This is a genomic window from Algoriphagus winogradskyi, from assembly GCF_900182815.1.
In the GTDB taxonomy this organism is placed as follows: domain Bacteria; phylum Bacteroidota; class Bacteroidia; order Cytophagales; family Cyclobacteriaceae; genus Algoriphagus; species Algoriphagus winogradskyi.
The window spans coordinates 1-57,671 of the sequence record NZ_FXUA01000002.1; the positions used below are offsets into that span (position 1 = coordinate 1).

40 protein-coding genes (1 of these 40 running past the window's edge) are annotated in these 57,671 nt (G+C 41.5%); 24 read left to right on the forward strand and 16 right to left on the reverse strand.

Annotation, left to right across the window (positions count from 1 at the left end):
- Nucleotides 1-76 precede the first annotated feature (76 nt).
- A complete protein-coding gene (locus QOL76_RS04405) occupies nucleotides 77-706 on the reverse strand; it encodes a tyrosine-type recombinase/integrase (protein ID WP_283411819.1) in 630 nt (209 codons plus the stop codon).
- A 684-nt stretch (nucleotides 707-1,390) separates the two neighbouring features.
- Between QOL76_RS04405 and QOL76_RS04410 the strand changes: the two genes are divergently transcribed.
- Both QOL76_RS04410 and QOL76_RS04415 read left to right on the forward strand, forming a co-directional pair.
- Nucleotides 1,391-1,630: a type II toxin-antitoxin system RelE/ParE family toxin gene (locus QOL76_RS04410; protein ID WP_283412533.1), complete on the forward strand. Its 240-nt coding sequence runs from the start codon at nucleotides 1,391-1,393 to the stop codon at nucleotides 1,628-1,630.
- Complete coding sequence (locus QOL76_RS04415; RefSeq protein WP_283411820.1) at nucleotides 1,627-1,938, forward strand: helix-turn-helix domain-containing protein; 312 nt, start codon at nucleotides 1,627-1,629, stop codon at nucleotides 1,936-1,938. Before QOL76_RS04410 ends, QOL76_RS04415 begins: the two co-directional genes overlap by 4 nt.
- 135 nt (nucleotides 1,939-2,073) lie before the next feature.
- On the opposite strand, the gene QOL76_RS04420 is transcribed toward QOL76_RS04415, so the two are convergent.
- The gene (locus tag QOL76_RS04420) at nucleotides 2,074-2,214 is read right to left on the reverse strand and encodes a hypothetical protein (protein WP_283411821.1); all 141 of its coding nucleotides are present in this window, start codon (nucleotides 2,212-2,214) and stop codon (nucleotides 2,074-2,076) included.
- A 465-nt stretch (nucleotides 2,215-2,679) separates the two neighbouring features.
- Between QOL76_RS04420 and QOL76_RS04425 the strand changes: the two genes are divergently transcribed.
- A complete protein-coding gene (locus tag QOL76_RS04425) occupies nucleotides 2,680-4,071 on the forward strand; it encodes a sulfatase-like hydrolase/transferase (protein WP_283411822.1) in 1,392 nt (463 codons plus the stop codon).
- A gap of 115 nt (nucleotides 4,072-4,186) precedes the next feature.
- Here QOL76_RS04425 and abc-f read toward each other — a convergent pair whose 3' ends face one another.
- A complete protein-coding gene (abc-f, locus tag QOL76_RS04430; RefSeq protein ID WP_283411823.1) occupies nucleotides 4,187-5,773 on the reverse strand; it encodes a ribosomal protection-like ABC-F family protein in 1,587 nt (528 codons plus the stop codon).
- Between the two features lie 287 nt (nucleotides 5,774-6,060).
- Here abc-f and QOL76_RS04435 point away from each other — a divergent pair, with 287 nt between their 5' ends.
- The 5 genes from QOL76_RS04435 (at nucleotide 6,061) to QOL76_RS04455 (ending at nucleotide 14,145) form a co-directional block, all read left to right on the forward strand.
- Nucleotides 6,061-7,104, forward strand: a complete 1,044-nt coding sequence (locus tag QOL76_RS04435) for a family 43 glycosylhydrolase (RefSeq protein ID WP_283411824.1) — start codon at nucleotides 6,061-6,063, stop codon at nucleotides 7,102-7,104.
- 259 nt (nucleotides 7,105-7,363) lie between these two features.
- A complete protein-coding gene (locus tag QOL76_RS04440) occupies nucleotides 7,364-9,514 on the forward strand; it encodes a beta-L-arabinofuranosidase domain-containing protein (RefSeq protein ID WP_283411825.1) in 2,151 nt (716 codons plus the stop codon).
- Nucleotides 9,507-11,051: a glycoside hydrolase family 43 protein gene (locus QOL76_RS04445; protein WP_283411826.1), complete on the forward strand. Its 1,545-nt coding sequence runs from the start codon at nucleotides 9,507-9,509 to the stop codon at nucleotides 11,049-11,051. Before QOL76_RS04440 ends, QOL76_RS04445 begins: the two co-directional genes overlap by 8 nt.
- A 95-nt stretch (nucleotides 11,052-11,146) precedes the next feature.
- Nucleotides 11,147-12,991, forward strand: a complete 1,845-nt coding sequence (locus tag QOL76_RS04450) for a glycoside hydrolase family 2 protein (protein ID WP_283411827.1) — start codon at nucleotides 11,147-11,149, stop codon at nucleotides 12,989-12,991.
- Nucleotides 12,992-12,996: 5 nt separating this feature from the next.
- On the forward strand, nucleotides 12,997-14,145 hold the full coding sequence (locus QOL76_RS04455; RefSeq protein WP_283411828.1) for an aldose epimerase family protein: 1,149 nt from the start codon (nucleotides 12,997-12,999) through the stop codon (nucleotides 14,143-14,145).
- Between the two features lie 128 nt (nucleotides 14,146-14,273).
- Here QOL76_RS04455 and QOL76_RS04460 read toward each other — a convergent pair whose 3' ends face one another.
- On the reverse strand, nucleotides 14,274-15,194 hold the full coding sequence (locus tag QOL76_RS04460) for a serine hydrolase (RefSeq protein ID WP_283411829.1): 921 nt from the start codon (nucleotides 15,192-15,194) through the stop codon (nucleotides 14,274-14,276).
- A gap of 22 nt (nucleotides 15,195-15,216) precedes the next feature.
- Nucleotides 15,217-16,536, reverse strand: a complete 1,320-nt coding sequence (locus tag QOL76_RS04465; protein WP_283411830.1) for a sulfatase family protein — start codon at nucleotides 16,534-16,536, stop codon at nucleotides 15,217-15,219.
- A 324-nt stretch (nucleotides 16,537-16,860) separates the two neighbouring features.
- On the opposite strand from QOL76_RS04465, the gene QOL76_RS04470 reads away from it, so the two are divergent.
- The gene (locus tag QOL76_RS04470; protein ID WP_283411831.1) at nucleotides 16,861-17,397 is read left to right on the forward strand and encodes a DsrE family protein; all 537 of its coding nucleotides are present in this window, start codon (nucleotides 16,861-16,863) and stop codon (nucleotides 17,395-17,397) included.
- Between the two features lie 158 nt (nucleotides 17,398-17,555).
- On the opposite strand, the gene QOL76_RS04475 is transcribed toward QOL76_RS04470, so the two are convergent.
- Nucleotides 17,556-20,807: a S41 family peptidase gene (locus tag QOL76_RS04475; protein ID WP_283411832.1), complete on the reverse strand. Its 3,252-nt coding sequence runs from the start codon at nucleotides 20,805-20,807 to the stop codon at nucleotides 17,556-17,558.
- Between the two features lie 399 nt (nucleotides 20,808-21,206).
- Here QOL76_RS04475 and QOL76_RS04480 point away from each other — a divergent pair, with 399 nt between their 5' ends.
- Together QOL76_RS04480 and QOL76_RS04485 are read left to right on the forward strand one after the other, a co-directional pair.
- Nucleotides 21,207-23,135, forward strand: coding sequence for a tetratricopeptide repeat-containing sensor histidine kinase (locus QOL76_RS04480; protein ID WP_283411833.1), 1,929 nt, complete (start codon nucleotides 21,207-21,209; stop codon nucleotides 23,133-23,135).
- Nucleotides 23,132-23,776: a response regulator transcription factor gene (locus tag QOL76_RS04485; protein ID WP_283411834.1), complete on the forward strand. Its 645-nt coding sequence runs from the start codon at nucleotides 23,132-23,134 to the stop codon at nucleotides 23,774-23,776. Before QOL76_RS04480 ends, QOL76_RS04485 begins: the two co-directional genes overlap by 4 nt.
- Nucleotides 23,777-23,862: 86 nt before the next feature.
- Here the strand turns inward: QOL76_RS04485 and QOL76_RS04490 are convergent, their stop codons facing one another.
- On the reverse strand, nucleotides 23,863-24,864 hold the full coding sequence (locus QOL76_RS04490; protein WP_283411835.1) for a hypothetical protein: 1,002 nt from the start codon (nucleotides 24,862-24,864) through the stop codon (nucleotides 23,863-23,865).
- Between the two features lie 652 nt (nucleotides 24,865-25,516).
- On the opposite strand from QOL76_RS04490, the gene QOL76_RS04495 reads away from it, so the two are divergent.
- The 8 genes from QOL76_RS04495 to QOL76_RS04530 all read left to right on the forward strand — a co-directional run bounded on the left by QOL76_RS04495 (nucleotide 25,517) and on the right by QOL76_RS04530 (nucleotide 41,426).
- Entirely contained in the window at nucleotides 25,517-26,236 is a 720-nt protein-coding gene (locus tag QOL76_RS04495) for a DUF6090 family protein (protein WP_283411836.1), read from the forward strand.
- Entirely contained in the window at nucleotides 26,233-26,976 is a 744-nt protein-coding gene (locus QOL76_RS04500; protein ID WP_283411837.1) for a DUF6090 family protein, read from the forward strand. Before QOL76_RS04495 ends, QOL76_RS04500 begins: the two co-directional genes overlap by 4 nt.
- Before the next feature lie 484 nt (nucleotides 26,977-27,460).
- On the forward strand, nucleotides 27,461-31,348 hold the full coding sequence (locus QOL76_RS04505) for a sensor histidine kinase (protein ID WP_283411838.1): 3,888 nt from the start codon (nucleotides 27,461-27,463) through the stop codon (nucleotides 31,346-31,348).
- Nucleotides 31,349-31,462: 114 nt separating this feature from the next.
- On the forward strand, nucleotides 31,463-36,304 hold the full coding sequence (locus QOL76_RS04510; RefSeq protein WP_283411839.1) for a sensor histidine kinase: 4,842 nt from the start codon (nucleotides 31,463-31,465) through the stop codon (nucleotides 36,302-36,304).
- A 128-nt stretch (nucleotides 36,305-36,432) separates the two neighbouring features.
- Nucleotides 36,433-37,257 (forward strand): alpha/beta hydrolase, encoded by an 825-nt coding sequence (locus QOL76_RS04515; protein WP_283411840.1) that lies wholly within the window; start codon nucleotides 36,433-36,435, stop codon nucleotides 37,255-37,257.
- A 48-nt stretch (nucleotides 37,258-37,305) separates the two neighbouring features.
- The gene (locus QOL76_RS04520) at nucleotides 37,306-38,205 is read left to right on the forward strand and encodes a sugar phosphate isomerase/epimerase family protein (RefSeq protein WP_283411841.1); all 900 of its coding nucleotides are present in this window, start codon (nucleotides 37,306-37,308) and stop codon (nucleotides 38,203-38,205) included.
- A 244-nt stretch (nucleotides 38,206-38,449) separates the two neighbouring features.
- The gene (locus tag QOL76_RS04525) at nucleotides 38,450-39,991 is read left to right on the forward strand and encodes a M20/M25/M40 family metallo-hydrolase (RefSeq protein ID WP_283411842.1); all 1,542 of its coding nucleotides are present in this window, start codon (nucleotides 38,450-38,452) and stop codon (nucleotides 39,989-39,991) included.
- Nucleotides 39,992-40,340: 349 nt separating this feature from the next.
- Nucleotides 40,341-41,426: a serine hydrolase domain-containing protein gene (locus tag QOL76_RS04530; RefSeq protein ID WP_283411843.1), complete on the forward strand. Its 1,086-nt coding sequence runs from the start codon at nucleotides 40,341-40,343 to the stop codon at nucleotides 41,424-41,426.
- A gap of 15 nt (nucleotides 41,427-41,441) precedes the next feature.
- On the opposite strand, the gene QOL76_RS04535 is transcribed toward QOL76_RS04530, so the two are convergent.
- The 4 genes from QOL76_RS04535 to QOL76_RS04550 form a co-directional block, all read right to left on the reverse strand.
- Nucleotides 41,442-42,968 (reverse strand): arylsulfatase, encoded by a 1,527-nt coding sequence (locus QOL76_RS04535; RefSeq protein ID WP_283411844.1) that lies wholly within the window; start codon nucleotides 42,966-42,968, stop codon nucleotides 41,442-41,444.
- 24 nt (nucleotides 42,969-42,992) lie between these two features.
- Nucleotides 42,993-43,505 carry an AAA family ATPase gene (locus QOL76_RS04540; RefSeq protein WP_283411845.1) on the reverse strand — a complete coding sequence of 171 codons (513 nt, stop codon included), beginning with the start codon at nucleotides 43,503-43,505 and terminating at the stop codon, nucleotides 42,993-42,995.
- A gap of 171 nt (nucleotides 43,506-43,676) precedes the next feature.
- Complete coding sequence (gene pnuC, locus QOL76_RS04545) at nucleotides 43,677-44,300, reverse strand: nicotinamide riboside transporter PnuC (protein ID WP_283411846.1); 624 nt, start codon at nucleotides 44,298-44,300, stop codon at nucleotides 43,677-43,679.
- Between the two features lie 167 nt (nucleotides 44,301-44,467).
- Entirely contained in the window at nucleotides 44,468-44,986 is a 519-nt protein-coding gene (locus QOL76_RS04550; RefSeq protein ID WP_283411847.1) for a hypothetical protein, read from the reverse strand.
- 278 nt (nucleotides 44,987-45,264) lie between these two features.
- On the opposite strand from QOL76_RS04550, the gene uvrA reads away from it, so the two are divergent.
- Nucleotides 45,265-48,081 carry an excinuclease ABC subunit UvrA gene (uvrA, locus tag QOL76_RS04555; protein WP_283411848.1) on the forward strand — a complete coding sequence of 939 codons (2,817 nt, stop codon included), beginning with the start codon at nucleotides 45,265-45,267 and terminating at the stop codon, nucleotides 48,079-48,081.
- 137 nt (nucleotides 48,082-48,218) lie between these two features.
- Nucleotides 48,219-48,749 carry a hypothetical protein gene (locus QOL76_RS04560; protein ID WP_283411849.1) on the forward strand — a complete coding sequence of 177 codons (531 nt, stop codon included), beginning with the start codon at nucleotides 48,219-48,221 and terminating at the stop codon, nucleotides 48,747-48,749.
- Here QOL76_RS04560 and QOL76_RS21295 read toward each other — a convergent pair.
- From QOL76_RS21295 to QOL76_RS04585, 5 genes are all read right to left on the reverse strand, one after another.
- Entirely contained in the window at nucleotides 48,647-48,985 is a 339-nt protein-coding gene (locus tag QOL76_RS21295; protein ID WP_465251394.1) for an AAA family ATPase, read from the reverse strand. The genes QOL76_RS04560 and QOL76_RS21295 overlap by 103 nt on opposite strands.
- Nucleotides 48,986-49,031: 46 nt before the next feature.
- Nucleotides 49,032-49,232 (reverse strand): YgaP family membrane protein, encoded by a 201-nt coding sequence (locus QOL76_RS04570; protein WP_283411850.1) that lies wholly within the window; start codon nucleotides 49,230-49,232, stop codon nucleotides 49,032-49,034.
- Nucleotides 49,229-49,540, reverse strand: coding sequence for a rhodanese-like domain-containing protein (locus QOL76_RS04575; protein ID WP_283411851.1), 312 nt, complete (start codon nucleotides 49,538-49,540; stop codon nucleotides 49,229-49,231). Before QOL76_RS04575 ends, QOL76_RS04570 begins: the two co-directional genes overlap by 4 nt.
- A 21-nt stretch (nucleotides 49,541-49,561) precedes the next feature.
- Nucleotides 49,562-50,212, reverse strand: a complete 651-nt coding sequence (locus QOL76_RS04580) for a peroxiredoxin (protein ID WP_283411852.1) — start codon at nucleotides 50,210-50,212, stop codon at nucleotides 49,562-49,564.
- A gap of 357 nt (nucleotides 50,213-50,569) precedes the next feature.
- Nucleotides 50,570-51,964 carry an MBL fold metallo-hydrolase gene (locus QOL76_RS04585; RefSeq protein WP_283411853.1) on the reverse strand — a complete coding sequence of 465 codons (1,395 nt, stop codon included), beginning with the start codon at nucleotides 51,962-51,964 and terminating at the stop codon, nucleotides 50,570-50,572.
- A 423-nt stretch (nucleotides 51,965-52,387) separates the two neighbouring features.
- Here QOL76_RS04585 and QOL76_RS04590 point away from each other — a divergent pair, with 423 nt between their 5' ends.
- The 3 genes from QOL76_RS04590 to QOL76_RS04600 form a co-directional block, all read left to right on the forward strand.
- The gene (locus QOL76_RS04590; protein ID WP_283411854.1) at nucleotides 52,388-54,919 is read left to right on the forward strand and encodes a M14 family metallopeptidase; all 2,532 of its coding nucleotides are present in this window, start codon (nucleotides 52,388-52,390) and stop codon (nucleotides 54,917-54,919) included.
- Between the two features lie 242 nt (nucleotides 54,920-55,161).
- Nucleotides 55,162-56,961, forward strand: a complete 1,800-nt coding sequence (locus QOL76_RS04595) for a M14 family metallopeptidase (RefSeq protein ID WP_283411855.1) — start codon at nucleotides 55,162-55,164, stop codon at nucleotides 56,959-56,961.
- Between the two features lie 268 nt (nucleotides 56,962-57,229).
- Nucleotides 57,230-57,671 carry the beginning of a TonB-dependent receptor gene (locus tag QOL76_RS04600; protein WP_283411856.1) on the forward strand. It continues 1,718 nt past the right edge of the window, so the window shows 442 of its 2,160 coding nt (coding positions 1-442); the start codon lies at nucleotides 57,230-57,232; the stop codon falls past the right edge of the window.

Below are 57,671 nucleotides of genomic sequence, written 5' to 3' on the forward strand. Positions count from 1 at the left end.
CAGCTGTTGATATGTGGGTGCTTTTCGACCTCTGCCCAATGTTGCTTGAGCACATGGGCCACTTCAAAGCGTGCTTTCACTTTCTGGACAGGTAGAGTCTGTCCAGCGGACTGAAGGCACGGCTCTTCTCGGTTTGGGCGACGTGAAGGTAAATCATCGTGGTATCAATGCATTCGTGTCCCAGCAAATCTTTAATGGTCAGGATATCAAGTCCTTCCTCCAGCAGGTGGGTGGCATACGTGTGCCGCAGCGTGTGGACGTTCATCGGCTTGAGAATACCTGCTTTCTTTTTAGCTTCATTCACCGCCCATTGCACCCCTCGTTGGGAGTAACGTCCGTCAAAGTCTCCTCCTGCACGACCAATGATCTGCTCACCTTTACTGTTGAACAGCCACTCAATGGGCTGTTCGGCTTCCAGGTAAGACTTGATGCCACGAATCAGTAAATCAGCCAGCGGAACATAGCGGTCTTTCTTTCCCTTGCCATCCTTTACATGAAGTATCTTTCTGTCAAAATCAAGATCGGCAATCTTCAGGTTCCTGACCTCAAAGCAGCGAAGTCCACAGCCATAGAGTAAGGCTATCAATACGCGGTGTTTGAGCAGTTTGGGAGCTTTAAGAAGCCTACGGACCTCTTCCTGACTTAGGACAACAGGAAGTTTCTTACTTCGCTTGATGGTAGGTAGCTCGATCCGCTTATCCTTCATTCCTTCGATTCGGTAGGCAAACCGAAGGGCATATACGGTAAATTTAAAGTAGGATTCTGAAGGGGTAGTATGACTCTTTTTAACTAGATGGAGGTAGTCATTGATCCGATCCGGATCTACTTCAGTGGGCAATTCATTGAAGTGAATGGCCAGTTTGGCCAGATGTCTCGCATAGTTTGCCAGTGTACTTTTACTTTTTCCGGCGACGACAACTTTTTGTTCAAACTTGGCTAGCAGTTCAGTAAAACCTGCTACATTAGAACAGGCAGCCTGGATGAGGTTCTCCTTTTTTTTTCATGATTGATATGAGGTTAAGAATGAATTAAAAAGTTACCTCTTTCTGGCTGCTCTTGAAACTACCGCAGGTTTAGTGCAACAATGTATAACCGCAATTACGGCGGATTCGATTACGTCCGAATCCACGCGTAATTGCAACCGTCGGTGCTTATCCGAAAACATTAAATTTATTCCCGTAACTGACGGTTATACGAGACCGTTACCAGCAATGATCTTCAAAGCGCGATCTATTGTTTCTTAATTAGGAAACATATATCTTTACTTCAAAAACGAACGGTGAAGGAAAAGTTTCGAGTAGAGTTCATGGAGGAGGCTGCTAACTTTTTAGATGACGTGGATGAAAAATCCAGAGAGAAGATTCTCTTCAATATTTGAAAGTCTAGGCAAATAAATGACAAAGAACTTTTCAAAAAATTGAAGGGTGAAATTTGGGAATTTCGAACGTTGTATCAGAAAACCTACTTCCGACTTTTTGCTTTTTGGGACAAGTCTGACAGCCAAGATACTGTGGTCATTTCCACGCATGGACTGATCAAGAAAACTGGAAAAATACCGAACTCCGAAATTGAAAAAGCTGAACGTTTGAGAATAAATTATTTTGAGAGCAAGCAAAAAAGAAAGCCATGAAGACATATTCACTTGAGGAACTAACAGACAAACACGTTGGAAAAAAAGGAACGCCAAAGCGAGATGCGTTTGAGTATGAACTCCGAATGGACTTATTAGGGCAGGCCATCAAGGATGCTCGTAAAGAGCGCAACTTAACACAGGAGCAACTTGGTGAACTAGTTGGAGTTAAGAAAGCACAAATTTCCAAACTAGAGAACAGTCTAACAGATGCCCGATTTGAAACCATCATCAAAGTATTCCGAGCATTGAATGCCAAAATCAACTTTAACGTCGAACTTCTTAACCGACGGATGGAAATAGGGTAAATGCTGGTAATCGAGTAGACGGCCGTGAGCCATAAGCCCACAGCCAGTCCCGATTTTCGGGAGTGCGCCTCTCACACCACCGTACGTACGGGATACGGGTCTTCCCGATTCTCGGGACAGGCTGTATACGGCGGTTCACTGAATCTCAGGCTTTGAATTAGAGTAATAGTCCAGCATACTTAGATAGCCTTTTCTTCTTAGTCTGGAAAGTGTAATTGTTGTTCCCAGGATAGGACTTTGAGCCACAGCCCATCCTCCTTTTCTGCCTCCCCACATTCTGGCTCTTTCGCTAAAAATGTCCTAAGGGACATTTTCTTAACGCTCAGCCCTTCCAGGCATACGCATGGTTTTGATCCAGTCCCAGTCTGATTAGATTTTTACGTTTTCGCTCAGGCTTTTTCTCCCGTACGTACGGGACCAAATGCAATATCTGAGTCGCTTAATTCACGAGGAGTTGATTTTTTTGAGTTCATGAATGCTTTGCATTTCTCAGCCACTCGTCGATTTGTTTGAGCTTGGCCTGAATACTGGCCAGCCGATAATTATTTATCCAGCCCCTCCACGCTATCTCTCTGTACATCCAAGATCAGAATAATCTTAAACTAGAAAAATTAGACTCTAGTCCTTTTGCCCAATTATCACTAAAGATCGCGTATTGGTCAAATAGAACCACCAAACTTGCCATTAATCAATAAATTCGCCCTTAGTCTAATTTTCAAAAGAACGCTTGAATCTACCCCTATGAGATATTTTGTCCTCAGTCTATTTTTTGTCTTTTCATCCAATTTACTTGCTCAGGATAGAACTGCTGCAGACAAGCCCAATGTAATCATCATCCTTACCGACGATCAGGGATATGCAGATGTGGGCTTCAACGGCAGCACAGAAATCCCCACCCCGGGAATTGATCGAATTGCAAAAAATGGGGTAGTATTTACTTCCGGCTACGTTTCATATGCAGTTTGTGGGCCTAGCAGAGCGGGCTTGCTTACTGGCAGATATCAGGACAAATTTGGCTTCGCAAAAAACCCGTTGATGGCTCCGAAGGATTCACTGATGGGGCTTCCTCTCAGCGAGGAGACCCTAGGCGCCGCCATGAAAAAAGCAGGATATGCCACGGTTGCTTTTGGAAAATGGCATATGGGGGTTCACCCGACTTTAAGGCCAAATAAAAGAGGATTTGATGAATTTTATGGATTTCTCAGCGGTGGACATAGGTACTTTCCTGAGGACTTTACCTTGCAGGATATAGAGCAATCCAAATCCCAATACGATGCCTATAATACCAAATTGCTCAGAAATACCGAGCGGGTAGAAGAGACAGAATACCTCACGGATGCCTTGTCCCGAGAAGCTGTTGATTTCGTCCAAAGACACCAGAAAGAACCGTTCTTCATGTATCTAGCTTACAATGCACCACATGCACCTATGGAGGCTACAGAGAAGTATCTCAACCGGTTTTTGCACATCAAAGACATCAAGCGTAGAACCTATGCTGCCATGGTAAGTGCGGTGGATGACGGGGTTGGTGCTTTGTTGGATAAACTGGAAGAATTGGAGCTAGATGACAATACCTTGGTTTTCTTTTTATCTGATAATGGCGGACCTACCGCACATAACGCTGCTGACAATGCTCCTCTACGCGGTTTCAAGGGTGATTTCTTTGAAGGTGGAGTACGCGTTCCTTTTGCGGTACAGTGGAAAGGTGTCATTCCTGAGGGCATCAGGTATGACAATCCTGTGATCTCTCTGGACATATTCTCCACCGCTGTTGCTCTGGCTAAAGTGACTCCTAAAAACGAACTGGATGGAGTGAATCTGATTCCTTACCTGACTGGTGAAAACAATGGAATTCCGCATCAAGAGCTTTATTGGAGAAATTACGACACACAGAAATTTGCGATCCGGACAATAGACAGCAAACAAATCCTAAAGAAGGATGAAACTTATCTTTTTGATATCCAAAAGGATATCGCTGAAAAAATAAATTTAGCTGCTACTCAGGCAGAGCGGGTCAAAGCATTGGAAAATATGATCAAAACCTGGGAAAAGTCCTTGATGGATCCAATTTTCATGGGTTTGTCAGAAGACAAAAAATACTCAGAACTACATCCTGATCGGTTTAATAAGTAGTCAGTATTGCTGTCTAACTGGTTGCGACCAAATTTCCTATGATTCAAAGCGGAACTGATCGAGTAGAGATGACCGAAGTAACTTCAAAGCATAGCCTCAGTTTTCGCTAGATCTCTCAAAGTTGGATGGAGGACTCTATCATCACCTGCTCTAGAAAAGACTCATCGTGGGAAACCACAAGCAGTGTACCCTGATATTCGTTGATGGCAGCGGTGAGTATTTCGATGTTTTGGATGTCCAGGTTATTGGTCGGTTCATCCAAAATGATCATATCCGGTGCATGACTGCTGATCGTAAGGCAGCAGAGCATGAGTCGCATGCGTTCTCCTCCACTAAGCACGCTACAGGATTTACTCCAATCTTCTTTAGTGAAAAGAAACCGATTTAGCCTGATTTTGACTTCATGTTCTTTCAGTTCGGAGGAATTATATCGCTCTGCTTGCTCGTAAACACTTAGGCTATTGTCTATCAAGGAATAATCCTGATCGATGTAAACAGCATTTATTTCAGCTCGGAAAAGTTTACCGATCTGAGGATTTAATTCTCCCAATATAAGCTTGATCAACGTTGTTTTTCCAGAGCCATTTTGTCCCCTCAGGGCAATTCTCTCACCACTTGTAATCTGAAAATCCAAGTTAGTTTTCCACAGGTTCTGCGCATGGTATGCGAAATTCATGTAATCTGCAGTAATGAGCACTTTGCCTCTGTGCAACTTAGCATTGTCAAAGCCAAACTTCATTTTATCGATGTCCGGCAACTCCTTTCTCAATTCCTGCAATTCCTGAGAAATCCCTCCAATTTTCTCAGTATGGACATTTTTGATTTTTGAAGTACTCTTTTCTGCGTTGTTTCGAAGCGTATTCATCATGATCGTCGCAATTCCAGCTTTCTCCTGCTTTTTCTTGCCTCGGGCATCCAACTTTTGCTGTCTTTCTATTGTTTCCCGCTCTTTCTCTTTGGCCTTTCGCAACGCCTTTTCCTTGCTTTTTACATCATGGTCGAGGGCAGCAAGTTCCTGCTGTTTTTGCGAAGCGTAGAAATCATAATTCCCTCCATAGGTGTGGATACCTCTTCGGGTGAGTTCGCATACAGTATCCAGCAGGTTCAGCAGTTTCCGATCATGACTCACTAGCAATAAAGCATTGGAAGTGGAGGAAATATAATTGTAGAGCAGATTTCTGGATTCCGTGTCAAGATGATTGCTCGGCTCATCAAGCAGCACCAGATCAGGCTTATGAATCGCAATCCCAGCCAGAAAAACCTTAGTTTTTTGCCCCCCGCTAAGGTTTTCAAGTCTTTCTGAAAGATCAAATTCTGAAATTTGCCAATACGCCAGCGCTTCTTTACATCGCTCTTCTACAGTCCAATCGTCGTCAAGCAAAAGCAAATTGCTTTCAGTCGCTTTTCCATCGAGAATTTCATGAAAGGCCGTGAGTTTTTCGGAAATTCCCAGAGCCTGAGCTATGGTGAGATGATTGAACTGCCCGAAAATCTGAGGTATATAATAAGGTTGGGATTCTATTATCAACTGCCCGTCTGAGGATGCGATTTCCTGAGCAATGATTCGCAAAAGGGTGGATTTTCCCACACCGTTATTTCCAATTAAGGCAACTTTTTGGTGTTGATTAAGGGTAAGGTTGATGTTTTCAAACAACAAATCCTTATTGGGATGTGTATAGGTGATGTTCTGTAAAATGAGCATAATTTCTCTTTGAAGATTAAACAAACAGCGTTGCCAAGAGGCTGGATTGCCGTATTTATAGTCAGAAAGAAATTAGATTTCACATAGTGATTGTGCGGAATGAGGTGCAAATATAGTGGAAAGGTATAGACAGTAAAAATGGGGATAGAATTTCTAAAGGTGAATTCTCTCCATATCAAACGGAGTTAAAAGTAAAAATCCTGTGACGATTTTCATCTCCAAACTCTCCTTTCGAATTCTCACTAGAAAACATTTTCGTATAACTTGGAGAGTCAAATTTAATCGTCATGCCCATTGTCCCTCTGCTAATCATCCTATTCACAGTATATCAGAATCCTTCTAAAATTGAGGCGGCTGAGTATTCATTGCATACTAATGACACGCTCAGGTATGCCAATCCTATCTTTGAACCGGTGCTTGCAGACCCAACAGTCGTTCAGGTTGGCGCGGAATTCTATGCGTATGGCACAGAGGATAATTGGGGTGGAGAAGGCGGCTATCACTTGGTTCCTGTGATCAAGTCGAAAGACCTGATAAACTGGGAATTGCTAGGCAACTCTATGGACAAAAAGCCTGAATGGAAAGAAAGAGGAGGCATCTGGGCACCGGACGTCACACAAGTCGGGGAGCAGTTTTACATGTATTATTCCTTTTCCACTTGGGGAGATCCAAACCCAGGTGTGGGATTGGCAATAGCTGAAAAGCCGGAAGGACCATTTGTAGATCAAGGGAAAGTTTTTGACTCAAAGGAAATTGGTGTCGCTAATTCAATTGACCCTTTTTATATAGAACAAGGCGGGAAGAAATACCTAGCCTGGGGAAGTTTCCATGGTTTGTACATGACTGAATTGACTGCTGATGGCAAAAAGCCTCACGGACAAAAAATCCAACTTGCAGGTAATCATCTGGAAGCAGCCTATATCTATGAGAAAAATGGATTTTACTATCTTTTTGGTTCTGCTGGGACTTGCTGCGAAGGAGCAAATAGCACGTACAAAGTTCTGGTGGGACGATCTGAGAATCTGGAAGGACCTTATTTTGATCAGCAGGGTAAAAGTATGCTAGATGCTGACTCTGGGACTTTGGTGGTAGGTCCAAATGCAAGCGGAAATGGCTATGCCGGCCCTGGACACAATGCAGAAATCATCACAGATTCCGAAGGTCAGGATTGGCTACTGTATCATGGATTGGCCAAGCAAAAACCTAAACTCAAAAATGGGACTAACAGAAGAACGTTGCTATTGGACAAGATTAGCTGGAAAGAAGAATGGCCCACTATTGAAAATTTTGAACCAAGCATCACCTCACAAAAAGCACCAGTTTGGAAGTAGAGTTTTTTATAGTCTCCTAGGTATGAGGGAGTATAATTTCCTATAGGAATTATAGACTTTTAGATATTGCCCTCAAAAATAAAGTGCTTTTTAGATTTTGATTACTACCTTGCTAGCTAGAGTCAAATCTATTTTTAATAACAAAAACCCAAACCTATTATGAAAAAGACCTACACTAGAAACACAACTAAGATCAAACCTAGTTTGAAGCAAGGCGTTGCACTTTCGGGAACATTTATTGTCCCAAAACCTGCTAAAAATGTTAAAAAACCGCTTTAAATCAACGCTTGCACTTATTTTCTGTGCAGCACTGATTTCTTGTACCTCGGGAATAAAATCCAATAACTCGGTCACAATCGTCGACCGAATCCCCACAGAAAACACAAATCAATTTTACATCAGCAACCGGGCGCCTTTGGCGCCCAGTGCGCTGATTAAGCTTCCCGTAGGTGCTGTGAAGCCTGAGGGATTTTTAAAAGAATACCTCATTCGTCAGAAAAATGGCCTTACTGGTAACCTAGGAGAAATTTCCGCTTGGCTTCAAAAAGAAAATAACGCCTGGCTCTCTAAAGATGGCACTGGAGAATGGGGCTGGGAAGAAGTGCCCTATTGGCTGAAAGGATACGCCAATATCGGCTACATCATGGAGGACCAAGCCATGATCGATGAATCCATGATCTGGCTGGAATCTGTGCTTACCAGTCAGCGGGAAAATGGTGATTTTGGACCCAAACTCATGGATGGAGATCATCCAGATTTCTGGGCAAAAATGATCATGCTTTACTGTCTGCAATCGTATTACGAGTATTCTCAGGATGAGCGCGTGATCACCCTCATGACCAATTATTTCAAATATGAACTGACAGTTCCTGATGATGAATTCCTCGAAGGATATTGGCAGAGATTACGTGGTGGAGATAATCTTCATAGTGTGATTTGGCTTTACAACCGCACAGGAGACGATTTTTTATTAGAACTAGCTGAAAAAATCCACCAGAATACTTCCGATTGGGGAGGGAGAGATCTGCCTATCGAACAGGTGAAAAATTATTATGAAGTACGTGATGGAGGCGAAGTCCCGGATTGGTATCGCGATCAAGTCGATTGGCACAATGTAAACCATGCCCAGGCATTCCGCGAACCAGCTCAGTATTATCTACTGACCAAAAACGAGAAAGACCTTCAGGCCACTTATGAAAACTTTAACATCATCCGTGAGCACTTCGGTCAGGTTCCTGGCGGCATGTTTGGCTCTGATGAAAATGCAAGGCCGGGATATGCGGATCCACGCCAAGGTGTAGAAACCTGTGGAATGGTGGAGCAGATGAATTCCGATGAGCATTTACTAAGAATAACTGGAGATCCCTTCTGGGCAGATCATGCAGAAGAAGTTGCGTTTAACACATATCCAGCAGCTGTGATGCCTGACTTCAAGGCTTTACATTACATCACTTCACCAAATATGGTTTTGCTGGATGCTAAGAATCACTCTCCAGGAATTGCTAACTCTGGCCCATTCCTGATGATGAATCCTTTCAGCTCACGTTGCTGCCAGCATAATCATGCGCAAGGCTGGCCCTATTTTATAGAAAATCTCTGGATGGCAACACCTGATAATGGTGTAGTGGCAGCAATGTATGGAGCTAGCAAAGTGGAAGTAAAAGTTGGTGATGGAACAATTGTAAACATCGAAGAAACAACGCACTACCCATTCGAAGAGGAAATCAAATTTGCTCTGAGCACAGAAAAAGCAGTAGACTTCCCACTTTATTTACGTATTCCCGCATGGGCAAAAGAAGCTTCCATTTCCATCAATGGAGAAGTAGTGAAAGAAAATATTTCCGGAATCGGCTATGCTAAAATCAGCCGAACTTGGACTAACGGAGATCAAATTTCGCTTTCCCTTCCAATGGAAATCGAAACCAAAACTTGGGAGAAAAACAGCAATAGTCTGAGCGTAAGCAGAGGTCCTTTGACCTATTCATTAAAAATCAGAGAGAAGTATTTCAAAAAAGACAGTGAGGAAACGGCCCAATGGGATTCCAAGTGGCAGAAAGGCGCAGATACCAAAAAATGGCCTTCTTGGGAAATTCATCCCGTAACGGATTGGAACTACAGTTTGGTAGTGGACGAAAATGATCCTGCATCCTCTTTCGAAGTAATGGAAGGACATTGGCCAAAATCTGATTTCCCATTCTCCCTAGAGGAAGTTCCAATTAAAATCGTGGCAAAAGCCCGTCAAATTCCCGAGTGGAAACTGGATCAATATGGTTTGGTGGGAGAATTGAAGGATCTTCCAAAGATTTCCAATCAGCCCATAGTAGATGTAACACTCGTTCCAATGGGTGCAGCGAGATTAAGAATTACCGCATTTCCCCAGTTAGAAAATAACCCAAAAATCAATGAGTAGGCTTTTTTATTATCATAGAATTCTTGCTACACTCTGTATAATAATTGTAGTTTCTAGCTCAGGACTAGCACAAAGCCTGACTTTTGCAAATCCAGTTTTGGCAGGTGATCGCCCAGATCCAACGGTGGTGAAGGTTGGCAAATACTATTACGCTTCGGCCACCTCTAACGAGTGGGCACCACTTTTTCCAATCTTCAAATCCGATGATTTGGTGAATTGGGAGCTGGTAAACTATGTTTTTCCAGATGGAGCTCCAGATTGGGCAAAGAATAACTTCTGGGCTCCCGAGCTTTCATATGATGCGGAGCAAAATAAAATCTACGCTTACTATACTGCCCGAGATAAAGAAAGTAATAGGCTTTCTGTCGCAGTAGCTAGCGCAGATTCTCCGGAAGGAAAATTTAAAGATCATGGCCCACTTGTCGCTCAGGAATATGGATCGATCGATGCTTTTGAAACCCGGGATGAAAATGGCAAACTCTATGTCCTTTGGAAAGAAGATGGAAATAGCAAAGGGCAAAAAACTCCCATCTGGGCGCAGGAAGTAAACGAGGAACGCACCAAATTGATCGGTGAGAAGCATGAGCTTTTCCACAATGATCAGGAATGGGAAGGTGGTTTGGTAGAAGGCATTGCCATTTTCAGAAAGAACGGCTATTTCTATGCGACTTATTCTGCTCGTGGTTGCTGCGAAATTTCCTGTGACTATGTAACTGGCGTAGCGCGAAGTAAAACACTTCTGGGACCCTGGGAAAAGTACGATATGAATCCAGTCATCAATGATAATGAGAACTGGAAATGCCCTGGACACGGAACCGTAGTCGAAAAAGATGGAGAGCTTTGTCTATTAAACCATGCTTATAATCAGGAGGGATCTGTTTACGTAGGTCGGCAAGGTGTTTTGCAAAAAGTAGAATGGACAGCTGATGAATGGCCAGTTTTCGCAAACGATGAAAAATACGAGCGTAGCAAAGCTTCCTTGGAATTTACTGACGACTTTAAAAAGCGTCTGGATCCAGTTTGGCAATGGAGAGTGACCCAAGATATCAATTACGAAACTGGCAAAGATGGTCTCATACTTCAGGCTTCTGAGGAAAATGAAACGCTGGGAACACTCTTGGTTCAAGGCACAAAATCTCTGGATTATCAATACGAAGCAACAGTGATTCCTGATGAGAAAGCTACAGCTGGGTTGGCCGTAATTGGCGGTGCTAATAATGGATTTGGTGCACCTCCAGCCGGCATGGGTATTTCTGTGAAAGGAAATCAACTGATCCTTTGGGAAACGATCAATCAGAAAACTAGAGAAATTGCCAAACTAGCGATTCCAGACAGTAAAGAAGTCAAATTAGTTTTAAGCATGGAAGACGGCTACAAAATGACTACTTCAGCCCTTGTGAATGGAAAAGCAATTCAAATCGGCGGGACGCAAGACGTAAAGCATTTAGTGCCTTGGGGAATGGGCTTCCGACTTGGATTAGTAGCCAAAGGACCAACAGATTCTTATGCTCATTTCAAGGAAGTGAAGATTTATTGAAATAGTTGTAAAAAGTACCATGTACAAAGTACAAAGTACCATAAACTAAACGAATAGATTTTACCCCATAATTAGAAACTGATAAACCTATATATATGAAAAATACCCTCATAATTGGCGCTTGCCTGCTCTTTGCCCTGCAAATTGCGACAGCACAAACTAGTCAATACAAGCCTGTAGAAGGAAAAATAATGACTGAGTGGGCATCTGAGGTTACTCCTGATAACGTGCATGGGGAATATCCAAGACCACAGATGACACGAGAAAATTGGGTGAATCTAAATGGGCTTTGGGACTATGCTATCAAACCAAAAGGTCAGTCAGCTCCTACAAGTTTCGACGGGGAAATCCTCGTGCCATTCGCTGTGGAATCAGCGCTTTCTGGAGTTGGGAAAACCGTGGGAAAAGACAATGAACTTTGGTACAACACCACTTTTACCACTCCAAAAAAATCAAGCAAAGACAAAGTGCTATTGCACTTCGGAGCATCGGATTGGGAGACGGAAGTTTTCGTAAACGGTAAAAGTGTAGGAATACATAAAGGTGGATATGATCCTTTTGACTTTGATATCACGAAGCATTTGAAGTCTGGTAAAACACAGAATTTGCAAGTTCGCGTATGGGATCCAAGTGATGACGGACCTCAGCCCCGCGGTAAGCAGATCAATAATCCTCATGGTATCTGGTACACTCCTGTGACTGGCATCTGGCAAACTGTATGGTTAGAAACTGTACCTGCAGCCTATATATCTGGCTTGAGAAATGCATCAGATATTAGAAGCAGTCAGATAATGGTAACTCCGGAAATTTCAGGAGCAGCCGCTGGCCAGCAAGTCAAAGTATCGGCTTGGAAAGATGGAACAATGCTCGCTGAGCAAACCATTTCTCCTACCCAAACGGCTAAGTTGGCTATCAAGGATGCGCAGCTTTGGGCGCCTGGAAATCCAGTTCTCTATGATTTGAAAGTAGAACTAGTAGATGGGAAAAAAGTAATTGATGCAGTTGGAAGCTATGCGGCTTTGAGAGAAATCAGCATGGCTCCCGATGAAAACGGAATTCAGCGCATGATGCTGAATGGTGAGTTTTTATTCCAATATGGACCACTTGATCAAGGCTGGTTTCCTGACGGATTGTACACAGCGCCAAGTCATGAAGCAATGGTTTTTGACATTCAAAAGACTCAGGATATGGGCTTCAACATGATCAGAAAGCATGTGAAAGTGGAGCCTGCAACTTGGTATCATGCCTGCGACAAAATGGGAATGCTGGTGTGGCAGGATATGCCTAGCGGAGACATGGGAAATGGTTGGGAGATGAAGCTTGCCGTGTTGGGAAGCGGAACAGACCGTGATAGAACGCCAGAGTCCGAGGCGATCTTCAGGGAGGAATGGAAAGAGATCATGGATGATTTTTACAATTTCCCTTCGATTGTGGTTTGGGTACCTTTCAATGAAGCTTGGGGTCAGTTCAAAACCAAAGAAATCTCTGAGTGGACAAAAAACCATGATCCTTCACGGTTGGTGAATAGTGCAAGTGGTGGAAACTTCGAAATGGAAGGAACGAAGATAGCCGGAGACATCATCGATTTGCACAATTATCCAGATGCAAAAATGCCAGCACCGGGGATTTATGGAAAAGATAATATTCTGGTCCTTGGAGAGTTTGGTGGATTGGGACTTCCAGTGGATGGGCACGTTTGGCAGCAGAAAGACAATTGGGGCTATCAGAGTTTCAAAAATCAAGATGAGCTTTACGATCGATATGCCGGACTGATGACTAGATTAGGGGAATTGATAGAAGCAGGTCTTTCGGCAGCAGTGTATACCCAGACTACCGATGTGGAAGTGGAGACTAATGGACTGATGACATACGATAGAAAGGTCATCAAATTCGATGTTACTAAGATGAAAAGCATACATTCACCTTTATATAAAAAGTGAGCAAAATGAAAATTCATTTCAATAAAGTTCTTGGCGCTACCGCACTGGGTATTTTACTTTACAGCTGCGATAGCAAACCAAAAGAAGAAATTAAAGTCGAGGACACCGTAGAAGAGCAGGTTTTCGGCACAACTTTTCAAAATAAAAAAGTGGAAACATACGAGATCAAGAATGCCAATGGCATGAAAATGAAAGTCACCAACTTTGGTGCACGGGTTACCAATCTTTGGGTTCCTGATAAGGATGGAAATCTGGTAGACGTAGTTCTAGGATTTGAGACGTTGGATGAATATCTGGAGAGTGGTGAGAAATACTTCGGTGCTGCGATTGGTCGCTACGGCAATAGAATTGCAAATGGAAAATTCACGCTGGACGGAGAAGAGTACACTTTGCCTCAGAATAATAATGGACAAACGCTTCACGGCGGTCCAGGCGGAATGGATTATGTTATTTGGGATGTGGAAAAGTCCGGAGAAAATGGATTGATCTTCAGCTACACTTCACCAGATGGAGAAGAAGGCTTCCCTGGAGAACTGAAAGTGAAAATGATCTACACGCTGACAGATGACAATGAATTCAAAGTCACTTATGAAGCGGAAACTGATAAAGCCACTCCTGTGAATTTGACTCATCACTCCTTTTTCAACCTTAATGGAGCAGGAAATGGAACTGTGTTGGATCATACACTTCAACTGAATGCGAGTGAATACACCCCGGTAAATGAGGTGCTAATTCCAACTGGTGAAGTGGCATCCGTGAAAGAAACACCTTTTGATTTTACTGATCCAACCACAATTGGCGAAAGAATAAACCAAGAAAATCAGCAACTGAAATTCGGCGGTGGATATGACCACAACTGGGTGCTGGACAAAACTGGAAATGACTTGTCTCAAGCGGCAGTGATTTCTTCGCCTCAAACGGGTATAGAAATGGAAGTTTGGACTACCGAGCCAGCGATCCAATTCTACAGCGGTAATTTCCTAGATGGCTCAGTCACAGGAAAAGGAGGAAAAGTCTATGAACTGAGATCTGCATTCTGCTTGGAAACCCAGCATTATCCTGATTCTCCGAACCAACCGAATTTCCCGTCAACGATCTTGAAACCGGGAGAAAAATATGAACAAACTTGTATCTATAAGTTTGGAACGAAATAAAAGCAGAAAGCCATCCTCAGAAATCGGGATGGCTTTTTTAGTTTTTTTTAAACCGCTAAGGACACAAAGAAAGTACAAAGCGCACAGCTGAAATATCGTAGGCCTAGTCCTGGCTTATGCGGACAAGGCTAATTATTTCCTTTATTAACCACATATTCAAATACAGTTTTAGAAATCCCCGCCAACTGTTCAGTTCCGGTATCAAAATCCTGTAAATTTTTAGAAAGTAGCACAAGCACATACGACCTTCCATCTGGCAAATAGACAATTCCGGCATCATGATGAACGCCAGTTATTGATCCTGTTTTATGAGCAACGCTTACCTCTTTTGGTAAGTAAAAAGGAATGATTTCGTTGAATTGCTGATCTTTCATTATCGCGATCATCTTTTCACAATCCTCCTTAGTCCCAGCAGTATGTTGAGCGATTGCTTTCATGATCTGCATCAAATCATTCGCAGTAGTGGAATTACTCAATCCTAACTCGTAAGCTTTGGTATCCTCCACTCCTCTTAACACCTCGATTTTATCCGCTCCCAAGTCGCGCATCGTGGCAGTTACATTTTTTGCACCTACCAATTCTATCAGGACATTAGTGGCCAAATTACTGCTTACGGTGATCATGGGATACATCAAATCTGTGAGAGCTACGGTCGTTCCGATCTTACTATAAATCACATCATCACTATCTACTCCGATATCCATACTGTATAAGCTGCTATCAACTATACTTCTGAATTCATTCTTAAGCAAAATCGAATCACTCAAATCGATTTTACCTGCATGCTGCTGTTTAAACAGCTCAATCATCACGGGTACTTTCATCGTGCTGGCAGCGTGAAATTCTTCACTGGCATTGATCAACAAACTATCTGATGGATCTGACAAATTGTAAAACGCTACTGCGACATCGCCTTGAATGGAGTCAAGCTGAGCCTGAATGGTAGTTTTCAGACCTTCCTTTTTGGATACTTTCTCTTTACAGGAAATAAGAAAACAAAAGGCTAGAAAGAAGGTAAGAGTTATCCGCATGGTGGTTTTCAGATTCATAGATATTAAAATAAATCTCAAGTTAAGGGTTCGAATGGGTTAATTTCGTCACTTCATATCCTTCCATTACCTTTTCGAATGTTGAGATCTTCTTTCTCACATCCTTCGGCAAACTCGATTTCTGAAGTGGCGTTTGTTCTAATGGATCACTTGTCATGGAGTATATTCTACCGTCTCCATAGAGCTTCCATTCGGTATTTTGCACGTAGGTAGCATTTTCAAATTTCCCCCAATTGGGAGCATAGTAACAATAAATCCAATCCCGTTTCTTAGTGTTATCTCCCATGAGCTGCGAATAAAAGCTCAATCCATCAGTTTGAATAGCACCTGAGTTCTGATAATTAACGGTTTCCAAAAGTGTAGGCAAAAAGTCAGAGAAGTCAATCAGGTTGTCATTTATGCTTTCCGGCTTGATTTTCCCTTTCCAGTTTGCAATAAAAGGAACATGCGTGCCAGCAGTAGTAGTATAACCTTTGTCTCCTTTAATGGAAGTACCAAGTTGAGAGCTAGTTACTTTTCTATCTGTACCATTATCTCCCACGAAGAGTATCAAAGTATTTTCTCGGATGCCGAGCTCTTCGGTTTTCGCTACAATTGAACCAACCAACTTGTCCATGTAGTTCACCATTTCTCCGAAGTAAATCGGGTCATTGATTTTGGATTTGGAATCAAAGTCTTCAAAACCTGGATTTGATGGAGTTGGTACAAATGGGTCATGAGTGATCGCCATCGGATAATAGATGAAGAATGGCTCTTCCTTATTTTTCTCCATGAAAAGGTTAACCTGCTCGGTAAAAAGATCCGGTCCATATTTACCGGTATAGGTTTGGGTGCCTGAATTTGAGCTAATCAGAGGATCTTTGTATCTGCTGCCAAGCTCTTTGATTTGCCACAAAAAATACTCGTCAAATCCGGCTTCTTCAGGAAGCGACCCTATTTTTCCTCCTGCCAACTCTTGCTGATTATCATTTCCATAAAGCTGCCATTTGCCAGTAATGAAGGTTTTATATCCAGCTTCTTTCAAATAATCAGCGAATGTAAGTTCGTTAGGATCCAGTAACCCAAAGCCTATGTAATTTCTGAAATTGTATTTGCCTGTCATGATTTGCACTCGGGATGGAGTACATAGCGGCATGGAATAGGTCTGCGTGAAGTTCATTCCTTCCTGCGCAAGTTTGTCGAGATTGGGAGTGTTATAATCATCAGACCCATTAACTCCCAATGTTTCAAACCCCAAGTCATCAGCCATAATCAGGATGATATTTGGAGAACGTTGCGCATTTGCCTGAAAGCAAAAACAAAAAGTGACTAAACTGATCCGTAGAAATGAGCTGATTTTCATGATGGTCTCTTGAGTTATCTTAAAAGTAAAAAAGCTTATGCTAAATACCAGAGAAGGGGATTAAATCAACTTCATCACCACTGAGTTGGAATACTTGGCTCAAAAACAGAATAATAATCTGAAGCACAGCGCAATAGATAAACAAAGATTTGAATAACTTAGAAAGAAAAACAGCCAAACTGTTTTCATTCAAGCTGAAGTAAATGTACTCGGCTTCTCCAAGTTTCCGATTAGTCCAAGTTAATCCTCGACGTTTTGGAAGGTATTCCAACTTGTTCTGACCTGTGCAAAGACAATAATTATTTCAACTTAAATACTTAAGCTATGAAGAAGTACTTTTTTACATTCATAATGATTTGCGTTGCCGCGAGCTTTTCAAATGCCCAAGAAATTGTTTATCCAGCGATTCAAGGATATGGCGGAGTGAATGAAGTTCCTTTCGAAACCATCAAACCTGATCCTACGCAGCACTATAAATTTGTAGTTGAAATAAATAATAGAATTGAAGATAAAAAGGAGCTTTCCGGCTATCTGGACTATGCGGCAAAAATGTACAATGTCCATATCTATTCGGGAGTACCAAAGGAAAATATTGACTTGGTGTTTGTGGTTTATGCAGGATCCACCCCGATTACAATTTCCAATGAAGAATACAAAAAGCGCTTTGAAGTTGACAATCCAAATGCCGGGCTCTTGGAAGAGCTTAAGAAAAATGGAATACGGGTCATCGTCTGTGGACAGTCGATGATGAAGCAAAATTTAGTGCCGGACATGATCTATCCAGGGGTTGAAATGGCTGTGTCTAGGTTTACTGCGACTACCGATTTGATGAATAAGGGGTATTTGCTTTTTTCGCTTTAATCAGACAGATGATTTCATCCAATCATTTTCACGCCCGTCAGAGAAAAAAACCGGAAACTCGGCAGTAAGTGGTAATTGAAAAAACCAAAGAAGGCAATCAAATAGATCGCACTTCTTTGGTATAAAGCTTTTTTAGCTTGATGCTTTCCCACTAGAACTTAATTCTTTCCATTCTTAAAACTCTTATCAGGATAGGCAGGAGCCTGAGGAATAGGTCTAGGATCAGCTTTGATCAGTTCTTTCAAATGTTCTATTGCAGCATCTAACTGCGCATCTTTTCCTTCAAAAGTCGCCTTAGGCATATTGATCACTTCGATATCGGGAATAAAACCTACTCCTTCGATGAGCCATTCGCCTTCTTCGCCATACACACCATTCATCGGTGCTCTTGCAATACCATTATCGGAAAGTGTATTTGATCCGGATAGCCAAACTTCTCCTCCCCAAGTCCGCGCACCGATAGCTTTGCCCATACCCAATCTTCGGAAGCCTTCCGCAAAAGCTTCTCCATCAGAAGCCGTAAACTCATCCACCAACAAGACCAAATGACCTCGGAACGCATAAGGCATATTCCAATATGGTTCGCCGGTTCTGCTTTTCCAGTAGAAGAAAACTTCCCGCATCAATTTCTCCAGAATAAAGGAATCTATGTTTCCTCCACGATTTTGGCGCATGTCGATGACCAAGCCTTCTTTTTTAAACTGAGGGTAAAAATCACGGTACCACTGCCCAATATCTCCTGAGGTCATCGCACGAAGGTGTACATAGCCCAAGGACCCGGCAGATTTAGCCTCTGTCTCTAGTCTTCGTGTATACTCCCATTCGTTGTAGCGGAGATTGGATTCAGCTTGCGGGGACATGGGCTTAAGGATCTGATCGGTTTTAGCTTTGCCATCAGCAGAAAGTAAAGAGATACGAACCTGCTTGCCCGCTTTGTCTCTCAATAAATAATAGAGATCTGGCACTTCCATCACCCCTACTCCATCAATGTGTGTAATAATATCACCCTCCGAAATACTCAGATCTGGATGAGAAAGTGGCGACATTTCATCAGGATAGTCTGGGTCAGACAGGTAGATATGATCGATGGAATAGGCTCTTAACTTTTCATTTCGACTAAGTTTAGCCCCTAGCATCCCGAAATTGACATTATCCTCACCATCTCTCAAGTCACCACCTCGTACCGAAGTGTGTAGTACAGACAGTTCGCCTACCATTTCACCTATCACGTCAGATAACTCAGCGCGAGTAGTAACACGGTCAACCAAAGGAAGGTATTTTTCATGCATTGCATCCCAATCGACTCCATGCATTCCAGTATCATAAAAATAATCCCGCTCCATCCTCCAGGCATCGGTATAGATCTGCTTCCAATCTTCGCTAGGATCGATGGAGTATTTTACACCACTGATGTCCACTTTGCTCTTGGAAAGGTCAGATACCGGAGATGTACCTAGCTCAACCACAGAAATCATGCTTCCACTCCGAACTAAGATGTATTTCTTATTAAGCGAAACCGTAAAGTTTCTGACATTATCGATAAAGGCTTTTGGCTCTGGCTTGTTTGAAATCGGGACCATCATCAATGGAGCCTTTTCAGAACCTCCGCCGCCTCCTCCATAAAACACACCCATGCCTGGACCTATTTCATGGTAATAAATAGCTTTATCAGTCACAATAAGGTTGGTATAATTTCCCGCTGGCACTGGTACTTCCCGAAGTCTAGTTTGGATGCCTTCTTCTTCGATAGTTACCGATACTTTTTCAGGCGCTTTCTCTGCTTCTTTTTGCAGTTCATTGTTGAAAAAGAAAGGAGAAACCAGACCAGACTTAAGCCCAATTTGATAGATTTTCATCTGCTTTTCCCAGAAAGGCTCTGGCTGACGTGTACCCCAAGGACTTCCAATTACAGACTGAAAATTACGATCAGAAAGGAAATACAACCAATTGCCATCTGCACTCCACTGCGGGCTAAGGCTATTTGCCCGATCAGAGGTCATTGCAATTCTCTTTTTACTGTCAATGTTGAAAGCATGGATTTGGGAAAAAGTATTGCTTGCAGCTTGGACATAGGCTAGCCATTTTCCGTCAGGAGACCAAGCCATATTGGATGTAATATCTTCATCTGAAGTAGTCACCTTGATCTGAGCTCCGCTAGCTTTATCCATGACCCAGATTACACTATTTAAATCTCTGTAGGCGATTTTTGATCCGTCTGGCGAAGGAAGCATATCGAATTTAAGGGTAGTTCCATTTTTAGAAACTTGCTTTCCCTCATCCATTCCCAAGCTATTGTATTCGTGAATTTCAAATTCTGAGCTTTCGTCAGAGAAGGTGAAAATCGACTTTCCATCTGGAGAGAATATTGCATCCCGATAGCGCACACCTTCTTTTCGACTGAGACGAACAGTTCTGCCATCTTTCACCGGAACAGAAAATACACGGCCGCGGGTGGTCATTACGACACGTTCCCCATCATTGGAAACGGCCATATTACTTAAGTATGACATGGGATCATCTACCCATTTTTCCCGTAGCTGATCAAAATCTGAAATAAGCTGAATGGCTAAGGTCTTTGCAGTGGCTCCTCCTAAATCCATTAATTTAAGATCTGCACCGACCCTATAGACGAGTTGATTTCCGGAAATTGAAAACTCCCGAACATCGAAGCTGGGTTCTTTGGTAAGTTGGGCAAGTGCACCTCCATCCTCATCCATGCTCCAGACATTCACAATGCCGTCTCGGGAGGAAAGAAAATATACCTTTCCTTGATGTGGCACCGGATGATGATCCTCTCCATTATAGTCTTTGGTCAATTTTACAGCTTCTGCAGCTCCTTCTTTATACTTCCAAAGCTGGCGAGCTGTGCCACCTTCGTAGCGTTTAGTGACATTATTGTGGAAAGTCGGCCTAACAAAAAAGTAAGTGGAGCCATCGGCGGAGAAGCTTCCTTCAGCCGCCATTTCCAAAGGGAGCAGTTGTTTCGCGCCGCTTTCTACATTGACCGTAACCGTGTTGAGTTTTGGTAGGGTAGAATATTGATTGGTGACGTAGGCTATTTCAGAAGCAGATTTCCAAGCCGTAGGAATCGAAGAAGACGGTTCGTAAGTCAGACGCTTAGGAAGTCCTCCTGAAATCGGCATCACATAGACCTCTGTAGGACCTTCGTAACTGGCAGCATATGCAACCCATTTGCCATCAGGGGAAATCTTTGGATCAGATTCATCTCCTGGATGCGATGTAAGTCGAGTGGCATTTCCACCAGCCACCGTTACTCTCCAAATATCACCTTCAGCGACGAAGACCAATTGATCTCCGTTTAGGTCGGGATGCATAAAATAACCCCTAGTAGATTGTGAGAAAGAAAAGTTGCAAATGAGGAGAAAAAGAGGAAGAAAGAATTTTGACATAGCTTCTAGATTTAGTAGAAAGTATTCAATCTAATTCATCTGAAAGAAATCCCAATGCCTTTAGTAAAATTTTCGGCTCTGTCTCAATTTTAGGGGTTTCAAAAAGGGGATTTTTAATGATGTTTAGATAAGAAATATAAAAAATCAGGTAGAGATGTACTTTATCTAAGTTTGATCTTGTATTTTAAACATATCAACCATGATTATTTAAGCCTTTTCTAAAATTCATTTTTTAGCTATGATTTCATTTTTTAGAAAAATCCGACCAAACAAAGTTTCAAACACTATACATTATTAGCAGCAAAAATTTTACAGACAGTGTTGCCAAAAACAACCTTTAAGAAACCAAAAAATCTCTCATTAGATTTCATGTAAAAAAGGTATTTAGTATGTTCGACTATGAAGTTTTCATTGGTGTTTCTATTCTTTATTGTTTTAATTGAAGTCAACGCTCAAGTACATCTATATCCGGACTCACTCCGCCGAAACCTCCAAACATTAGAAGAAAAAGATCAGGTATTAGATTTACTACGAATTGCCTTTTACTACGCACAAGAAAACACCGATTCTGCACTAAACTATGTGAATAAAGCAGAAAAGATTTCCATCAAATACCAAGATACTTTGGGAGAAATCATCACCTACCGAATTAAAGGAGTGGTTTTTTTTGAATCAAACAGGCCTGACTCCACCATTTGGTATTACCGAAAAGGCCGTGCACTAGCAGAGCTGGCGGATCAGGACCTTCAACTTGCACATTTCGATAATAACATTGGAATGTACTATTGGAACAAAGGGCTATTGACAGAGGCACTAGGCCATTTTTATGAGGCAAAAAAAGCCTACGACTTGGAGGAAAATCTTTATGATAAAGCTATGGTATCCAACAACATAGGACTAATCTACCAGTCTCTTGGTGATTTTGACAAAGCATTGACATTTGGGGTGGAAGCTCATGATCTCAGACGGGCCATTCCCGATAGCATCGATATTATGACCTCATTGGGCAACCTTTCCTTTATCTACACAGAATTGGAAGAGTATGAAAAATCCGACTCCATCATATATGAAAGTCTCAAGATTTCGAATGCACTAGACTATCCTATTGAGGAATCAAAATCATACTCAGGATTGGCAACCAACTTGGAAAGAAAGGGAAACAACAAGGAAGCTGAAAGCCTCTATATAAAAGCAATCGACCTGTCCAAAGACTTGGTAAATCAATCTCATCTGATGAATCGATACGCGGAACTGGCAAATCTCTACCTAAAAACGGGGCGGTTCGAAGAAGCCGCTCAGCTAGCAGACTTATCGCTACTCATCTCGGATTCTCTTCAAGTAAAATCTGCAAATTCCGCCGCCTTGATGACATTTGCTCTGAGCAAAATAGCTTTACGGGATCAGGAGGTGGGTTTTAAAGCCCTTGAAGACTACAACAAACTCACCGATTCCCTTTTCAATGCGCAAAAAGCTACCAGTCTTTCGGAAATGGAAGTGCGATATGAGACAGAGAAAAAAGAGCAACTAATCGCTCTGCAAGAGGCAGATATAGCCCAACAAAGAGCTATCAACCGGATGCAGCTTTTTATCTCAGCAGGTGGTTTTATTTTGATCTCTCTAGTTGGGGGATTGTGGTACAACAGAAGTCGGTACCGCAAGCAGCTCGAAATCCAAGACCTTAAAGCAGTAGAAGAGAAAAATCGCCTGAAAGCGGTCATCGAAGCTGAAGAAAAAGAACGCTCACGAATAGCCCGGGAGCTACACGATGGATTGGGTCAAAGCCTCACCGCAGCTAAAATATTTGTTGGAAGCCTAGGCAAAAACCCTGATTCAGAAGAAGACAAACGATCCAAAGAAAAGTCCATGGGCTTATTAAGTCATTCCATTCAAGAAGTGCGTCAAATTTCCCACAACCTGATGCCCAAAAATTTTGAGGGACAGGGACTGCTTCAGGCTTTGGAAGAAATGGAAGAACTGATCAATAAAACACATCAGGTTGATTTTCGCCTGAGTCTAGCCCCATTCGACCTCAGATTGAAAAAAGAAAACCAAGTCCATCTTTATCGAATCATCCAGGAACTGGTAAATAATGGCTTAAAACACGGTGATATTTCCCAAATTGAGCTATCAATTCAGGAAAACAATCGTACACTCAATATCAATTATCGTGACAATGGCCCTGGGTTTTCAGAAAAGGAATTGCAAAAAAGTACGGGGATCGGCTGGCAAAATATGACCACCCGTGCGGGATTTCTAGGTGGCACCATCAAATTGAACCCTTCTGACCAAGGTGCTGATCTTTTGGTCACAGTCCCCAATAGCACATGAATGAAGTAAAAACAATCCTCGTAGATGATCATCCCATCGTCATGGAGGGCATTGAAATGCTACTCCTAGAAATTCCTGAAATTCAACTTCTAGGCAAATTTACCAAGGGTAAATCGGCACAGGAATTTCTATCCGCTACCGCTGTAGATTTAATTATCACGGACATCAGTATGCCAGAACTGGATGGACTACAACTGACCAAGTGGGTAAAAGAAAATCACCCAAAAACCAAGGTCATCATCCTATCCATGCATGACAACGACCATTATGTTCAAGAAATCATTTTGGCAGATGCAGAAGGATACCTACTGAAAGAAAATACAAGTGAAGAGCTGGTGAATGCTGTAAACCGAGTCCTCGATGATGGTATCTATTATAGTGACCAAATTGTGGGAAAACTCAGATCAAATTTCCAACTCCAAAACAAAAAGCATGAAATCCTTCAATCGCTAAGTGAGCGGGAGCTAGATGTACTCCAATTGATTATTCAGGAGCTCACCACCCAGGAAATCGCAGATAAGCTATTCATCAGCAGACATACGGTAGAAAGTCATAAGAAAAATCTATTCAAAAAAACTGATCAAAACAGCTTAGTAGGCTTAGTCAAGTTTTCAATTTCTAATCAACTCATTAATTTATAGGTTCTTGCAAGCTATTACTTAGAAAAATCTGGGGTAAAGCTCCAGTTTCTATCATACAAGTTTTGCAAGTAAGGAGTCAGAAAGAATTAATCTTTCGACTTATCCAGAGTAATAAACTTCTCCATACCCCTGATCAGATCAGCTGCCATTCGTTCGCTGACCTCATCGAGTCCGTCCAACTGCCATTCTTCAATTGCTCCTTCCGATTTATTTATTTTCGCAATTTCAAAAGGCTCTACCTCAAGCATGACAGAACTGTAGTTTAAACCATCTCGATACAGATTCATCATACCTGCCCCAATTCTCCCTTTGTACTCCTTGGATTGGTCATCATCTATAGGGCCGACAATCCCAGCTTCAATTTCATGCAATACCATAGTTCGCCCGTTCCTGACAAGGCTTACTCCAACTGAGAGAATCAATACGGCATCTAAATCCAAATCTTCAACAAGCAATCCAAGTGTGGCCGGCGCCTTGAAGTCCGTTGACATAGTCACAACACTGATTGGATAAAACTCATAGCCTGATGCGGCAACTGAGCCTTCTCCCGTTTTTGAATTGTACAGGAAAGAGGTAATAGATCCGAGTGTCTTGACCAAACCGCTAGTCTCTATCCGACTACCTCCTTCTTCATAGATCTTTCGCTTTTCCTCGTCTGTAAGAAACTCACTAGGCTCAACTAGCGCTATCCCCTTCGCTTGGAATTGATCTTGAAATATGGGAAGAATGGTCTCCAAGAAATGATCTGCCACAAGATTGCTTCCTTCCGGTGTTAGAAAATTTTTCTGATACACGGTGGTTTGTGCCACCTTGGAGGAATTTGTTACTGAGTAATCCCAAACTTGCATGGATAAAACACCAATTTTCTTAGGGTTTGGTAAATTCTCTTCCGCTAGGAGCTCTTCATTGAGTAAGCCTTGAAGCTGATCTATCGAGTTGCTGTAATTTCGGTAGTTTTTGACAAGCTTATCCCATTTATTGTCATTTAATTCTGCTATTTCTTGAAGAGATTTTTGTGCAAAAACAAGAGTAGAAAAGCACAAAAACAATAGCAAGAAGAAAGTTAAAGGTTTGAATAATGATTTCATTTTCGGTTGATTTTTAGATAAATAGAGTTTGGGATTTAAAAACCCAAATCCCTAATTGAGCATTCTACGATAGTTCAAAAATGGACGATTACCCCTCCAAAATCAACCCCCAATTGTGGGGATATTTAATACCCAATTATTGCTATTCTAAAGGTATTGAATTAAAAAATCGCTTGGTTTAAGCTCTTATCTAGGAGTCTTCCACCCCTTATCCCTTTTGGTAGCATCTCCAATGTTTGGCCAAAAGAATCTGGATAATCAATACTTTTAAACTCACACTTCCAACTTTGCTCATGGTCGGGCTCCACCCAAGGAGATAATATTTATTCTTTGCAAGTGTCATACTGTGATACCTCCATCTCAAAGGCAATATGCTTCTTACTGTAAGCAAAATGATGTGGAATTGCAATATTCTTTTTCAACTCATTGTGTAAAAAAACGAGCTAACCTTATCATTTATTAAACCGATTTCCTGGAAAAGCTCAGGTTGGCGCATTCTACGAGGACTTCCAATAACTGGCTTGAAGTTGCGATTTAGGAGAAAAGAAATATAAAAAATCAGGTAGAGATGTACTTTATCCAAGTTTCATCTTGTATTTTAAACATATCAAACATGATTATTTAAGCCTTTTCTAAAATTCATTTTTTAGCTATGATCTCCTTCCTCCGAAAAATCCGCCAAAAGCTCTTAGCACAAAATAAGCTGACCCGTTATTTGGTCTATGCTTTGGGCGAAATCCTATTGGTGGTAATTGGAATCTTGATTGCCCTGCAGGTTAGTAACTGGAATGAAAACCGAAAAGCTAATATCAAACAAACAGAACTGATTAGACAACTTTTAAATGACGCTAAAGCAGATTCCGTATTTTTTGAATCAAGAATAATGCTTCAGCAAATAAGAGATACTCTTTTCAATAACTTGGTCAACTTAAGTAATGGCCAGTTTGTAGATTCCATTTCTAATCTAAAAATAAATGCAGACCCATTTTTTTTTCGCCTGGCCTTTCAATCAAATCTGATTGCTAACAATCCCAATGCTTACGATTTATTAAGTCATGAGAATCTCAAAAACAAATTAAGAGAATACAAAAAAAGGTACGATTACGTAGTAAATGCCATCGAATTGAATAATCGAATTTGTGAAGAATATGGTGTTCCGCTACAGATAAAATATTACGATAACATCCTAAAATTACCTGAAAACCCCTCTATAAAAGATTTGGGATTTGCAATTGAAGATAGGGAAACGGTTGCAAAGTTTGATGTTTTTAAAAATTACGGTATAAATTATTTAGTACAATGTCAAGAGTTTTTAATTGTCAATCATGAACTAATAGCAATGCTTGAATCATATCTAATTGAAAACGAATGATCTCATTTTTTAGAAAAATCCGCCAAAAATTACTCTGCCAGAATCAGGTCACGCGGTATTTAGTATATGCGCTGGGTGAGATTTTGCTTGTCGTTATAGGAATCTTGGTCGCCTTACAAGTAAACAATTGGAATGAGGATAGAAAATTGGAAAAAATCTCTGACCAAAGCCTTCAAAGTCTCGAAGAAGAAATCAAGGAAGCTCGTTCAACTCTAGCTAATATCATTTCGGTCAACAAAAGGATTTTAAATGATTCTGACCTATTTATAGACGGGATCATGACTAAGGATTCTTTGGAAAAGGATCCCGGCAAAATTTTCGGATTGACAACTTATGCATTCGCCACTTTAAACTTCACTATTACAGAGCAAGAGCTGAGTTCTGAAAGAACTATTCTTGGTAGGAAAAACCTTCATGAAAAATCACGGATATCATTTCAGGATTACCTGCGCATGGTAGACTTTGAGATAATCATCAAAAATTTTTGGAACAATAAAGTCGGCCCATTTTTTATCGAAGCGAAAATGATGGTGGTATATAATCGGTTTTTGAAAGAACGGCCTATCTCCTTTGAGGATATTGAAAAAATACTGAATGAGGAGAAGTTTCTCAATCTTGTGGCAGCAACGAATTCATTTAATCTTCGATTTCTCGTTTTACTGGAAAACCTCGATAAGGATTTGGAAGAGGCATTGGCATTAATGAAGCAAGAAGAGGATGATTTGAACTCCAAACATTGACTTCATTTCTTATCAATTATTGCTTGGAGAGCTATTTTTTAGGTTTATACAAGTTTGAATGGCGATGAAATCGAGTAGTTAAACACCTATCAGAAATTCTAAATCAAGTTGACTTTTTCCAAAAACTCTAACTTGAATCTTGGAGGTCAGCAGCCAAAATAATCCTTAAAAACAGCTTATTATAACCTTCATTTTTTCAATAATAAGATTCAAAAAATCCAATTTATTATACTATTTTGAATTGAATTCTCTTCGTAATCACTTATTTTCAGATAAATAAGTGATTAACTCGAATAGTAATATTTTTAGTAAGCATGAAAGTTTTAGCAGATACATTTTTCCCGCATTTCATCAATGAGATAAAACCTTCTCCCTTTAATTTAAAATGTCACGGGAAGTTTTTCATATCCACTCAAAACCCAACTTGAGGAATAGTATTTAATGTTTTGGCTTGCCTTTCTCTACCTCATAAATTTTTAATTAGATGAAGAATTCAATAATAAGTTCAATAGCTAATACGATTAAGATTTTTCTACTTTCCTTTTTTGTCCTGTTGGCCTTGCAGCTAAAAGCTCAGGAAATTCAGTTAGAAACAATCTCTATTTCCAATGGACTTGCGTCTCCGCAAGTCATGGATGTGATGCAAGACAGCTATGGCTTGATATGGCTGGCAACGGGAAACGGGGTTCAGCGCTACGATGGCTATACTTGGAAGACCTTTCGGAATACGATTGGAAATCCAAACACGCTGCAAAACAATGTGACTTTTGACATCGAGGAGGATAAAAATCATGATCTGTGGATCGCAAGTGACAAAGGAGTTACTAAATATGATAGGTCCAATAACACTTTTACCAATTATGATTTTGAGCAAATTTTTGACTTAGCTCTAGGGTCCGGGAGGGCATTCAATATACTTGCTGATTCTCAAGGAAGAATTTGGGCTACCACAGCGGCTAAAGAAATTGTGTTGTTTTCACCTGAGAATGACACTTGGGTTTTGGCCCCTTACCTGCATTTGGAAGGGACTAAACAGGAGAGATCTGGTCTCAGTTTTCCCCTAATTGAAGATAAGGAAGGCGGAATTTGGTCAGGCTCGACTACTTATGGATTAATGCATTTTCAGAAAGGTGGCGGAGGATTTAAACCCATTGATTTAGGCCAGTTTGTGGATTTTGCTTCTATCATCAATGGGATTACATCACTCTATTTTGACAAAGACGGCATACTTTGGATTACAAGTAGACTCGAGATTCATAAGTATAACCTTGCTACTGAAGAGCTGAAAATGATCACCGAATACGACTATTCGCTCGAAGATGTATACAGCTCATTGAATTCTATCAATGAAGATCGGGATGGTAATATTTGGGTTTTAAATAATTTCAGAGGGGTATTGAAGTTTGAAGGGAATACAGATTCTTTTCAGGAGGTCCTTATTCCTGGCAATAGAAAAATCAATTCAGGCGGATGGACTCATCGCTTTACTAAAATGCTAATTGATTCTAGTGGGATTATTTGGTTTGGCTCTCTGAGCAATGGGCTTTTCAAATACGATCCCATTAACAAACCTTTCAAGTTTTATAGCAACCAAGCAGATGACCCAAAATCAATTAGCCCAGGAGGCGTTTATGGACTGTATGCTTCCACCATCAATCCTGGAAAAGTATTTATTGGAACTCGTGGACATGGAATTAATATTTTTGACGATTCTGATAAATCCATCACTAAGGTGAATTTTTCCTCAGATAGAGATATGTTCGGAGGTTCTGCCCGGTCTGTTTATGAGCAAAAAGATGGTACTATTTGGGTAGGAACATGGGGAGATGGCTTGATAAAAATGGATAAAGATTACAATGAAATCAAGCGTTACAAAAATGATCCAGAGGATAAAAATAGTCTTATCAACGATCAAGTCAGGGTAATAAAAGAAGACCGCACAGGCAAACTCTGGATTGGTACAAATGGAGGATTAGATGTTTTTGATCCAAAAACAGAAACCCATAAGGAAATGGTCAGCCAGTACGCCAAATCCTATTCTGATGAGATCATCGCTAAGGTGAAAGGATGGCTGGAAAATGATAAGGCCTTGGCAATCATAGATAAGGTCACCGATAATCAAGAGCTCACCAAAGAAGTAGAAATCACAGAAAAAGCCACCTACTTCTTAGTTACTGTAGGTGAAGGAGATCTTGCAAGTATGGCTGATTTTGGTTGGCTGAGAAATCCTTCAGGTGAAACAATTGCTGGAATGGAATCTTTTGGTGACAGTTATTTTGCAGGAGGAGCTCCAAAAAACAGATTACTTATCACCCAACTTGAACTTACGCCCGGCACTTACTCTTTGCGCTATTCCTCTGATGATAGCCATCATTACAATAGTTGGAATGCCCCAGAACCAGAGTTTGTACCGCTTTACGGAATAGCTATTTTCAAACAGGAAAACCAAGCAGAGAGCCAGGCAAAAGTGGTGAATATCAATGAGCAAAATGCTGAAATAGTCATTCAGGATCCCAATATCTCCGACATTGAAATAGGCAAGAAATTCATTTGGATTGCAAGCCTAAATGCTGGTCTTACCCAAATAGATCCAGAATCAAATACAGTTAAATACTACACCAGTGATCCTCTGGATCCTACTACACTGAGTAGCATACAAGTGCATGATGTCTTTGAGGATGAAAACGGTCTAGTCTGGATGGCAACCTACGGAGGCATTAATGTTCTGGATCCCACTACCGGCGAAATCACCAAATACACGGAGGAAGATGGCTTGCCAACAAACTTTTTGGAAACTATTCTTCCTGGAGAAAACGGGGAAATGTGGCTTTCTTCTAGAAATGGGCTAATCCAAATGATCCGAAATGAATCTCTGAATAAAGTAACCTTTATCAATTACAATAAAGATGATGGAATCGGCGGTGATGTATTCATATCGTTGGCTGCTGAAAAAACTCCAGATGGTGATTTTTATTTTGGTGGAGATCATGGTTTAACCACATTCTCTACCATCGCATCAAACAAAGTTCCGCCATCTGTTATCATCTCCAATCTTTCGATTTCAAATCGCTCTGTATATGATATGACAGAGGAATCTCCACTAGAGGAAGATCTTCTTTCTACCAGAGCCATCACACTTAGATACGATCAGAATGATCTCAGTTTCGAATTTGCTGCACTCCATTATGCCAATCCTTCTAAAAATCAGTATGCGCATATGATGGAAGGGCTGGATGAAGATTGGATTTATGACAACAGAAATTTTGCCTCCTATACCAATCTTGAACCTGGCACCTACACTTTCAAAGTCATCGCTTCCAATGCATACGGGGTGTGGAACGAAGAGGGCACTTCACTCCTAGTCACAATTCTTCCTCCTTGGTGGAAAACCTGGTGGGCATACACCCTTTATTTAGTGGCGCTTGGGCTAGTAATATTTGTGGCTTATTCCGAATTGAAAAGAAGAATTAGAGTGAAGGAAAGAGCACAAAGCTTGGAGCGGGAAGTGGCCCAATCCAAAGAAATAGAGAAAGCCTACACCAAATTGAAAGCTACTCAATCGCAATTGATCCAATCGGAAAAAATGGCTTCCCTTGGAGAACTTACTGCAGGCATCGCCCATGAAATTCAGAACCCACTGAATTTTGTGAATAACTTCTCAGAAGTCAGCGTGGAATTGATCGATGAGATGCAGGAGGAATTGGCTCAGGGTAACGCACAACTGGCAATTGAGATATCAAATGATCTGAAGGAAAATCTGACAAAAATCAACCATCATGGGAAGCGGGCAGACTCCATAGTCAAAGGGATGCTAGAGCACAGCCGAGTAAACTCACGTGATGTACAAGCTACCAATCTCAATGCTCTTGCTGATGAATTTTTACGCCTAAGCTACCATGGCTTACGCGCAAAAGACAAAAGTTTTAATGCTGATTTCTCCACAGAATTAGCTCCGAATCTGCCAAAGGTGGATGTGGTCAGTCAGGATATCGGAAGAGTAATTCTGAACCTGATAAACAATGCCTTCTATGCTGTGGATAGTAAGTCAAAAGAACTGAAAAGCAAGGATGGTGAATTGGGAGATTATAAACCAAAGGTTACTGTAAGATCCAGATTAGTAGATCTGGCAGGGAATACAGGCGGAGTAGAAATAGCTGTGGAAGATAATGGCGGAGGAATTCCCAAAGCCATCAAAGACAAGATTTTCCAACCATTCTTTACCACCAAACCTACTGGCAGTGGCACGGGGCTAGGCTTATCGCTGAGTTATGATATCATTAGGGCTCACGGCGGAGATCTGAGAGTGAAAAGCAGGGAAGGAGAAGGAACCGAGATGATCATCTTTTTGCCGATCAAAGAGCAACTAGTTTAAAATCGCCTTGGCTGATGCAGACAGACCTTTCGAAACCGACAAACACTGATTGATTATATGCCGACTAGCTTTAGCCTGGCTGGCTTATGTCCTTTGAAAATCAAGTAAAAACCCATGAAAAGCACCGAAGCGCTAAAAGCAGAAAACAAACAACTCCAAGAGGCATTGGAACAAAGGACCTTGGAACTAACTGCCAAAAACCGCGAACTTGAGATACAGAACTCATTGGAGCGAATAAGAGGGATTGCCATGGGAATGAGTAAACCTGATGATCTACTTGAAATCGCTGAAAATATTTTTGCTGAACTGAAAAAACATGGTTTCGATTCGCTCCGAAACACCATGATCAATATTTATCAAGATCAGCTGGATTCCTTACTCAATTATGATTTTTCTCCTAATTCTGGTAAAACCCTTACCACCATCCAATACAAAAGTCACCCTTTAACAGAAAACTTAATCAAGGAAACACGGAGTTCAAAAGACGTATTCTCTGAATTTCAGGTAAAAGGAAAAAAGCTTCAGGAATGGAGGGATTATAGAAAAGGAATGGGTGAAAATGACGATCCCGCACTGGATAACACATCCATCCTCAGCTATTATTTCTTTTCCTTCGCAGCTGGTTCCATAGGTATCTCCACCTATGAGCCTATCAGTTCTGACAAATTGGAAATTCTCAAGTCATTCAAAAACACCTTTGAACTAACCTATAAGCGCTATTTAGACATCCAAAATGCTTTAGCCCAAGCAAGAGAGTCACAAATTGAAGCAGCCTTGGAAAGATTGAGAGCCAGAAGCTTGTCCATGCAAAAAAGTGAGGAATTAGCTGATGCCTCCATTTTATTGGAAGAGGAGATCCGGAAGTTAGGAATTGAGAATTGGGGATGTGCTTTTCATATCTACGATGAGGAAACAACCAGCGGAAAGCCTTGGGATTTGGAATGGTTTACGTCCATGGCTGGAATTCTCCCATTTTATAAAACTCCCCGCGAAAATATTTTCCTCAGGTACTATGAAGAAAGTAAAAAAGGGAACCCACTTTATATTCAGGAATTTGGTCCAGACGTCATCAAGGAGCATTATGAATACCTCAAAACTTTACCTGTCTTAGGTGAAGCTTTAACAGATTTACATAATTCTGGAGTACCTCTTCCCGAAAAACAAATTGACCATGTGGCATTTTTCAAGCATGGTCATTTGTTGTTTATTACCTACAAACCTGTCCCGGAAGCACATGATATTTTCATTCGATTTGCCAAGGTTTTCAATCAAGCATATACCAGATTCTTAGACTTAGAAAAAGCGGAGGCACAAGCGCGAGAGTCTCAAATAGAAGTTGCATTGGAGAGAGTAAGAGCAAAAACTATGGGTATGCACAGTTCTGATGAATTATTAGAAATAGTTGATCTCCTCTATGCTGAATTATCACACTTAGATGTAGCTCTTGCCCGAGTCGTACTTTTAACTATTAATTCAGAAACTAAAGCAATGCATTGGTGGATGGCAAGTCCGGAGAAGGAAATCAAGACGCATGGGTTTTTAGTTCCTCCTAACAATCTGCCTATGACTTTATCAATGATTGAGGCTTGGGAAAATAAAAAAAGTGCTTGGAGTTATCACTTAAATGGAAAAGATAAAAAAGACTATGATAATTTTCTATTTGCAAAATCGGAGCTTGCTCAGTTACCTGAAGAGGTAAAGATGGCAATGTCTTCTGCGAGGCAAATGCATGTTTCAGGGTATTGCAATAATTTTGGTCTTTTAACTACTTCTACTCTGAAACCTCTTTCCAGCACCAATTCAAGTCTTTTGGAACGTTTTGGATTAGTTTTCCAACAAACTTATACCCGCTTCCTAGATCTTCAAAAAGCCGAAGCCCAAGCTAGGGAAGCGGAGATTCAGTTGGCCTTAGAAAGGGTCAGAGCAAAGACCATGGCGATGCAATCCAGCGATGAATTGACCATAGCAGCAACGGAGATGTTCAGTCAAATCAAGGGTCTTGGACTTAACCCTTGGAGCTGTGGTTTTAATATTTTTAATGATGATAAGACGGTCATTTCACAATGGGTGAGTACGGGAGATGGAAGACCCATCGAGCCATTTGATACACCTACCACAAAAGGTATTTTTAAACGAATTGTCGAGGACTCAGAGAAGGAAGAGACCCTACGTATAGAAAAGATAGGGGGAAAGAAATTAAAGGATACATATAATTATATGGCCTCTCTTCCTACACTTGACAAAATATTTGAAGAGTTGGATAGTGCCGGGATAGCCTTACCCAAAAAGCAAGTTGATTACGCCGCTTATTTTAAGCAGGGATATTTGATGTTCATCACCTATGATGAGGTACCTGAGTTTCATTCCATCTTTAAGCGATTTGCCAAAGTTTTCGAACAAACCTACACCCGCTTCCTCGACCTCCAAAAAGCCGAAGCCCAAGCTAGGGAAGCGGAGATCCAACTGGCACTGGAGCGGGTGCGTGCCCGAACCATGGCAATGCAAAAATCCGAAGAACTTGCAGATGTGGCATTTATCCTCTTCGAGCAACTTAGAAGCTTGGGTGGTACCCTTTGGGGAACCGGCTTTGGACTTTGTGAAGAAAACAGTGAAAAGGATGAGTTTTGGTTTGCAAATGAAAATGGAGTCTTGCCCCCAGTTGCTATTCCCAACACCACAGATGCCGCGCACAAGCAGATGCGTCAAGGCTGGCAAGAGAAGTTCGAACTTCTGTCTATCGAAAAATCCGGCAAGGCGTTAAGTGATCATTACGATTACATGCTATCCCTTTCAGAAGTACGACCATTCTTCCAGAAAATCATTGATGAAGGCCTTTCTTTCCCTGAAAACCAGGAATGGAATGCTGCTTATTTTTCCAAGGGTTATCTGTTGATTATCACTTTAGAGCCTTATCCCGACAAGAAGATTCTACAACGCTTCGCAAACGTGTTCGAGCAAACCTACACGCGATTTTTGGATCTTCAAAAAGCAGAAAGACAAGCAAGAGAAGCGCAAATTGAAGCAGCCTTAGAAAAAATACGAAGTAGAACCATGGGAATGCAGCATAGTAATGAATTGCCTGATGCCGCTCATGTGCTTTTCAATGAAGTTAGAAAATTGGGAATTCCAGCATGGAGCTGCGGATACAATATTCTCTCTGATGACAAAAAATCCTCTTTGTGCTGGATGAGCAGTGAAAATGAAGTACAACCATCATTTAGACTTCCACTGACAGAACATATTAGTTTACAGCCGTGGTATGAGGCCATCATTAAAGGTGAAGACTTATTTGTATATGAGCAGGGTGGTGAAGACTTAGTGGAGCATTATCGTTACTTGGGGGAATTGCCAGATTTGAAATCCGTTTTTGCCCAATTTGATGCGGCCGGTATTTCACTTCCTACTTTCCAGGTTAATCACTTGGCCAAATTCGACCAAGGATTTCTATTGTTTATTACCTACGAGCGGGTACCAGGAGCACATGATATTTTCCAAAGGTTTACCAAGGTTTTCAACCAAACCTATACTCGTTTTCTAGATCTAAAAAAAGCAGAAGCGAGAGCCAAAGAATCTCAAATCGAAACAGCATTAGAACGCGTGCGATCCAGAACTATGGGTATGCAGCAATCCGAGGAGCTTGGAGATGTGGCAACTATCTTATTCAACGAGATGAATGGATTAGTGTCCAATCTCTGGACCTGCGGTTTTGTCCTATGTGAAGAAAATCGCAAGGAAGACGAGTGGTGGCTAAGTATGGATACCGGTTTCACTCGAGGTTTTTTCCTACCAAACGTAGGTGATTTTGCACATGCTTCCTTATATGAAGGATGGCAAAAAGGTGAAGCTTTACGCTCTGTTGTTTTGGAAGGAGATGCACTCTCTGAGCATTACAATTGGCTGGTAAGTTTGCCTATCGCGAAGAAGGTCTTTGATGAGATGGACGAAAAAGGCATCGAGCGACCAACTTGGCAAAAGTTGCATGCAGCCTATTTTAAAACAGGGTATTTGGTCATCATTACCGCAGTGCCTTGTGCAGAGGAAGAAATCTTCAAGCGCTTTGCACAAGTATTTGACTTGACCTACACCCGTTTTCTTGACTTGCAGCAAAAAGAAGAACAAGGCAAAAAACTTGTCGAAGAAAAGCTAAGGCTGGAGCGTACCCTGAAGGACCTTCAGGCCACCCAAGCTCAGCTGATCCAATCCGAAAAGATGGCTTCGCTGGGTGAACTTACAGCCGGCATCGCCCACGAGATTCAGAACCCATTGAATTTTGTGAATAACTTCTCGGAAGTCAGCAGTGAAATGTTTGACGAGCTGATAGAAGAAATAGAAAAGGGGGATATGGAAGAAGTGAAAGCGCTCTCTGCTGATATCAAAGAAAATCTGATCAAAATCAAGCATCATGGCAAGCGAGCTGACTCCATCGTCAAAGGCATGCTGGAGCATAGTCGATCAAGTTCAGGAGAAAAGACCCTGACCGATATCAATGCCCTTGCAGATGAATTCCTAAGGCTTTCCTACCATGGTATCCGAGCCAAAGACAAAAGTTTTAATTCAGACTTTAAGCTGGAACTAGATCCTCAGCTCCCAAAGGTAAATATCATTGGGAAGGATATTGGCAGAGTCATTCTGAATTTGGTAAACAATGCTTTCTATGCCTGTGCTGAGCGAAGCCGAGGTGCAGATAATGATTTTCGCCCTGAGGTATTAGTCTCTACCAAAAGATCTCTAAACGGGGTAGAACTTTCTGTAAAAGACAATGGTAATGGAATCCCAGACTCCGTGAAAGATAAAATCTTCCAACCATTCTTTACCACCAAGCCGACGGGATCAGGAACAGGATTGGGCTTGTCTCTGAGTTATGATATCGTCAAGGCACATGCAGGGGAAATTCGAGTCCTAAGCACGGTAGGTGAAGGAACCGAGATGGCGATCTTTTTGCCAATAGAAGAATAGGCCATAAAATAAACCACTGTACTGATGCCTCAGAATTTTTGATTCAAAAGCGTTTTTTACCTAGGCATAAAAGAATTCCAAGTATTCTTTACCATTTTTACTCTAAACATAGTAAACCTAACTGCCTAATGAAATTTAAGTATTCCCCCTATTTAGTCTTTTCCTTTTTCTTTCTATTTTCCTTCACTACGCTGGCAAGTGTAGACACCGTCGCGACTTACAGTGCTTCCATGCAAAAAGAAATCAAAGCTGTAGTGATCACGCCAAAAGATTACAACGAATCCAAGGATTATCCAGTCGTCTACCTGCTTCATGGCTATTCAGGAAACTATAAGAATTGGATCGAAAAAGTCCCTCAAATAGAAAGCCTTGCAGATTTATACGATCTGATTATCGTCACACCCGATGGTAATTTTGGAAGCTGGTACTGGGACAGTCCAGAAGTGGGAGACTCAAAATATGAGACTTACGTGAGCGAGGAATTAGTTGAGTTTATTGACCAAAAGTATAGCACAATTCCAAATCGTGAAGGACGGGCCATCACGGGTTTAAGTATGGGAGGTCATGGTGCACTTTACCTTTCTTTTCGTCATCAAGACACTTATGGAACAGCCGGAAGCTTAAGTGGAGGAGTAGATATTAGCCCATTTCCAGAAAACTGGGAAATGAAAAAATACCTAGGAACCAAAGCAGAAAACCCTGAGCGCTGGGAAGAATATTCTGTGATGTACCAAAGCAATCGTCTGATTCCAAACAAATTAAAATTAATCATCAGCTGTGGTACAGAAGATTTCTTTTACGATGTCAATGTAAAGCTCCACGAAAAACTAGCCTATAATAATATCCCCCATACATTTACCACAGGTCCTGGAGGCCATACCTGGGAATATTGGGCGGATGCAGTGCAATACCAATTGCTATTTTTTCATAACTATTTTGAGCAGTCAAAGTAGCCTATCTTACTCCTGTGTTTTTCAACATTATCTAATTAATCTCATTCAATGATTAACCGCCGTGATTTCATAAAGCAAACCGGACTTGCCGTATCTGCTGCAAGTTTTGGACTAGCTGGATTCAATTCCCCGAAGGCTAAAGATTACAAAATGGGACTTCAGCTTTTTACGATCAGAGCTCCCATGGCAGAAGATCCAAAACTAGCTTTAAAAACAATTGCTGGATTTGGCTATCAGGATACCGAAACTTATGGTTATGATGGTGAAAAACAGGAATTCTATGGAATGCCGGCTACTGATTTCAAGAAGGTTTTGGAAGATAATTCTCTGGTAAGCACCTCTGGTCACTACGATTTTATCAAGTATTTCAACGGATCCTCCGAGGACTTGATGCGATATACAGATCAAAGCATTGTAGGAGCTCATGCCCTAAACCAAAAGTATATTACCTGGCCATGGCTAGATCCAGAGTCCCGCTCCATTGAAAAATTCAAGATCTTAGCTGATAAGCTGAATTTGATTGGAGAAAGAGTGAACAAAGCCGGACTTGGCTTTGCCTATCATAATCATGATTTTGAGTTTATTGACCATAACGGTGAAATAGGCTATGACATCATTTTGCAAAATACAGATCCAGAGCTAGTCAAACTTCAGATCGACCTGTATTGGGTCGCACATAGCTCTCCACTATCTGCCCATGAACTTTTCATGAAAGCGCCAGGCAGATTTGTCATGTGGCATATCAAAGACATGGATAAAGTTTCGAGAGACTATACCGAAATGGGGAATGGATCAATTGATTACACCAAAATTCTCCCAGCTGCTAGCCTCTCCGGAATGGAATACTACTACATTGAGCAAGGAGGGAATTTCGCGCAAAACCCTATTCAAAGCGTAAAAGAAAGTGCTACCTATTTTAAGAAGAATCTGATTAACTTATTTGCTTAGGGGTCATCCCAAACATTTCCCCCTTTATACAGAAAAACAGTCAGAAGCTAAGGGCTCAATCATTAGGACAAGCACATCTCTGTACGCCCATAAATCCACCAACGGTGCGGAAATCACGTTACTAAGCGATAATTTTAAAAATAAAATAGTCATATATGGAATCGAGCATGTTCAATCCTACTCAGATTGGGATTTTTAGATCATATAAAATTCTATTTGACCAAAGAAAACCAAATATAAACATATGAAAAAGAGATACTTATTAGGCGTGGGCCTGATGCTGCTTCTCGGCAGCAATGTCCAAGCACAAGATGAAGTGATCGAAAAGATCATCAAAGAGGAAACTGAAAACTCCCAACTCAAGCAGATAGGACACGAATTGATGGACGGTATCGGCCCAAGATTGGTAGGTTCCCCTCAAATGCAAAAAGCGCACGATTGGGCAGTTGCAAAATACAAAGGCTGGGGCATAGAAGCTCGCAATGAGCAGTGGGGCGAATGGAGAGGCTGGGAAAGAGGAATTACCCACATCGATATGGTGGCTCCTTGGACAAAATCCTTGGCAGGGCAGCAATTGGCTTGGAGTCCATCTTCTCCAAAAGGTGGGGCTCAAGGTGAAGTAGTGGTAATCCCTGAACTAGCAGATGAAGCTGCTTTCAAAGCATGGCTTCCTTCTGTAAAAGGCAAATATGTAATGATCTCCGCTCCTCAGGTGACAGGCCGTCCTGATTACAACTGGGAGGAATTCGCTACTGAAGAATCTTTCGAGAAAATGAAAGAAGAACGTACTGAATCTAATACAGCTTGGAACCAGAGACTTCAAAAAACAGGTCAAGGCAGAAGAGAATTACCTATCGCACTTGAAGATGCAGGGGCACTAGGTATCATCACTTCTTACTGGTCTCAAGGTTTCGGAGCAAACAAAATCTTCTCCGCATCAACTAAAAAAGTACCTACTGTTGATCTTTCTTTGGAGGATTATGGCTTGCTTTTCAGATTGGCTGAAGGTGGCGAAAAACCAATGATCAACCTTAATGCGCAATCTAAAGAAAACGGCATGGTTCCGACTTTCAACACAATTGCTGAAATCAAAGGAACTGAGAAGCCTGACGAATATGTGATGCTTTCTGCACACTTTGACTCATGGGATGGCGGTACTGGTGCTACGGATAACGGAACTGGTACAATCATGATGATGGAAGTGATGCGAGTATTAAAAGAAGTATATCCTAACCCTAAGCGTACAATCTTGGTAGGTCACTGGGGTTCTGAAGAGCAGGGACTGAACGGTTCTAGAGCTTTCGTAGAAGACCACCCTGAGATGATGCCTAAAATCCAGGCGCTTTTCAACCAGGATAACGGAACCGGTCGTGTGGCCAACGTATCTGGACAAGGCTTCATTCATAGCTATGAGTATTTGGGTAGATGGATGTCCAAAGTACCTCGCGAGATCACCAGAGATGTGGAAACTACTTTTCCTGGCAATCCAGGAGGTGGCGGATCTGACTATGCCTCCTTCGTGGCAGCTGGTGTTCCGGCATTTTCATTGAGCTCTTTGAACTGGTCTTATTTCAACTATACTTGGCACACTAATTTAGATACTTATGATAAAATTGTGTTTGATGACGTTCAGAATAACGTGATCATGGCAGCAATCATGGTTTATATGGCGAGCGAAGAGGACGACATGGTATCCAGAGAGGTACGTGTACCACTCGGAAGAGGTGGTGAGCCGGCAGAATGGCCAGCAGTAAGATCTCCTACTAGAAAAGGTGGAGTAGAATAGTATTAACCTCTTATCTATATATTAAAAGCCACGGGAAACTGTGGCTTTTTTGTTTTTATTTACCGCAGATGGCACCAGCAACCCTCTCTCCCACATAGAGAATTAGGTTATAGCCCAAATTCCTTTGCTTAAGTAAAGAATACTCTAAAACAAAAATATAAAAACCTGCCGTACAGAATTCACGGCAAAAGCATTCATATATAAATGCCGCACTCTCGAAATTAAGCTCTGCCAACTCTGCGGGACTTTATGGGCTTTGCGGTTAATAATATTTTTCAATATCCTCATTTCCACGCCATATTAGCGCAACAGCAAAACCTTTTGTAAATTCCTGATAAATCCCCTTGTCATGAATAGATTTCTTGCACTCTTTCTTCTGGCTTTTATCCTTATACAACCTAGTGTTTTTGCACAGCAAAAAATCCTAAAAGAAGCAATTGATAGAGCTCAGACAGAAGGGTTTTCTGGAGTAGTACTCGTAGCAGAAGATGGCAAAATACTTCTCGAAGATGCGATGGGAATGCGAACCTATGAAAATCGTGTACTCCTACACGAAAGCGATATTTTCGAATTAGCTTCCCTATCTAAGCAATTCACTGCAATGATGGTTATGATTTGCAAGGAAAAAGGACTTCTGAGTTTTGATGATCAGCTTTCGAAGTACATCGAAACTCCATACCCGGGAATTACCATTCGTAATCTTCTCACCCATACCAGCGGATTACCGGATTATCAGGCCGTAATGAATCAGCATTGGGACAAAAGCAAAGTAGCCGGAAACCCTGAGATTCTTGAATACCTGCGCAAATACAAACCAGCGAAGTCATTTGAACCTGGCGACAAATACGAATACAGTAATACGGGCTATGTTCTTCTTGCTAGTATTGTGGAAAAAGCAACTGGAGAGGATTTCGTAGAACTTATGCGGGAGTGGATTTTTAAGCCTCTTGCCATGAAAAACACGGACATCCGATCTTTGGAGGAAAAAGCGAAGGTTAAGAATTTTGCCGCAGGACACATCAAAGATGGGAACGGCAATTATGTAAATGCAAATACATTCCAATCCTCCGATTACACAATTTGGCTGGGCAACAGAAAAGGCCCGGGAAGAGTCAGCAGCAATGCAGAAGATTTGCTGAAATGGGATCAGGCTCTTTATACCGAAAAGCTAGTTTCCAAAAAGACCATGGAAGAGGCTTATAGTGCATTCAAGCTAAACGATGGAACACGCAGCTATTACGGATTTGGCTGGGAGATAAAGCCTCAAAGTCCATTTGGGAAAATGGTCATGCATACTGGTGGAAACCCTGGATACTCAACGATCATCGTTCGCTATTTGGAAGAAAATAAAACCATCATCATCCTAAACAATAATGCTCACCCAGATATGATGAGACTAGTGGAAGCAGCTACCCTTTCTTTGGGGAAATGGTAACTGCTTCCTACAAAATCAATCGCCCAAAGCAGGCATTCTAAAAGTACTCACCACAGGAGTTTCATGCTCTTTTGCCATGATTTCTTCAAATTTCTTAATCAAATCCGGGTGATCAGCAGCAATATTGTTCTGCTCCAGAATGTCCTTTGAAAGATCATACAACTCGATTTCCAAGTTATTTTCCTTAACTATATTCTGACGTACGGCTTTCCAGTTTCCCATTCTTACGGCTTGCTGACCGCCAGTTTCGGGAAATTCCCAATAGAGATAGTCATGCTTATCTTGTTCTTTCCCCATCAATTCCGGCAGGAAGCTTTTTCCATCCAAATTTTCAGGAACAGATGCGCCTACCAACTCGGCCAGGGTAGGGAAAATATCGTAAAAAACTGAAATGTGATCCGAGGTACTCTTCTCAATCTTTCCTGGCCAGCTTACCAACATTGGAACTCGAATACCTCCTTCGTATAGGAAGCCTTTTGTTCTTCCAAAGCCGTTAGTGAAAGGAGCAGAGCTTTCGAAATGCTCATAATCTACCCCACCTACATAAGTTGGACCATTGTCACTGGTTACGATGATCATGGTATTTTCTTCCAAACCAAGCGCTTGTATCTTAGCTCTAATTTCCCCTATCTGCTGATCAAGCTTGGTGATCATCGCCGCATAAGTAGCATTTGGATATTGATTAGGAAAATAGCCTTTGTTGCCATTATAAGGTTCTTCAGATCCAAATTCGGAAATATATTCCTGTCGATCTTCATTCGGAATCTGCAAAGGAACATGTGGAAGCGGAGAAGCATAGTATAGGAAAAATGGCTCATCCTTATTTTCCTGGATGAAATTCATCGCCTTTTCATGCATCAAATCCGGTGCATAATCATTCTGCTCATATTTGGCATAACTCGCCGGATCATTTGGATCATCACCTTCCCCCAGTTTGGTAGCCGGAACGACCAAGTCATTATCCAACATCACTTTTTCTTTGTTTTCCCAAAGGTGTGTTGGGTAGAGATTGTGAGCTTGACGCTGGCAATTGTATCCGTAGAAATAGTCAAAACCCAAGTTATTTGGAATTCCTTCCGTCAATGGCGCACCCAAACCCCACTTACCTACAATACCTGTTTTATAACCAGCTCTTTGAAGCATCTTGCTCATGGTCTCTGTTTCTGCAGGGAGATTTCTCTGCCCCTCAAGGTTTGGATCTGCAGAAGCTTTGGCATAATCCCATACATCTCCACGCTCTTTCATAGCATCATTTCCGCGTATATAAGAATGCCCCATATGCATTCCTGTAAGCAAAACGGATCTCGCAGGAGCGCAAACTGGTGCACCGGAATAATGATTCGTAAAAATCATTCCTGTCTCTGACAAGGCATCAATATTCGGCGTTTTGATTTTCTTCTGACCTTGATAACCTACCTCACCAAAACCTAAATCATCGGCCAAAATAAAAATTATATTGGGCTTAGTGGGCTTCTGTTCTTCAGCTTCTTGGCATGAAAAAAATGAGAGTACTAGAATTAGAGAGAGAATATTTCGTGTCATAGCAATGTGTTTTCAAATTCGAAACTAAAGCAATTCGAGGGCTTTTGTAAGCCGCTCATCCCTATTTCCAGAAATTAGATAAAAAGGAAAACCGCTTTCCTTCGCCAATTTGGTGTATAAATCAAGAAAGTAATTTCGCATCTCCAATTCTGGATATTCCCGCAAAGGGTCTGGTGTCCAGGGTAAATCGGTATCGGTAAGAAAGATTTTAGCATACTTTCTGGCAGTTATTTGCTCTAATACCCAAGGATCAGTCTTCCCAAATCTATGCTCCGACCAAATGTGGATAACTCGCAAATCTGTATCACAAAAAAGATACTTTTCCGCTCCTTTAGCTATCTCATCTTCCAAGGCAACCTGCCCTTTCCCTATTTCCAACAAATCCTCATACCGATATTCTCTACCTAACTGATCTAAGTATTCACGTGCATATTCTGGCACCCAAGGCTCCCCAAAGTGATTAGCCAGATCTTCTGCCAGTGTGCTTTTGCCTGTTGATTCTGGACCGAGAATTAAGATTCGTTGTGGATTGGGCATTGATAAGGTTTTTTACCGCAGAGGCCACGGAGTCAATACGGAGGGGCGCAAAGCAGAATTTTAAGTGGTATGAATAAGGCTGAAAGCCCAAGATACTTAAGCCCAGCCTAACGGGCTGGGTTAGCAATTATTTAGTTTCCCTTAGCTCTGAAAGAGCGAAATAATATCTAATTATAAAGCATAAATCTCATGTCTTCTCGCTGATTTGGTCCAAGCAATTAATCCTATAATCGCCAAAATAGTGAAGAAAAGGTATTGAAATGATGTCAGGATCAGTCCTTTGTAAAAATAAAGTGGTACAGCCACCAAATCAGTCAAAATCCAAAATATCCAGTTTTCCACTTTCTTTTTTGCCATCAACCACATCCCTACAAAAGCTGAAGCAGTAGTGAAGGAATCCCAATACGGCACATCGCTGTCGGTGAAATTGACCAAAACATATACGAGAACAACATAAGACAACACAAATATTCCTAATGAAACCGCCCAACCCGAAGGTTTGAGCCAAGTCACAGGCAGCTCCGCTTTTCCCTCCTTCGGATGAGTCCAAACATACCAGCCGAAAATAGACATACTGAAGTAATAGGCGTTAATACCCATGTCGGCGTAGAGCTTGTATTGCAAACAAATCCAAACGTAGATGAGCGTAGAAATAATGCCCGTGGGATATACCCAAATGTGCTCCCGCATCGAATAAACCACAGAAGCAATTCCGAAAAACACAGCAATAGCTTCCAGCCAAGTCATCGCAGCAAGGCCTTCCCTTATTCCATCATATAAAAATTGGAATTCCATTATGCGAAGAAAAGGAATAAAATTGTAAGTACTTGTCCGCAGTGGCGGATTGGAGAATTGCCTGGCAGGAAAATACTTAACCAAAAGCGGAAATATCCAGCCAATAAAAATGCCTCCCAACCATGGGAAGCATCTTTAATGGAAAGCAACTTTGATAATCGCTGTTCTTAGAAGTGCTTAACAAGTGGGTAAATAGGCTTTTCTCCATCCCTTTGCATATCCCAAATTAGATCTCCATTCAGCCAAAGCTTCTTAACGATTACAGAATTGCCACTATAACTAAATTCAGCTTGCAATTCATCTATTGATCCATCTTTCCACTCCAAATAGGTGGTTGGTATAGCTTCATCCTCTGATGAATTTAAAATCACATTTAGTATGTACTTATCCACACCCGCCAAAGGCTCCGGTTCTACAATCCTGGGAAAGCTTTTCAAATGGTTAATCTTAGAGTCATAAACCTCCACTTTCTCTCCATCGAGGAGAAAAGAAACTGACAAATCGCTCGCTTCAAGGTGTTTCGGCTCGCTTGGGTCCAATAAATCAACATTCTCTTGATTTACTACATTGAAAAGGAAGGCCACGTCAAGGTTGGTACATCCGCAAGGCTTTTCTGCTTCCTCACAAGAAAACAGTACCAAAACTACCGGAATTAGAACCCAAAAACGTTTGCTGAAAATTTTCATAATTTCATTTTAATGTAAAAAAACTGCTACAAAATATGGATAAAGCGACACGCCAAGATAATTCAAAGAACCTTGAAACATCATTCACATGTAAATGACGGTTCCTTCATTACAAACGCTACAGCAAATTTGTCTACTTCCCCCCAAGCCATTCGCCTAAACGAACTAGTATATCTTAACATATCGCGAATTAAGGATTGCTATCCATATCCGACAATTTGCTGCAAGCTTCAAACTTTCCAAGGAGTTCCTCTGTTCCTTTCGTAACTTTGTCCCCTATGACTTTGAGTACATTAACAGCCAATACATCCATCGATTCCCTCGATCCCAAGGAATTCATTATCATCAAAAACGCCCGGGTGAACAACCTGAAAAGCCTGAGCGTCGCAATTCCAAGAAATAAATTTGTTGTTGTAACCGGGCTCTCGGGCTCTGGAAAGTCTTCTTTGGCTTTCGATACGCTGTTTGCCGAAGGCCAACGCATGTATGTGGAAAGCTTAAGTTCTTATGCCCGCCAGTTTCTCGGCAGGATGGAAAAACCCGATGTGGAATACATCAAGGGTGTAGCTCCGGCCATCGCTATTCAGCAAAAAGTCAATACAAAAAATCCTCGCTCCACCGTAGGGACAACAACAGAAATTTACGATTACCTCAAGCTACTTTTCTCCAGAATAGGGAAAACAATCTCGCCTATTTCTGGGAAAGAAGTAAAGCATCACACCGTCACAGACATCGTGGATTACATTCAATCTTTTGAAGAGGGATCAAAAGTCATGATTTCCTGCCCGCTTCAAATTGAGCGTGGAAGGAAGATCAACCAAGAGTTGGAATTGCTCTTGCAAAAAGGATATACACGGATTTTAATTGACGATGAAGCCTATTTTGTCGAAGATTTGCTTCAGGAAAAAAAGATTCAAAAGGGGAATTATGAGATCTTAATCGACCGTGTGGCTGTTCACAAAAAGGATGAAGACAATCAATTCCGTATTGCTGATTCGGTGCAAACTGCGCTTTTCGAAGGTCACGGAGATTGTAAGATTACCATTCCTGGTCAGGAGACTAAGAGTTTCTCAGATCGCTTTGAACTCGACGGCATGCAGTTCGAGATCCCCTCGGTCAACTTCTTCTCTTTCAACAATCCATTCGGTGCCTGCCGTACCTGCGAAGGGTTTGGAAATGTGCTGGGAATTGACCCCGATCTGGTTATTCCCGAAAAGGACCTTTCAGTCTATGAAGGCGCAATTGCTCCTTGGCGAGGGGAATCCTCACGAGTTTGGGTGGAACCGCTTTTGAAAAAAGGAATCGAGTTTGACTTCCCTATTCATAGAGCTTATGAGGATCTGAATGACAAGGAAAAAGCCTTGCTTTGGACGGGGAACAAGTATTTCAAAGGTCTGGACGCATTTTTCAAAGACCTGGAAACCAAAACTCATAAGATTCAATATCGCGTAATGCTTTCACGTTTCCGCGGTCGTACGACTTGCCCTGACTGTAAGGGAACGCGCTTGCGCAAAGATGCTTCTTATGTAAAAATCGAAGATAAATCCATTCAGGATATCGTGCTGATGCCGATTGACGAAGCATTGCCATTTTTCAATAGCCTTGATCTTCCACCCCATCAGGCAAAAATCGCGAACAGATTGCTGAAGGAAATCCAGAGTCGATTGGAGTATATGGATCAGGTTGGATTAGGATACCTGACTTTGAATCGATTGACCTCTACTCTTTCTGGCGGGGAATTTCAGCGTATCAAATTGGCGACTTCCTTGGGCTCTGCGCTGGTAGGCTCCATGTATATCTTAGATGAACCAAGCATCGGTTTGCATCCAAGAGACACCGATCGCTTGGTCGAAGTGTTGAAGTCACTTCGAGATCTGGGCAACACCGTGATCGTAGTTGAACACGAAGAAAAGGTAATGAAAGCGGCTGATCAGATCATTGATATTGGCCCAGATGCTGGTGTACATGGAGGAGAGTTGCTTTTCCAAGGGACAATAGCTGAACTGATGACCTCCGCTCAGACGCACACTGCCAAATATTTGCGTGGGGAAGAGTTGATTTTCCAGAAAGATGGCAATCGCAAGTGGAAGGATTCAATTACGGTAAAAGGTGCTAGGGAAAATAACCTTAAGAACATTTCTGTAAAATTCCCGCTGAACACGCTCACCTGTGTAACTGGAGTTTCCGGTTCAGGCAAGTCTACTCTGATCAAAAAAGTGCTTTATCCTGCTTTGGGAAAAATGCTGGGTACTGTCATCGACGAAAGTGGAAAGTACGACAAGATCGAGGGAGACTACAAATCCATTTCTCAAGTGGAATTTGTGGATCAAAACCCTATAGGAAAGTCGTCCCGATCTAATCCTGTGACTTATGTGAAAGCCTATGACGCAATTCGTATGCTTTTCTCCGAGCAGCCTATTTCCAAGCAGCGAGGCTATAAACCTGCTTTTTTCTCTTTCAACGTGGATGGTGGTCGCTGTGAAAATTGCGCCGGAGAAGGAATCACCACTGTTGAAATGCAGTTTATGGCAGATATCCATCTCACTTGCGAATCCTGCAAAGGCAAGCGATTTAAGAATGAGATATTGGACGTAAAGTACAAGGAGAAGGACATCTCTGACGTATTGAATATGACCATCGATGAAGCCTTAGATTTCTTTAAGGGAAAGACTCAGATTATCAACAAACTGCAACCACTACAGGAAGTTGGGCTTGGCTATATTGGTATGGGACAAAGCTCCAATACACTTTCTGGCGGGGAAGCGCAGCGTGTAAAACTGGCTTCCTTCCTAGGTAAGGGCGGAACTAAACAGGGTGATCATATCCTATTTATCTTTGATGAACCGACGACTGGACTACACTTCCACGACATCAAAAAACTTCTGCATTCCATCAATGCACTGATCGATCAGGGACATTCAGTAATCATCATTGAGCATAATACCGAGGTGATCAAATCTGCAGATTGGGTAATCGACTTAGGACCAGAAGGAGGAAACAAAGGAGGATATCTGACTTTCGAAGGAACTCCCGAGGATATGATGAAAGAAGAGGGGAACTATACTGCGAAGTATTTGAGGGAGGCTTTTGTGTAATTCATGGCTTTCAGAAGGATGACCGTTCCCTTTTAACTTCTTAATTCTTATTAAATCAAAGACTCGGTATTTTATAAACCTCATCTTAATGGATATATTAGTTCAGGTGTTTTTCGTATCCTAACTTTAAATCCATCATGATCTATCGCATCCTATTTCTATTTTTCCTATCAGTGATTCCACTAGTTACTTTTGCTCAAGAACGAGTAGTGGTTACTGATCCAGACATCAAATTCAGCTATGTTTTGCCAAAAGACTGGCAGGTAAGTGACGACGGCTATGATTATAAGATAATTGCTAAAGAAATAGATAATGCAATCCTATCTATAACCTATCTAGAAAGCGCTCAGGGGACAGAAAATTTTGAATCGGTAGGTGCAAAGCAATCCTTCAACGAAGATTTTCTTTTTGAAATTCAGTACATTTTACCTGAGGAGTTTCCGAATTTAAAAGTGGAGGAAAATGGAACAACTACGATCGATGAAACTCCGGCTAAGTGGGTGAAATTCTCTTATGGCACAAATGGAGATAAAACGGGAGTTTTCTACATGTACCAAAAGCTCAATCAAACCTTCAAAATAACGGCAACTTCTACAGCGGAACAATTCGAAAAAGCGAAGCCATTTTTCACTTCAGTGATCAATTCTTTCAAAGCAGAAATGAGATAGAACGCAGGTTGCGTAAAGTTTACAATAAACCCAATATGCAGATTTGGGGTAGAGGCTTTTTCCAGATCGATGTAAATACTTTCTTTATCCAATGTCAGGTTTTTGACAAGCGTAGTTTTCCCTACCTGCTTAGGCCCCAAGAGCCCAACTACAGGGAAAATCGAGAGACATTCCCGAAGTAGTGGAAGTATTAGCCTTTCACCAAAAAGAAATACCTGGTAAACCTTACCAGGCACTTGTTATTATAGGATGATAGCAACTTTTTCAACTACTCAATCGAATTCATTTCCTACGGGTACTAATCCCAAAAGGAAGGTATAAAGGGCAAAAATTGATAAATGCAGTGACAGTGAAAATAACTGCCAACAGCCCCAGAACTAGTGCCCAGGAACCAGAAATGATACCTGTGAAATACAACACCGCTATGCTGACCGCAAGTAGCAAGCGAATGATTTTGTCCGCGGAACCCATGTTCTTTTTCATTTAATGCATTGATTTACTTTTTGATACGTTCCACCATTAATAACATTTTCAAAGCCGTTTTGCTCCAAAATGCTTTTCGCTTGTCCGCTTCGATTACCAGATCTGCAAAATACTACAATGTTTTTCTTACCCTTGAATTTGGATAGCTGAGAGCCAATCCTATCCAAAGGGATATTTACTGCTCCTTTGACAGATCCAGAAGCAAACTCCCCGGCAGAGCGCACATCTACCAGGAATGCGCCTTGCTGTATTGCTTCAATCAATTTGGTGTTATCGGTAGCTCCGAATATTGCTGATAGAAATCCCATATATTATTGATTTTATGTGTTTTATAAAGATTTTTTTGCGAGATACCAATCCACCTGTTCTAGGGATTTATCCGCTTTTCTTTCTGCCAAACCTTCCAAAGTCTTTGGTGCTCCAACGATCACTTTATCACCTGGTTGCCAGTTTAGTGGCATCGCAACTTTGTACTCGTCAGAAGTTTGAAGCGCTAGCAGGGTTCTTTTAATTTCATCCATATTTCGCCCTACATTCAATGGATAGTACATTATCAATCTAATTTTACCAGTAGGGTCAATTATAAATACCGCCCGAACTGCTGCAGTTTCACTTTCGCCAGGCTGTAGCATGCCATAGAGCTTTGATACTTTCATATCTAGATCCGCGATGATCGGAAAGTTGAACAGTACCCCAGTTTTTTCATCGACCGCATTGACCCAAGCAATATGCGAATGAATACTATCTATACTTAAACCCATCAATTTAGTGTTGTGCTGCTCAAAGAAATCACTTTCCATTGCGAAGCCACTCATTTCGGTAGTACAAACAGGCGTGAAATCAGCAGGATGGGAAAATAAAATCACCCAGCTCCCCTTATTATATTCTGAGAACTTGAGATTCCCTGTAGTAGTTACCGCATCAAAATCCGGTGCCATGTCACCAATTCTTGGTATTGAATTTATTACTTGAGTATCCATGATTAACGTGGTTAGTTAGACTTATTATAAGGGCAATTTCCACCTTTCTTGCGTCTACTACAGCGACTTTTGTCACATAGAAAGCTTTAATTTTCAAGTTAGTATGAACCTATTTTTAGGCCTTTAATCTTGAGGCACAATTCAAGAATGAAGGTGCCGGTAAAAGTAGAAACGCTATAATTTTATAACCAAGATTTATTCAGGCCTTCTTGGACTTGCCAATCTGAAAGCGCTAAAAATCTTTAAAAATTCACTGGTGATTAGACAGCATTTACCATGAAAATCGAAAGTTAGATTAACGATCTTCATGGTAATAATCTTCCACTTTGGTGAGGATTGGCTGGTGGAATAAATAGATTAATTTTTTACTACTTCATTACCTTTCTCTAACCACTCTTTCATTCCTCCAGAATAATTTTTCACCTCATCAAAGCCATTTTTTCTCAAAAGAGAATAGGCTATAGCAGCACGATCTCCACTTTGACAGTGAATTACCACTTGTTTGTCTTTGCTGATTTTATCCAAATTGCTCTCAATAGTACCTACAAAGACATGGTCCGCACCTTGGACATGGCCAGCTTTGAACTCGGTGGTATTTCTAACGTCCACTACCTGTACATCATCCTTTTTTGCCAAGGCCTTAAATTCTTCCATATCGATCACATCAGCCGTCTGCAATTCCAAGTCGTAGGCAGACACATCCTCTATAAATCCATAGATATTATCCAGTCCAACGCGCATCAACTTTCTAGTCAAATCTTCCATCTGGCTTTCCTCTGCGACTAAGATAAATTGCTCTTGATAATTCAGCAGCCAGCCAGCCCAAGTTGAAAATGAATTATTACCTTGAATATTGATGCTGTTTGGTAAGAAACCTTTAGCGAAATCGACTTTATTTCTAGTGTCTATTACTTTCAGCCCATCATTATATGCTTTGAGAAATTGAGCCTTGCTTAGCTTGGCATGCTGAGGAACTTCCACCAAAAGAGGCCTCTCTACCTTATTCAAGTGCTTCATCTTAGCAAAGTATTTAGGGGGCTCAGGTTGACCGTCTAGCAAATAATCCACGAATCCTTTCTCATCAGAAGCATATTGAAATGCCCAATTTCGGATTTTTTCGTACCCTACAGTAGAACTTGGTACAGACCCCAAGGATTTGCCACAGGCCGACCCAGCGCCATGTCCTGGCCATACTTGCACATATTCAGGCAGCTCCGCAAAGCGTTGAATCGATTCATACATTTGCACAGCTCCTTTTTCCTGTGTACCTACGACACCGGCAGCTTTTTCCAACAAATCTGGTCTACCGACATCTCCTACAAACACAAAATCCCCTGTGAAAATCATGACTGGTTTGTCCGTAGCAGGATGATCTGTGAGCAAAAATGAGATGCTCTCAGGAGTATGTCCTGGAGTATGCAAAATTTCCAAGCTTAAGTTTCCGACGTGAATTTTATCTCCGTGTAGAAGTCCTTTATGGTCAAATTCATACTTCCAATCTTTAGGCCCTTCGTCTGACAAGTACATTGTGGCACCAGTCACGGCAGCTAATTCTCTAGATCCACTAAGGAAATCAGCGTGAATATGAGTCTCGGCAATATGAGTAATCTTCATATTGTTTTGTTCTGCGATCTTCAAGTAGACATCCATGTCCCGCTGTGCATCGATCACAATAGCTTCGCCTTTTACCTGACAGCCTATAAAGTAACTTGCCTGTGCTAGGGATTTGTCGTAAACATGTTGGAAAAACATAAGTATAGTAGTTTGCTGTTGTTAATTCAATTAGATACTTTAAGTACGGATGAGTATGGGCTACGTTCTGAGACTTTTGTCACATTAGCCTTACTAGATAATGAACTCACTCTAGTTAAAGTAAGCTTTAGAAAAGTGTTCTTCAATAGAAGATAACATGATATATATGTATATCCGCTTCTGTGTCAGTGTGGAGTCAAAAGCAAAAAAGGATATCTTAAACCTAAGAATTGAGGCCCCTTCGATCATCGGTCTTCCGACCAGATAAGCAAAGAATCTAAGGTGACTGGCATCATTGGGGATAATCATATAAGAAAATTAGCTTTTACTTATTTAACCTTGCTTACCAAGTCTTTTTTTAATCGGTGGTAAGGCAATTCACAAATCATCTTAAATTTCAGGTGGATTAAAAACCTACTCCTTATGAAAAAACTCTTACTCTTATCATTATTCATTTTTTCGAACACCATTAGTTCATGGGCTCAAATTCAGACCCCTGAGCAGTTTTTGGGCTACAAACCCGGTGATCGCTTCACTCCTCATCACCGCATGGTTGACTATTTTGAGCATGTAGCAGCTAATAATCCAAATGTGAAACTCATCCAATACGGCGAAACAAACGAAAAGCGTCCGCTGATTGTGGCTATTCTTTCGAGTTCGGAAAACATGGCCAATCTGGAACAAATCCGTACTGATAATCTTAAGAGAACGGGTATGATGGATGGAAATCCTTCTACCTCTGTTCCGATCAACTGGATGTCTTTCAACGTGCATGGAAACGAGTCTGTAGGAATGGAAGCTGCGATTTCATCGTTTTACACTTTGGCAAATCCTGAAAATGCCAAGTCACAAGAATGGTTGAAAAATCAGGTGGTAATCATAGATCCATGTATCAACCCCGATGGTCGCGATCGCTACTCCAATTGGTACAACCAGAAAATGAACACTACCCTCCAGCCTGATCTACAGTCCGTGGAGCATAATGAGCCTTGGCCAGGCGGAAGAGCAAACCACTATTTATTTGATTTGAATCGAGATTGGGCATGGCAAGTACAAATGGAATCTCAGGCTAGAATGAAGCTTTACAACGAGTGGATGCCTCAGCTGCACTTGGACTTTCACGAGCAAGGCATCAACAATCCCTTTTACATGGCACCAGCTGCCGAACCACTTCATGAGCAGTTGACTGAGTGGCAGCACGAGTTTCAGGATACTTTTGGTAGAAACACTGCCAAATACTTCGATGAGGCAGGGAGATTTTACTTCACCAAGGAGCGTTTCGATCTACTTTACCCATCCTATGGCGATTCCTATCCTATGTTTAACGGAGCTATCGGCATGACTATCGAGCAAGGTGGTGGCGGTCAAGCTGGAGTTGGCGGATTTGATGCTGTAGGAGACACGGTGACATTGAGCTACAGAATTCAAGGCCACTATACCGCAGCGATGTCGGCTGCAGAAGTAACCAGCAAAAACGCTGAAAAATTACTTTCCGAGTTTGAGAAATTCTTCGATGAAAACTCTACATCTCCAAAAGGCCAATACAAAAGCTTTGTAATCAAGGGAGAAAGCAATCCTGCCCAGGTAGCCAAGCTGCTTGAACTTCTGGATAAAAATAAAATCACCTATGGAAAGGCAGGAGCTAAATCTGGTTTGAAAGGCTTTTCCTATACTTCTGGGAAAAGTGAATCTTTCTCTACAAGCGAGGAAGACATTATCATCAATGCTTACCAGCCAAAAGCAGTTTTGACGCAACTATTATTTGAGCCAAATCCAGTTTTAAATGACAGTATCACTTATGACATCACAAGCTGGTCCATGCCGTATGCTTACGGATTGGAGGCGTATGCCTTAGAAACCCGTGTGAACGCAGCAGGAGAATACGAGAAACCTGCCTTTTCTGCAAATGTGGCCGGCAAAACTCCGGTCGCATACATTGCCTCTTGGCAAGGGACCAATGATGTGGCATTTCTATCAGCCTTACTCAAGGCAGATATTCGTGTTAAATACAATGAGTTTCCTTTTGAAGTAGAAGGAAAAAGCTTCTCCGCTGGATCTCTGATGATTACCAAAGGAGGCAATGAGTATGTGCCGAATTTCGACCAAACGGTAGTCGAGATCGCCAATAAATTTGGGGTGACGCTTGCTACCACCATGAGCGGCTATGTGGACAAAGGAAAAGACTTTGGCTCGCCTAATATCCGTGTAATCCAAGCCCCAAAAGTTGCGCTAGTAGGCGGAGAAGGAACAAATTCGCTGAACTACGGTGCACTATGGCATTTCTTCGAAAAAGACCTGAATTATCCACTGGTAAATCTGGAACTAGATAATATGGGTCGCTACGACCTAAATAAATACACAGTGCTCATCATGCCTTCCATGCGTGGTGGAGGATTGAGCAAATCAGCTGAAGAAAACGTAATGCAATGGGTTCGAGGCGGAGGAAAACTAATTGCCATCGATGGTGCTTTGAATTTATTCGCGGACAAAGAGGGGTTTGACCTGAAGACTTTCGATAGTGATGATGAGAAAAAAGCTGCCAAAAAGAAACTGGATTCCTTAGCAAAAGCAGAGCGGTTAACTCCCTACCAAGAGGGTGAACGTGTGGCAATTTCAAGAGGAACAGCCGGGGCAATTTACCAAATAACGATGGATGAAACTCATCCACTCGGCTATGGAACTGGTGGGAAATACTATGCCCTTAAAAACAATTCTAACAAATTCACCTACCTAAGCAATGGAGCAAATGCCGGAATAATTGCAAATAACGATGCGTACAGAACCGGTTATATTGGATTTAAAATCAAATCCAGCATGGGTGAGTCACTGGCAATAGGAGTAGAGAGAGCTGGCCGTGGAGAAATTGTTTACTTCGTGGATGATCCAATTTTCAGAGGTTTCTGGGAGTCTGGTAAACTGATTTTGAGTAACGCGATCTTTATGGTAGGACAGTAAGACAGAGCGAATAGATTAGTCAAGTGGGCATTTGAGCAAAAAATATCCAAGTGCTGCCGTTTGTGTTTCCTATGAATTATCACTCAGTAAGCGACTGAAAATCCCTAAGCCCGGTCTTCTTTTGGGGGCTAGTCCATTTCAGACTGGGCTTCTGTGCGTTTAAATGAACAATTGGCTTTTTAACTAAAAATGATTCGCTACTATCGAAGTACTTCCGATATTTAAGCAAACAACCACCAAACATGAAATTACTTCAGCATCTAGTTCTGGCTCTTCTACTTTTCGCTACACCAACCTTCATTATTGCGCAAGACATCATGCCTCCAACTATTCCCTGGAATGGTAAAAGCAAAGAATTACTTGTGGATAAGTCTGAGAAATGGGTGACACCTTTTGAGCTTTCCGATGGATTAGAATCGCCTACTTATGCCGAAACAATGGCATGGATAGAGAAATTAGTCGCAAACTCTGAATATCTCGAACTAGTCACTGCAGGTACAAGCGAACAAGGAAGACCGATTAAACTTGTGATTGGTTCAAAGAATAAGGAATTCGGTTCAGATAAATTATCCACATCATCCAAACCTCTGATTTTCTTTCAAGCAGGAATTCATGCAGGCGAAATAGATGGAAAAGATGCGGGTATGATGTTGCTTAGAGATATTAGCCAAGGGAACAAAATAGGCTTATTAGATAACGCCAACCTACTTTTCATTCCAATTCTAAATGTTGACGGTCATGAAAGAAGAAGTGAATATGGGAGAGTAAATCAGCGAGGTCCTAAAGAAATGGGCTGGAGAACAAATGCCGTAAATCTCAATCTGAATAGAGATTATACCAAGTTGGAGACTGCAGGAATACAAGCTGTGACAGAAGTTATCAACAGCTACGATCCTGATTTATACATTGACATCCATGTCACTGACGGGGCAGACTATCAATATGACATTACTTACGGCTATGTAGCCACTGGCGGATATTCCCCGGAAATTTCATCTTGGCTTTCTACCAAATTTCAGCCAGAAGTAGATCAAGCCTTAAAGGACCAAGGACACATTCCCGGCCCCTTGCTATTCGCAGCAAATGGCAATGATTTCTCTGCGGGAAATGTCGCTTTTTCCTTCAGTCCACGATTCTCTCATACCTATGGTGATATCCGACATATGGCTTCTATCCTGATTGAAAATCACTCACTGAAACCATTCGAGCAGCGTGTTTTAGGCACTTATGTGTTTTTAGAGCAAGCGATCAAATCTCTGGGGAATCATTATGCTGCACTACAAAAAGCAGTCGAATCTGATTCCAATCAACCGAAAGAGTCTATTCCGGTCAAATTCAAATTCCGGGATACCCCGGCTGATTCGATGGAATTTCTTGGAATAGCTTCTTCAAAAGTAAAATCCGAAATAACTGGAGCAGAATATGTGAAGTGGGAAGGAAAACCTGTGACCCAGTCAGTCCCAAGCATTTTCATGGATGTACCGGAGCTGTCGGTTTCTGTTCCAAAAGCTTACTGGGTTCCAGTAGAATGGACAGATGTAACCACAAAGCTAAAACAACATGGAATTCAATTTGAAACCATTAATGAAGCAAGAGAAGTGAATGTCGAGTTATCCACAGTCACCAGTTTTTCCATGGGAAATCAGCCATATGAAGGATTAATGCGTGTGCAAAGATTTGAATTGGATAAAACATACCGAAAGCTGACTTTAAATCCTGGATCTGTAAGGGTACCTACTGATCAAGCTCTTGGTGAGCTTGCAGTGATTTTGCTCGAGCCAGAATCTGTGGATAGCTTTTTTCAGTGGGGATATTTCAATTCGATATTTTCGCAGACAGAATACATGGAAACCTACATCATGGAGCCTTTGATCGCTAAGATGCTATCCGAAGATGCAGATTTGAAAATGCTATTTGAGGAAGAAAAAGCTTCAAATCCAGACTTTGCAAAATCCCCTAGAACCATTTATTCCTGGTTCTATAAGCAAACTCCTTATTTCGACCAAAACTGGAAAGTAATTCCTGTAGGAAGAGAATGGTAGTAAAACCACCCTATAATTACTTATAGGTATCATTTTGTATAAATGACTACAATCTGTTGAAAGCCTGGTAATGCCAGGTTTTCAACAGATCATGTGTCCCAAATTGAATTTCAAGGTGACCACAAGTTGTTTTCCTACTATTTTGCATTTCTGAGGATTTTACTCAGTCTTACATTTTTACACTTCAGTCGCCAATTGCTACACTTCAGTCAGCTTTAATTTTTTCAACAGGACAAGTCGTGCACTTTTGATTCAAATCTAAATCGAAATGAATCCACGACTTTTACTTTTTATCGCCTTTCTTCTTTTGCAAACTCAAGCTTTTGCGCAAGCAACTATCCGAGGAAAAGTGCTGGACGAAAAAGGATTACCACTGCCAGGAGCAAACATCCAGCTCAAAGGAAGCTATGATGGAGCTACTAGTAGCCAAGATGGAAGTTATCAGTTCGAAACTTCTGCAAGGGATGCTCAAGTTTTGGTTTTCAAATTTCTTGGCTTCAAAACACAAGAGCTTGCGATTACTATTGCACAAGGTTCCAATGAAGTTCAGCCAATCGAATTAATTGAGGCGATCACCGAAATGAACTCCGTGACAATCTCTGCCGGAGCAATGGAAGCTTCTGATGCAAGCAAATCTGTAATCCTTAAGCCGCTCGACATCGTGACTACACCAAGTGCCATGGGCGATATCATGGGAGCTTTTCAGACAC

Bases quoted from the DNA above. Each gene is read 5' to 3' on its own strand.
- QOL76_RS04500 (WP_283411837.1), top strand. From the start codon at position 26,233: ATGATCTCATTTTTTAGAAAAATCCGCCAAAAATTACTCTGCCAGAAT.
- QOL76_RS04440 (WP_283411825.1), top strand. From the start codon at position 7,364: ATGTTAAAAAACCGCTTTAAATCAACGCTTGCACTTATTTTCTGTGCA.
- QOL76_RS04480 (WP_283411833.1), top strand. From the start codon at position 21,207: ATGAAGTTTTCATTGGTGTTTCTATTCTTTATTGTTTTAATTGAAGTC.
- QOL76_RS04505 (WP_283411838.1), top strand. From the start codon at position 27,461: ATGAAGAATTCAATAATAAGTTCAATAGCTAATACGATTAAGATTTTT.
- QOL76_RS04525 (WP_283411842.1), top strand. From the start codon at position 38,450: ATGAAAAAGAGATACTTATTAGGCGTGGGCCTGATGCTGCTTCTCGGC.
- QOL76_RS04450 (WP_283411827.1), top strand. From the start codon at position 11,147: ATGAAAAATACCCTCATAATTGGCGCTTGCCTGCTCTTTGCCCTGCAA.
- QOL76_RS04470 (WP_283411831.1), top strand. From the start codon at position 16,861: ATGAAGAAGTACTTTTTTACATTCATAATGATTTGCGTTGCCGCGAGC.
- QOL76_RS04570 (WP_283411850.1), bottom strand. From the start codon at position 49,232: ATGAAAAAGAACATGGGTTCCGCGGACAAAATCATTCGCTTGCTACTT.
- QOL76_RS04455 (WP_283411828.1), top strand. From the start codon at position 12,997: ATGAAAATTCATTTCAATAAAGTTCTTGGCGCTACCGCACTGGGTATT.
- QOL76_RS04425 (WP_283411822.1), top strand. From the start codon at position 2,680: ATGAGATATTTTGTCCTCAGTCTATTTTTTGTCTTTTCATCCAATTTA.
- QOL76_RS04575 (WP_283411851.1), bottom strand. From the start codon at position 49,540: ATGGGATTTCTATCAGCAATATTCGGAGCTACCGATAACACCAAATTG.
- QOL76_RS04485 (WP_283411834.1), top strand. From the start codon at position 23,132: ATGAATGAAGTAAAAACAATCCTCGTAGATGATCATCCCATCGTCATG.
- QOL76_RS04465 (WP_283411830.1), bottom strand. From the start codon at position 16,536: ATGAAAATCAGCTCATTTCTACGGATCAGTTTAGTCACTTTTTGTTTT.
- QOL76_RS04435 (WP_283411824.1), top strand. From the start codon at position 6,061: ATGCCCATTGTCCCTCTGCTAATCATCCTATTCACAGTATATCAGAAT.
- abc-f (WP_283411823.1), bottom strand. From the start codon at position 5,773: ATGCTCATTTTACAGAACATCACCTATACACATCCCAATAAGGATTTG.
- QOL76_RS04475 (WP_283411832.1), bottom strand. From the start codon at position 20,807: ATGTCAAAATTCTTTCTTCCTCTTTTTCTCCTCATTTGCAACTTTTCT.
- QOL76_RS04560 (WP_283411849.1), top strand. From the start codon at position 48,219: ATGATCTATCGCATCCTATTTCTATTTTTCCTATCAGTGATTCCACTA.
- QOL76_RS04405 (WP_283411819.1), bottom strand. From the start codon at position 706: ATGAAGGATAAGCGGATCGAGCTACCTACCATCAAGCGAAGTAAGAAA.
- QOL76_RS04520 (WP_283411841.1), top strand. From the start codon at position 37,306: ATGATTAACCGCCGTGATTTCATAAAGCAAACCGGACTTGCCGTATCT.
- QOL76_RS04515 (WP_283411840.1), top strand. From the start codon at position 36,433: ATGAAATTTAAGTATTCCCCCTATTTAGTCTTTTCCTTTTTCTTTCTA.
- QOL76_RS04540 (WP_283411845.1), bottom strand. From the start codon at position 43,505: ATGCCCAATCCACAACGAATCTTAATTCTCGGTCCAGAATCAACAGGC.
- QOL76_RS04535 (WP_283411844.1), bottom strand. From the start codon at position 42,968: ATGACACGAAATATTCTCTCTCTAATTCTAGTACTCTCATTTTTTTCA.
- uvrA (WP_283411848.1), top strand. From the start codon at position 45,265: ATGACTTTGAGTACATTAACAGCCAATACATCCATCGATTCCCTCGAT.
- QOL76_RS04460 (WP_283411829.1), bottom strand. From the start codon at position 15,194: ATGAATCTGAAAACCACCATGCGGATAACTCTTACCTTCTTTCTAGCC.
- QOL76_RS04580 (WP_283411852.1), bottom strand. From the start codon at position 50,212: ATGGATACTCAAGTAATAAATTCAATACCAAGAATTGGTGACATGGCA.
- pnuC (WP_283411846.1), bottom strand. From the start codon at position 44,300: ATGGAATTCCAATTTTTATATGATGGAATAAGGGAAGGCCTTGCTGCG.
- QOL76_RS04585 (WP_283411853.1), bottom strand. From the start codon at position 51,964: ATGTTTTTCCAACATGTTTACGACAAATCCCTAGCACAGGCAAGTTAC.
- QOL76_RS04550 (WP_283411847.1), bottom strand. From the start codon at position 44,986: ATGAAAATTTTCAGCAAACGTTTTTGGGTTCTAATTCCGGTAGTTTTG.
- QOL76_RS04445 (WP_283411826.1), top strand. From the start codon at position 9,507: ATGAGTAGGCTTTTTTATTATCATAGAATTCTTGCTACACTCTGTATA.
- QOL76_RS04415 (WP_283411820.1), top strand. From the start codon at position 1,627: ATGAAGACATATTCACTTGAGGAACTAACAGACAAACACGTTGGAAAA.
- QOL76_RS04420 (WP_283411821.1), bottom strand. From the start codon at position 2,214: ATGTGGGGAGGCAGAAAAGGAGGATGGGCTGTGGCTCAAAGTCCTATC.
- QOL76_RS04590 (WP_283411854.1), top strand. From the start codon at position 52,388: ATGAAAAAACTCTTACTCTTATCATTATTCATTTTTTCGAACACCATT.
- QOL76_RS04495 (WP_283411836.1), top strand. From the start codon at position 25,517: ATGATCTCCTTCCTCCGAAAAATCCGCCAAAAGCTCTTAGCACAAAAT.
- QOL76_RS04595 (WP_283411855.1), top strand. From the start codon at position 55,162: ATGAAATTACTTCAGCATCTAGTTCTGGCTCTTCTACTTTTCGCTACA.
- QOL76_RS04490 (WP_283411835.1), bottom strand. From the start codon at position 24,864: ATGAAATCATTATTCAAACCTTTAACTTTCTTCTTGCTATTGTTTTTG.
- QOL76_RS04510 (WP_283411839.1), top strand. From the start codon at position 31,463: ATGAAAAGCACCGAAGCGCTAAAAGCAGAAAACAAACAACTCCAAGAG.
- QOL76_RS04530 (WP_283411843.1), top strand. From the start codon at position 40,341: ATGAATAGATTTCTTGCACTCTTTCTTCTGGCTTTTATCCTTATACAA.